Source organism: Gemmatimonadaceae bacterium (assembly GCA_016720905.1).
Lineage (GTDB): Bacteria > Gemmatimonadota > Gemmatimonadetes > Gemmatimonadales > Gemmatimonadaceae > Gemmatimonas.
Genome location: JADKJT010000037.1, coordinates 1 through 55,882 on the forward strand (window position 1 = coordinate 1; position 55,882 = coordinate 55,882).

The 55,882-nt window shown below is 63.9% G+C and carries 59 protein-coding genes and 4 pseudogenes (1 of these 63 cut by a window edge); 48 read left to right on the top strand and 15 right to left on the bottom strand.

From position 1 onward, the window contains the following. The first annotated feature begins 280 nt into the window (after window positions 1–280). Genes IPP90_23110 through IPP90_23120 form a run of 3 tightly spaced genes read left to right on the top strand, consistent with a single transcriptional unit; the run spans window position 281 to window position 1,630 of the window. Window positions 281–697 carry a hypothetical protein gene (locus tag IPP90_23110; protein MBL0173525.1) on the top strand — a complete coding sequence of 139 codons (417 nt, stop codon included), beginning with the start codon at window positions 281–283 and terminating at the stop codon, window positions 695–697. A 60-nt stretch (window positions 698–757) separates the two neighbouring features. Beyond that, on the top strand, window positions 758–1,147 hold the full coding sequence (locus IPP90_23115) for a cupin domain-containing protein (protein MBL0173526.1): 390 nt from the start codon (window positions 758–760) through the stop codon (window positions 1,145–1,147). 45 nt (window positions 1,148–1,192) lie between these two features. Next, the gene (locus tag IPP90_23120; GenBank protein MBL0173527.1) at window positions 1,193–1,630 is read left to right on the top strand and encodes a hypothetical protein; all 438 of its coding nucleotides are present in this window, start codon (window positions 1,193–1,195) and stop codon (window positions 1,628–1,630) included. A 60-nt stretch (window positions 1,631–1,690) separates the two neighbouring features. On the opposite strand, the gene nirK is transcribed toward IPP90_23120, so the two are convergent. Continuing rightward, window positions 1,691–3,136: a nitrite reductase, copper-containing gene (nirK, locus tag IPP90_23125; protein ID MBL0173528.1), complete on the bottom strand. Its 1,446-nt coding sequence runs from the start codon at window positions 3,134–3,136 to the stop codon at window positions 1,691–1,693. Between the two features lie 597 nt (window positions 3,137–3,733). Between nirK and IPP90_23130 the strand changes: the two genes are divergently transcribed. Then, a complete protein-coding gene (locus IPP90_23130; GenBank protein ID MBL0173529.1) occupies window positions 3,734–4,309 on the top strand; it encodes a hypothetical protein in 576 nt (191 codons plus the stop codon). Window positions 4,310–5,147: 838 nt separating this feature from the next. On the opposite strand, the pseudogene IPP90_23135 reads toward IPP90_23130, so the two are convergent. Next, window positions 5,148–6,678, bottom strand: a pseudogene (locus tag IPP90_23135) (IS1182 family transposase). 175 nt (window positions 6,679–6,853) lie between these two features. Between IPP90_23135 and IPP90_23140 the strand changes: the two are divergent. After that, window positions 6,854–7,072, top strand: coding sequence for an addiction module protein (locus IPP90_23140; protein ID MBL0173530.1), 219 nt, complete (start codon window positions 6,854–6,856; stop codon window positions 7,070–7,072). Then, entirely contained in the window at window positions 7,073–7,372 is a 300-nt protein-coding gene (locus IPP90_23145) for a type II toxin-antitoxin system RelE/ParE family toxin (protein MBL0173531.1), read from the top strand. It begins immediately after the preceding gene. Between the two features lie 220 nt (window positions 7,373–7,592). On the opposite strand, the gene IPP90_23150 is transcribed toward IPP90_23145, so the two are convergent. After that, window positions 7,593–9,134 carry an IS1182 family transposase gene (locus tag IPP90_23150; GenBank protein MBL0173532.1) on the bottom strand — a complete coding sequence of 514 codons (1,542 nt, stop codon included), beginning with the start codon at window positions 9,132–9,134 and terminating at the stop codon, window positions 7,593–7,595. 192 nt (window positions 9,135–9,326) lie between these two features. Here IPP90_23150 and IPP90_23155 point away from each other — a divergent pair, with 192 nt between their 5' ends. From IPP90_23155 to IPP90_23200, 10 genes and pseudogenes are all read left to right on the top strand, one after another. Next, window positions 9,327–9,608, top strand: a complete 282-nt coding sequence (locus tag IPP90_23155) for a type II toxin-antitoxin system Phd/YefM family antitoxin (GenBank protein ID MBL0173533.1) — start codon at window positions 9,327–9,329, stop codon at window positions 9,606–9,608. Then, window positions 9,605–9,907 (top strand): type II toxin-antitoxin system RelE/ParE family toxin, encoded by a 303-nt coding sequence (locus tag IPP90_23160; GenBank protein ID MBL0173534.1) that lies wholly within the window; start codon window positions 9,605–9,607, stop codon window positions 9,905–9,907. The genes IPP90_23155 and IPP90_23160 overlap by 4 nt, the downstream gene beginning before the upstream one ends. Before the next feature lie 177 nt (window positions 9,908–10,084). Then, window positions 10,085–10,387, top strand: a complete 303-nt coding sequence (locus IPP90_23165) for a BrnT family toxin (protein ID MBL0173535.1) — start codon at window positions 10,085–10,087, stop codon at window positions 10,385–10,387. Further along, window positions 10,359–10,712 carry a BrnA antitoxin family protein gene (locus IPP90_23170; protein MBL0173536.1) on the top strand — a complete coding sequence of 118 codons (354 nt, stop codon included), beginning with the start codon at window positions 10,359–10,361 and terminating at the stop codon, window positions 10,710–10,712. Before IPP90_23165 ends, IPP90_23170 begins: the two co-directional genes overlap by 29 nt. Before the next feature lie 192 nt (window positions 10,713–10,904). Further along, window positions 10,905–11,105: a type II toxin-antitoxin system HicA family toxin gene (locus IPP90_23175; protein MBL0173537.1), complete on the top strand. Its 201-nt coding sequence runs from the start codon at window positions 10,905–10,907 to the stop codon at window positions 11,103–11,105. Window positions 11,106–11,108: 3 nt separating this feature from the next. Then, the gene (locus IPP90_23180) at window positions 11,109–11,324 is read left to right on the top strand and encodes a type II toxin-antitoxin system HicB family antitoxin (GenBank protein MBL0173538.1); all 216 of its coding nucleotides are present in this window, start codon (window positions 11,109–11,111) and stop codon (window positions 11,322–11,324) included. Window positions 11,325–11,591: 267 nt separating this feature from the next. Continuing rightward, window positions 11,592–11,912 carry a hypothetical protein gene (locus IPP90_23185; protein ID MBL0173539.1) on the top strand — a complete coding sequence of 107 codons (321 nt, stop codon included), beginning with the start codon at window positions 11,592–11,594 and terminating at the stop codon, window positions 11,910–11,912. A 952-nt stretch (window positions 11,913–12,864) separates the two neighbouring features. After that, the gene (locus tag IPP90_23190) at window positions 12,865–14,034 is read left to right on the top strand and encodes a hypothetical protein (GenBank protein ID MBL0173540.1); all 1,170 of its coding nucleotides are present in this window, start codon (window positions 12,865–12,867) and stop codon (window positions 14,032–14,034) included. A 95-nt stretch (window positions 14,035–14,129) separates the two neighbouring features. After that, window positions 14,130–14,449, top strand: a pseudogene (locus tag IPP90_23195) (BrnT family toxin). Further along, window positions 14,446–14,676 carry a BrnA antitoxin family protein gene (locus tag IPP90_23200; protein ID MBL0173541.1) on the top strand — a complete coding sequence of 77 codons (231 nt, stop codon included), beginning with the start codon at window positions 14,446–14,448 and terminating at the stop codon, window positions 14,674–14,676. The pseudogene IPP90_23195 and the gene IPP90_23200 overlap by 4 nt, the downstream one beginning before the upstream one ends. A 1,004-nt stretch (window positions 14,677–15,680) precedes the next feature. Here the strand turns inward: IPP90_23200 and IPP90_23205 are convergent. Further along, a complete protein-coding gene (locus tag IPP90_23205; protein MBL0173542.1) occupies window positions 15,681–16,691 on the bottom strand; it encodes a carboxypeptidase regulatory-like domain-containing protein in 1,011 nt (336 codons plus the stop codon). A gap of 129 nt (window positions 16,692–16,820) precedes the next feature. On the opposite strand from IPP90_23205, the gene IPP90_23210 reads away from it, so the two are divergent. The 7 genes and pseudogenes from IPP90_23210 (at window position 16,821) to IPP90_23240 (ending at window position 20,765) form a co-directional block, all read left to right on the top strand. Then, window positions 16,821–16,964, top strand: a complete 144-nt coding sequence (locus tag IPP90_23210) for a hypothetical protein (protein MBL0173543.1) — start codon at window positions 16,821–16,823, stop codon at window positions 16,962–16,964. A 154-nt stretch (window positions 16,965–17,118) separates the two neighbouring features. After that, on the top strand, window positions 17,119–17,505 hold the full coding sequence (locus tag IPP90_23215) for a VOC family protein (GenBank protein MBL0173544.1): 387 nt from the start codon (window positions 17,119–17,121) through the stop codon (window positions 17,503–17,505). 9 nt (window positions 17,506–17,514) lie between these two features. Further along, the gene (locus tag IPP90_23220) at window positions 17,515–17,931 is read left to right on the top strand and encodes a DUF3830 family protein (protein ID MBL0173545.1); all 417 of its coding nucleotides are present in this window, start codon (window positions 17,515–17,517) and stop codon (window positions 17,929–17,931) included. Window positions 17,932–18,045: 114 nt separating this feature from the next. Further along, window positions 18,046–18,372: a hypothetical protein gene (locus IPP90_23225; protein MBL0173546.1), complete on the top strand. Its 327-nt coding sequence runs from the start codon at window positions 18,046–18,048 to the stop codon at window positions 18,370–18,372. Window positions 18,373–18,687: 315 nt separating this feature from the next. Further along, the gene (locus IPP90_23230; protein ID MBL0173547.1) at window positions 18,688–19,023 is read left to right on the top strand and encodes a hypothetical protein; all 336 of its coding nucleotides are present in this window, start codon (window positions 18,688–18,690) and stop codon (window positions 19,021–19,023) included. Next, window positions 18,963–20,298, top strand: a pseudogene (locus tag IPP90_23235) (RNA polymerase subunit sigma-70). Before IPP90_23230 ends, IPP90_23235 begins: the two are co-directional and overlap by 61 nt. A gap of 113 nt (window positions 20,299–20,411) precedes the next feature. Then, window positions 20,412–20,765, top strand: a complete 354-nt coding sequence (locus tag IPP90_23240) for a nuclear transport factor 2 family protein (GenBank protein ID MBL0173548.1) — start codon at window positions 20,412–20,414, stop codon at window positions 20,763–20,765. 46 nt (window positions 20,766–20,811) lie between these two features. On the opposite strand, the gene IPP90_23245 is transcribed toward IPP90_23240, so the two are convergent. Further along, window positions 20,812–21,498, bottom strand: a complete 687-nt coding sequence (locus tag IPP90_23245; protein MBL0173549.1) for a TVP38/TMEM64 family protein — start codon at window positions 21,496–21,498, stop codon at window positions 20,812–20,814. Between the two features lie 182 nt (window positions 21,499–21,680). Here IPP90_23245 and IPP90_23250 point away from each other — a divergent pair, with 182 nt between their 5' ends. From IPP90_23250 to IPP90_23285, 8 genes are all read left to right on the top strand, one after another. Further along, on the top strand, window positions 21,681–22,241 hold the full coding sequence (locus tag IPP90_23250; protein MBL0173550.1) for a dihydrofolate reductase: 561 nt from the start codon (window positions 21,681–21,683) through the stop codon (window positions 22,239–22,241). A 186-nt stretch (window positions 22,242–22,427) separates the two neighbouring features. Continuing rightward, complete coding sequence (locus tag IPP90_23255; protein MBL0173551.1) at window positions 22,428–23,159, top strand: hypothetical protein; 732 nt, start codon at window positions 22,428–22,430, stop codon at window positions 23,157–23,159. A 99-nt stretch (window positions 23,160–23,258) separates the two neighbouring features. Further along, a complete protein-coding gene (locus IPP90_23260) occupies window positions 23,259–23,624 on the top strand; it encodes a hypothetical protein (protein ID MBL0173552.1) in 366 nt (121 codons plus the stop codon). Window positions 23,625–23,803: 179 nt separating this feature from the next. Then, the gene (locus IPP90_23265) at window positions 23,804–24,535 is read left to right on the top strand and encodes a hypothetical protein (protein MBL0173553.1); all 732 of its coding nucleotides are present in this window, start codon (window positions 23,804–23,806) and stop codon (window positions 24,533–24,535) included. Beyond that, window positions 24,535–24,954 (top strand): ACT domain-containing protein, encoded by a 420-nt coding sequence (locus tag IPP90_23270; GenBank protein MBL0173554.1) that lies wholly within the window; start codon window positions 24,535–24,537, stop codon window positions 24,952–24,954. The genes IPP90_23265 and IPP90_23270 overlap by 1 nt, the downstream gene beginning before the upstream one ends. Window positions 24,955–24,964: 10 nt before the next feature. Beyond that, window positions 24,965–25,795, top strand: a complete 831-nt coding sequence (locus tag IPP90_23275; GenBank protein ID MBL0173555.1) for a dienelactone hydrolase family protein — start codon at window positions 24,965–24,967, stop codon at window positions 25,793–25,795. 24 nt (window positions 25,796–25,819) lie between these two features. After that, complete coding sequence (locus IPP90_23280; protein ID MBL0173556.1) at window positions 25,820–26,437, top strand: class I SAM-dependent methyltransferase; 618 nt, start codon at window positions 25,820–25,822, stop codon at window positions 26,435–26,437. Further along, on the top strand, window positions 26,434–26,850 hold the full coding sequence (locus tag IPP90_23285) for a DUF3052 family protein (protein ID MBL0173557.1): 417 nt from the start codon (window positions 26,434–26,436) through the stop codon (window positions 26,848–26,850). Before IPP90_23280 ends, IPP90_23285 begins: the two co-directional genes overlap by 4 nt. Before the next feature lie 638 nt (window positions 26,851–27,488). Here the strand turns inward: IPP90_23285 and IPP90_23290 are convergent. Both IPP90_23290 and IPP90_23295 read right to left on the bottom strand, forming a co-directional pair. Beyond that, window positions 27,489–28,376 (bottom strand): MBL fold metallo-hydrolase, encoded by an 888-nt coding sequence (locus IPP90_23290; protein ID MBL0173558.1) that lies wholly within the window; start codon window positions 28,374–28,376, stop codon window positions 27,489–27,491. Between the two features lie 2 nt (window positions 28,377–28,378). Further along, window positions 28,379–28,837 carry a hypothetical protein gene (locus IPP90_23295; GenBank protein ID MBL0173559.1) on the bottom strand — a complete coding sequence of 153 codons (459 nt, stop codon included), beginning with the start codon at window positions 28,835–28,837 and terminating at the stop codon, window positions 28,379–28,381. Window positions 28,838–28,871: 34 nt separating this feature from the next. On the opposite strand from IPP90_23295, the gene IPP90_23300 reads away from it, so the two are divergent. From IPP90_23300 to IPP90_23325, 6 genes are all read left to right on the top strand, one after another. Next, complete coding sequence (locus tag IPP90_23300; GenBank protein MBL0173560.1) at window positions 28,872–29,594, top strand: hypothetical protein; 723 nt, start codon at window positions 28,872–28,874, stop codon at window positions 29,592–29,594. Between the two features lie 108 nt (window positions 29,595–29,702). Continuing rightward, window positions 29,703–30,671, top strand: a complete 969-nt coding sequence (locus tag IPP90_23305) for a c-type cytochrome (protein MBL0173561.1) — start codon at window positions 29,703–29,705, stop codon at window positions 30,669–30,671. A 9-nt stretch (window positions 30,672–30,680) separates the two neighbouring features. Continuing rightward, window positions 30,681–31,982, top strand: a complete 1,302-nt coding sequence (soxC, locus tag IPP90_23310) for a sulfite dehydrogenase (protein MBL0173562.1) — start codon at window positions 30,681–30,683, stop codon at window positions 31,980–31,982. Between the two features lie 2 nt (window positions 31,983–31,984). Further along, window positions 31,985–32,638 (top strand): c-type cytochrome, encoded by a 654-nt coding sequence (locus IPP90_23315; protein MBL0173563.1) that lies wholly within the window; start codon window positions 31,985–31,987, stop codon window positions 32,636–32,638. Window positions 32,639–32,665: 27 nt separating this feature from the next. After that, on the top strand, window positions 32,666–33,220 hold the full coding sequence (locus IPP90_23320; protein MBL0173564.1) for a YeeE/YedE family protein: 555 nt from the start codon (window positions 32,666–32,668) through the stop codon (window positions 33,218–33,220). Window positions 33,221–33,222: 2 nt separating this feature from the next. Beyond that, a complete protein-coding gene (locus IPP90_23325) occupies window positions 33,223–33,768 on the top strand; it encodes a YeeE/YedE family protein (GenBank protein MBL0173565.1) in 546 nt (181 codons plus the stop codon). A 171-nt stretch (window positions 33,769–33,939) separates the two neighbouring features. Here the strand turns inward: IPP90_23325 and IPP90_23330 are convergent, their stop codons facing one another. After that, on the bottom strand, window positions 33,940–35,262 hold the full coding sequence (locus tag IPP90_23330; GenBank protein ID MBL0173566.1) for an outer membrane protein transport protein: 1,323 nt from the start codon (window positions 35,260–35,262) through the stop codon (window positions 33,940–33,942). Between the two features lie 60 nt (window positions 35,263–35,322). Next, window positions 35,323–36,342, bottom strand: coding sequence for a hypothetical protein (locus IPP90_23335; protein ID MBL0173567.1), 1,020 nt, complete (start codon window positions 36,340–36,342; stop codon window positions 35,323–35,325). Between the two features lie 892 nt (window positions 36,343–37,234). On the opposite strand from IPP90_23335, the gene IPP90_23340 reads away from it, so the two are divergent. From IPP90_23340 to IPP90_23350, 3 genes are read left to right on the top strand one after another with little or no spacing between them, the layout of a single operon-like run. Then, complete coding sequence (locus IPP90_23340) at window positions 37,235–37,474, top strand: FMN-binding protein (protein ID MBL0173568.1); 240 nt, start codon at window positions 37,235–37,237, stop codon at window positions 37,472–37,474. Continuing rightward, complete coding sequence (locus IPP90_23345; protein MBL0173569.1) at window positions 37,471–38,373, top strand: FAD:protein FMN transferase; 903 nt, start codon at window positions 37,471–37,473, stop codon at window positions 38,371–38,373. Before IPP90_23340 ends, IPP90_23345 begins: the two co-directional genes overlap by 4 nt. Next, window positions 38,361–39,206 carry an RnfABCDGE type electron transport complex subunit D gene (locus IPP90_23350; GenBank protein ID MBL0173570.1) on the top strand — a complete coding sequence of 282 codons (846 nt, stop codon included), beginning with the start codon at window positions 38,361–38,363 and terminating at the stop codon, window positions 39,204–39,206. Before IPP90_23345 ends, IPP90_23350 begins: the two co-directional genes overlap by 13 nt. On the opposite strand, the gene IPP90_23355 is transcribed toward IPP90_23350, so the two are convergent. The 4 genes from IPP90_23355 to IPP90_23370 form a co-directional block, all read right to left on the bottom strand. Further along, a complete protein-coding gene (locus tag IPP90_23355; GenBank protein MBL0173571.1) occupies window positions 39,106–39,696 on the bottom strand; it encodes a hypothetical protein in 591 nt (196 codons plus the stop codon). The genes IPP90_23350 and IPP90_23355 overlap by 101 nt on opposite strands. A gap of 100 nt (window positions 39,697–39,796) precedes the next feature. Next, window positions 39,797–42,649: an Ig-like domain-containing protein gene (locus IPP90_23360; protein MBL0173572.1), complete on the bottom strand. Its 2,853-nt coding sequence runs from the start codon at window positions 42,647–42,649 to the stop codon at window positions 39,797–39,799. A 130-nt stretch (window positions 42,650–42,779) separates the two neighbouring features. After that, entirely contained in the window at window positions 42,780–44,378 is a 1,599-nt protein-coding gene (locus tag IPP90_23365; GenBank protein MBL0173573.1) for a GMC family oxidoreductase, read from the bottom strand. Between the two features lie 4 nt (window positions 44,379–44,382). Continuing rightward, window positions 44,383–44,955: a hypothetical protein gene (locus IPP90_23370; protein ID MBL0173574.1), complete on the bottom strand. Its 573-nt coding sequence runs from the start codon at window positions 44,953–44,955 to the stop codon at window positions 44,383–44,385. Between the two features lie 150 nt (window positions 44,956–45,105). Between IPP90_23370 and IPP90_23375 the strand changes: the two genes are divergently transcribed. The 5 genes and pseudogenes from IPP90_23375 to IPP90_23395 all read left to right on the top strand — a co-directional run bounded on the left by IPP90_23375 (window position 45,106) and on the right by IPP90_23395 (window position 49,579). Then, the gene (locus IPP90_23375) at window positions 45,106–46,179 is read left to right on the top strand and encodes a saccharopine dehydrogenase NADP-binding domain-containing protein (GenBank protein ID MBL0173575.1); all 1,074 of its coding nucleotides are present in this window, start codon (window positions 45,106–45,108) and stop codon (window positions 46,177–46,179) included. Then, window positions 46,172–48,106 carry a propionyl-CoA synthetase gene (locus IPP90_23380; GenBank protein MBL0173576.1) on the top strand — a complete coding sequence of 645 codons (1,935 nt, stop codon included), beginning with the start codon at window positions 46,172–46,174 and terminating at the stop codon, window positions 48,104–48,106. The genes IPP90_23375 and IPP90_23380 overlap by 8 nt, the downstream gene beginning before the upstream one ends. A gap of 52 nt (window positions 48,107–48,158) precedes the next feature. Next, window positions 48,159–48,416 (top strand): DUF2132 domain-containing protein, encoded by a 258-nt coding sequence (locus IPP90_23385; protein MBL0173577.1) that lies wholly within the window; start codon window positions 48,159–48,161, stop codon window positions 48,414–48,416. Between the two features lie 13 nt (window positions 48,417–48,429). Then, window positions 48,430–48,555 (top strand): annotated as a pseudogene (locus tag IPP90_23390) (methionine sulfoxide reductase). Between the two features lie 277 nt (window positions 48,556–48,832). Further along, on the top strand, window positions 48,833–49,579 hold the full coding sequence (locus IPP90_23395) for a PEP-CTERM sorting domain-containing protein (GenBank protein MBL0173578.1): 747 nt from the start codon (window positions 48,833–48,835) through the stop codon (window positions 49,577–49,579). A gap of 63 nt (window positions 49,580–49,642) precedes the next feature. On the opposite strand, the gene IPP90_23400 is transcribed toward IPP90_23395, so the two are convergent. Together IPP90_23400 and IPP90_23405 are read right to left on the bottom strand one after the other, a co-directional pair. Next, complete coding sequence (locus IPP90_23400) at window positions 49,643–50,233, bottom strand: hypothetical protein (GenBank protein ID MBL0173579.1); 591 nt, start codon at window positions 50,231–50,233, stop codon at window positions 49,643–49,645. 35 nt (window positions 50,234–50,268) lie between these two features. Continuing rightward, window positions 50,269–52,761: an Ig-like domain-containing protein gene (locus tag IPP90_23405; GenBank protein MBL0173580.1), complete on the bottom strand. Its 2,493-nt coding sequence runs from the start codon at window positions 52,759–52,761 to the stop codon at window positions 50,269–50,271. Window positions 52,762–52,989: 228 nt separating this feature from the next. Between IPP90_23405 and IPP90_23410 the strand changes: the two genes are divergently transcribed. The 3 genes from IPP90_23410 to IPP90_23420 form a co-directional block, all read left to right on the top strand. Then, window positions 52,990–53,217: a zinc ribbon domain-containing protein gene (locus IPP90_23410; GenBank protein ID MBL0173581.1), complete on the top strand. Its 228-nt coding sequence runs from the start codon at window positions 52,990–52,992 to the stop codon at window positions 53,215–53,217. 72 nt (window positions 53,218–53,289) lie between these two features. Next, on the top strand, window positions 53,290–54,531 hold the full coding sequence (locus tag IPP90_23415; protein ID MBL0173582.1) for a DUF1343 domain-containing protein: 1,242 nt from the start codon (window positions 53,290–53,292) through the stop codon (window positions 54,529–54,531). 3 nt (window positions 54,532–54,534) lie between these two features. Beyond that, window positions 54,535–55,882, top strand: the 5' portion of a protein-coding gene (locus tag IPP90_23420; GenBank protein ID MBL0173583.1) for a hypothetical protein. The gene runs 956 nt beyond the window's last position; only the first 1,348 of its 2,304 coding nucleotides appear in the window; its start codon is at window positions 54,535–54,537; its stop codon lies off the right edge, out of view.

Below are 55,882 nucleotides of genomic sequence, written 5' to 3' on the forward strand. Positions count from 1 at the left end.
GGCCACGTGGTGCTCGACCAGCTGCGCACCGTCGACCGGGAGCGCCTGGTCAAGCGACTCGGCGCGCTGACGGCCCCGACGCTCGGCAAAGCCCTCCCGAGGGTGCTCGGCAGATGTTCGCGCGTGACGGCGCGATACGGCGCTTGCTGCCGATGGCCGCGGGTGCGGATGGGTTGGGCGGGGTCGCCGTGATGACCTCGGTTGGTTGCGGCGACCCCGCCCAACCCTTTTTATATGAGCGTCCACAGCAGAAGCACACGTTATACCGACGGAGCCAGCCATGAGTAACGCGCGCACCGCACGCGAATGGGTCGGACGCCTCAGCGGCCTTGTCGGCGTGCTCTTCGGAATAGCCTCGATTGCCGCTGGCGCCAGTGTGCTCGCAGGTCGCGACCCCGGGTACCTGACCTTCCGCCCGCTTCTTTGGTTCAACGTAGCCATGGGGCTTGCCTACATCGTCGTTGGCATCCTCGCGTGGCGTCGAGCGGCCAAAGCGTGGAAAGCCGCCGGTCTCATCGCGGGCCTCAACGTCCTTGTACTCGTCGTCATCTTTGTGCTATCTCGGTCCGGTGGGCACGTTGCCGTCGACAGCGTGCGCGCAATGCTACTGCGAAGTGCGGTTTGGGTACTACTGACTGCCGGCGTAGCTTGGAGCGGCCGCGCCGCTGACGGCCGCGAGTCGCGCGCGAACGAGTAGTATTCGGGTAGGTCGACGCGCCGTCATCACTGCGCCGCCCGTCCCTCCCCCGGAGATTGTATGACTGAAGAGGATCGCCTGCGCGCGCACCCGCACGAGCGCTTGGCTGGCAACGCGCAGCACATCGACTTGTCGGCTGCGGCCGCGAAATTACGCGCCGAACCGCACGCGGCCAAGAATGGACATCGTCAGGTCGCGCTCGCGCGCCATGGCGCACTCGCCCAGCTGCTGTTTGTGTTCGAGCCGGACGGTGAGCTCAAGGCGCACCGCACCGACGGCGAAGTCACCATTCACGTGCTTTCTGGGGAGCTCGTGGTGACACTGGAGGATGGTCCGCGGGTTCTCCACGGTGGGCAACTCCTTTGTCTCGCAGGGAATGTCACGCACTCCGTGCGCGCGACGACGGCGAGCGAGATGCTCCTGACAATCTGTCACCGTGCTCGCGCGTAGCGTGGCAACAACCTTGACGCCGCCGAGCGCGAGCGGAGCGCCGTAGTGAACCCGCTGGTCCGACGCTATCTCAAGACGGCCATCGCCTTCCTGCTGATCGGTCTGGCGCTCGGCTTCTGGATGCTCCTCGGCCGCGAGTTCGGCGTGCCAGTCGCTTGGCGACTGCGCAGCGCGCACACGCACGCGTTGCTGGTCGGGTTCGTGCTGATGATGATTGCCGGCGTTGCGCTGTGGATGTTTCCGCGGCCTCGCGTCGGCGAAGCCAAGCATCAACCGCTGCTCGCGGAGATCGCGTGGTGGGGAATCGCCGGAGGCACGGGAGTGCGCGTCGTGCTTGAGTCGTGGCCAGGGACGCAGCAAGACTTGGCATGGCGCGCGGCCATCGTCGTGGCGGCGGCGCTGCAGGTTGCCGGACTCGGGCTGTTCTTCGTGGCGCTGTGGCCGCGGATCCGGAGTTCCGGCGCGAGCGCCGAGGCTCGCTAGGCGGTGGCGGCATGGCGCACCGCGCGACACACGCGCGGCAGCGCCAGCCCCACTTTCTAACTAGTGAGCATCCATGTTCACGCGTCGCCCGCCTGCCGCACGTACGGTCTTGACTTGGTCTGGCGTGACACGCGTGCCGTTGTTGCCCCATTGGCTGTAGACGTACGTCAGGACGTTGGCGACGTCTTCGTCAGCGAGCGACAGCGCTGGCATCAGGCTGTTGTACTGCACGCCATTCACCGTCACGGGGCCCGAGAGGCCGTGCAGCACCACGCCGATGGCGCGCGTCACGTCAGCGTTCAGATAGTCTGATCCGGCGAGCGGTGGGAACGCCCCAGCCAGCCCGTTACCGGCTGGTTGATGGCAGGCGGCGCAATTTTGCGCGTAAACGCGCTCGCCCATGGTGATCTGTTCCGCCCGATTCCGCGCCGTGGCTGGCGCTGGCGCGTCACTCGTCGGCATCCGTTGCATCGCACCGCCCTCGGGCTGGTAGATGCCCTCGTACTGCCGGCCGGAGTAGACGCCGCTGTCCGGCGCACCGCCCACCGTCAGCATACCGATGGCGCCCTTGTTGAAGGCACGGAAGATGGAGTGGTCCACGAGGATGTAGTTACCCGTGGTCTCGAGCTTGAACTCGACGATGGCTGCTCCGCCCGCGGGAATCAGCGTGGTCTGCACATTCTCGTTGATGCTCTTCGTGCCGCCTTCCGTGTACACGCGGTCGAAGATCTCGCCGATGACGTGGAAGCTCGAGACGAGGTTTGGCCCACCATTCCCCACGAACAGTCGCACGGTCTCACCCACTTCAGCTGTGAGCGCCTTCTCACCCATCAGGGCGCCGGCCGAGCCATTGAACACGACGTAGGCAGGATCCTCGTCGATGGCACGTTGCATATCGAAGGGTTGGTGGCCCGCAACGCCGAAGTTCCCGCGCGTGTAGAACTCGCCCTGCTGCACGTAGTACTCGCGATCAACCGCCGGGAGACCGCCCTTGGGCTCTACGAGGATGAGCCCGTACATACCGTTCGCAATGTGCATCCCCACCGGCGACGTTGCGCAGTGGTAGACGTACAATCCGGGATTCAGCGCCTCGAAGGTGAACGTCGCCGTCTGACCAGGAGTCACCAGCGATGCCGATGCACCACCACCGGGCCCAGTTACCGCGTGCAGGTCAATGTTGTGCGGATTCTTGCTGGATGGATGATTGGCAAGATGGAACTCCACAACGTCGCCCTGCCGCACACGAATGAAGGATCCGGGTACTGTGCCACCGAAAGTCCAGAACGTGTAGTCCACTCCGTCGGCGAGCCGAGACGTCTGCTCGTGTGCCCCGAGATTGACGATGACCTTCGTGGGATGCTTGCGCGTAATCGGCGGCGGCACTTCGGGCGGCGACGTGAGCACCGCCGTCTCCTCTCCACGGAGTCGCTCGCCGCCGCAGGCTGCGACCAAGGTGAGAATGGTCAGAGCTAGGAGCCGGAGAGCTTGGGCAGGAGCATTGTGCATCGAGAACCTCGAAGCAATAGGGTGGGGGGATGAGGGAATCTACAGGAGTTTGCACTTCACGCGGGGGAACCGGAAAATGCCTGTTCCGAGGATGAAGACATCACCACACGGCCCGATCCCATGCTCCGCGTCGAGTCAGCGGACTAGATACTCGGCGCGGCTTCGTTGACACCTCCTCCTCGAGAGAGCCAAGGGGGCGCTGCCGAACGGCCTGCGCAATGATTCCAAACATTCTTGCGATCGCACGCTCGCCCCGGTAAGCCCGACCCGCCCCGGCGCTACCTGTCTATGCGCTCATGCTGCCGAAGTGGTGAAAGGGCGCGCAGGGTGGGTCCCTGCGCTGGGCTGCGCTGACCGAGACGAGATGACGTACCGTCCCTTTCAGGCACGGTCAGTCTGTTTTGCTTCACAATTTGAGTGCGAGCGGTATAACGAAGCTTGCTGCCGACAAACGCAGGTGCGGTAGCGGTTGTGGGGCCGCTGCTCCACTTTATGGAAGGAATCTAGCGGCCCCGCAACCGAATTTTATGGGAGCGCTTGCAGCAGAAGCACACGTTAGAGCGACTGCACCGTGACATCGGTGGCGCATCCAGGGTAATGCGCTTGATGATCTGCTTAGCGTTCTGGAGACGCCTCCTGAGCCCGTTGGGCGCAATCTGCCTGCTGGCGCTCGGCTGCACGGACCCGTTGGCTCCGTCGAGCGCTGCGGGCACCTACGTGCTCGTGCGGTATGACGGTGCGGCGATGCCGGCGACGGTGCCGCTCTCGGGGCCGCCATCATTCTTCACCGTCATCGCGGATACGTTAGTCCTCGACCGCGCGGGCCGCGGCAGCAAGGTGACCGTCTTCGAGGCCGAACACATCCCTGGAGTCATCGAGCGCGAGTCGCGCAGCCGGTCGATCTTGGTCGCCGAGCGTTCGGGGCAGCTGTACGTCGCCTTCTGGCCCTATCTCTTCTGCGAGGGCCCGGATTGCCGCCCGATTCCAGCCACCTGCTCACGCCAGTCGGCAGGAGGCTGTTCCTCAGCTCGGGAATCAGGTCATGGAATACGAGGCATTGGCCCCGGCGCTCTAACGACGCTTGGTGCCGACGGCCGCGTTAACGAAGCAGGTGAGCGGCCGCGCTCTATCGTACCTTTCGGTACGGCGCGGCCGCTCACCTGCATTTTATGAAAGCGTCCGCAGCACAAGCCCACGTTAGTCAGACAGCCACGCATACGTGATTCGGCCAATCTTTCTCCTTAGCATCGCGCTGTTGTCCGCGGCCCCTGAGGCGTGGACGCAGTCGTCGCTCGATCTCGTGCGTGTGTCGGAATTCGTTAGCGCGGAGTACACCGGCGAGCTACCCGGTTCGACGCAGCTCTCTGGCTGGGTGGTCGAGAGCGTCGGCGCCTGGCGGTATGCTCTCAGCTGGGTCCGCACCCCCCGGGCGACCGCCCGCTCTTCAAGCGTATGCTTCAGCGCGATTCTGCCGGCCGTCCCATCGTGGCGGGGTAATCGCAGCGTTTGTTCCTCGGCGTCACCGAAGGCGCACGCCGCCTTTCTCAGCCCAGGCTATGTGGGGTGAGTGGGCGCTCCGATCTGAACGTCGTGGCGGTCGTCCGGCGACCGACACAGGTGGTACACCGACGTGCGGCGTGCCTGGCGTCTGGATCCGGCCACGGCCACAGCCATTCCAGTCCCTGCAGAGAAGGTCCGCTGCGCCAACGAGGGATGGGGAGTACAGAGTTCCGCGTCCGCTGCTGACTAACGACGCTTGGTGTCTGACGGCCGCGTTAACGAAGCAGGCGAGCGGCCGCGCTCTATCGTACCTTGAGGTACGGCGCGGCCGCTCACCTGCATTTTATGGAAGCGTCCGCAGCACAAGCCCACGTTGAGGCTGTAGGATAAGCCTTTTCGCGCCGCTCCTGCGCGTTCAAATCGATCTCGCCGCGTGGAAGTGCAGGTCGTGTATTCGTCCTGCGGTTTTTGGGTGACTTGTGCGCGAATACGCGCATCCAGTGATCGCTTTCTACGCCGCGTAGCCCGCGTGGGCGAGCTTTTCAATGTTGTGCACCAGGCAAAACAGTTTCCATTGGCCATCCACTTTCGCGCGCCCGCGCAGCGTGAAGCGATCGAGGCGCTTGTTGTGTCGCAGATTCGCAAACACCGGCTCGACCGTCGCAAAACGTCGGCCATATTGTTCGCGCCCGCTCGGGGTATCGATGCGCGCTTTCATCCGCGCGGTGTGCGTTGCGCCGTCGGCATCCACACGACCGCGAAAGAAGGCGACGTTGCGCACCGGCGTAGTGTGCGGCGTGCGGAGACACTGCGCCCGCAACGCACACGGGAGGCAATCGTGCGGCGCGCCTTGAAAGTGTTCCCCGACGAAGCCATTCGTGACATTGCTGCGTCCTCGGCGGCGGAGCGATTTGCCCGCCGGACAGATACAGGTGCGCGCGTCAGCATCGTACCGGAAATCCGTCGGTGTGAAGACCGGATGCGCGGTGACCGTCGGTTTCGATTTGTCGTGCAGTGGATTGGGCAGCACCGTGTATCGGTCTTGCGTCGCGAAGCGCTCGTCACGACGACGCATCTCGTTGTCCGCGATCAAGGTCGGCACGCTGCATCGCCGCGAGTTGCTGGAGATTCGCTTCGCTGTGGTATCCCGCGTCGGCGGTAATGAGCGTGTCGTTGGTACGCATCGCCTCCACGGCGGCGACGACGGGCAGGAGCAGTTCTTGCTCGGAGCCCGTGCCGTGCGCCTGCGCGTCCACGATGATCTGATGCGCCGCATCGACCGCCGCGACGCCCGTGTAGCCCTGCAGGACGCCTTTGCTCGTCGCCATCTTCGCGCTCTCGTTGTCGGTGCGATTGCTCTTGCGGATCGCCCCCTTCGCGCCGCGCCGCTCGTCCGGATTGCGTGCGAGCCACGTGCGAATCTGCGCCGCATCGTGTTCCAACTTCTCGATCCGTTTGGTGGCTTTCGTGTCCGGATCCGGCTCGGTGGGCGCCGTGTCGGCGGCCCGATGGCGCGTGAGCATCGTCGTGGCGGCCGCCTCGAGCTTCTCCGCCTGGCGTTCGAAATCGGCCCGCGTCCCACTGCGATGTTTCGAGGCATTGCTCGGCAGCTTCACCCCATCAATCGCAAACATCTCGCGGCCGATCAGCCCCTGCGCATCGCACACCGTCAGGATCGCCGCGAACACGGGGGCGATGTCGCGCCCCAGCGTACTGACGAATTTCGCGATCGTGGTGAAGTGCGGCGCCCGATCGCCGCAGAGCGCGATGAACGTCACGTGCTCCTGGCACGCCCGTTCGATCTGTCGACTGCTCACGATCCCCTTGGAGTACGCGAACAGCACGACCTTGAGCAACAGCGCGGGCGGATACGCCGGCGCGCCGGTGGCATCGTTCTGAAAGCGGGCGTCGAAGTGCGACAGGTCGATTTCGTGGTCGAGCAGGTGATTTAACGCGTGCTCGAACGTCCCGGGCAACAGCTGGCGAGACAGATCCACGGGGATCAACTTCGGCTGGGTATCGATGTACTTGTAACGGGCCATGGCGCAGACTCTCGACAGCGAGGCGAAACGACACCACATTCGATGCACGACAAACCCGTCGCGAGGCATCAAGTTCCGTTTCCACATTGGTTCGAATCGGGACTTATCCTACAGCTTCGTTATGGCCACGTGGGCAGGCATTGCGGTGAACGGACATTCCCGGCATCCTTGATCTATGGTTGAACGGTCGCAGACCCTCGAATCCCTCACCGCCGAAGAGCGCATCGCGCTGATCGGCCGTCTCTGGGACAGTCTTGATCCGGCGGCCGCCGCGCCGCTCACGCCTTCCCTCGCCGCGGATCTCGACCGCCGCGAAACCGAAGCTGATGCCGATCCTGACGCGGGCATTCCGTGGGCCGCTCTCCGCGATGAGCTGCGGGCCCGGATTCGCTAAGTGTCCGCCCTCCGCATCAGGGCGCAGGCCCGCGCCGAAATTGCGGAAGCGTTCGAATGGTATCTCGCCCGATCCCAAGACGCATCGGTGGACTTTCTGGAAGAGCTCGACGTCGCCATGAACAAGATCGTGGAGGCACCTGAACACTTTCCCGTCGTACGCGGCCGACTACGTCGAGTGTTGCTGCACCGATTTCCGTACGCGGTCTATTTCAAGCTGTATCCCAACAGTATCAGCGTTGTCGGCGTCATCCACGGTCATCGTCACCCCGCCACTTGGCTTCGTCGCGCCGGGCCATAACGACGCATTGCTGCCGACAGCGCTTTGCGGAATGCGCGCTGCGCGCACCATTTCATTGGGGCGCTGCAGCAGACCGCAACGTTGAGGCTGTAGGATAAGCCCTTTTCGCGCCGCTCCTGCGCGTTCAAATCGATCTCGCCGCGTGGAAGTGCAGGTCGTGTATTCGTCCTGCGGTTTTTGGGTGACTTGTGCGCGAATACGCGCATCCAGTGATCGCTTTCTACGCCGCGTAGCCCGCGTGGGCGAGCTTTTCAATGTTGTGCACCAGGCAAAACAGTTTCCATTGGCCATCCACTTTCGCGCGCCCGCGCAGCGTGAAGCGATCGAGGCGCTTGTTGTGCCGCAAGTTCGCAAACACCGGCTCGACCGTCGCGAAGCGGCGACCGTATTGCTCGCGGCCGCGTGGGGAATCGATCCGCGCCTTCATGCGCATGGTGTGCGTTTCGCGGGGCTGCCGCGTATCGGGTTCGACGCGGCCTCGAAAGAAAGCGACGTTGCGCACAGCGGTCGTGTCGGGCGTGCGGAGACACAGCGCCCGCAGCGCACACGGGACGCAGTCGCGCTTCGCGCCGCGGAAGTGTTCGCCGACATAGTCCTTGGTCATATTCGCGCGCCCTTTTCGGTAGAGCGATTGGCCGGCGGGACAGGTGCACGTGCGCGCGTCGGCGTCGTAGTGGAAATCGTTCGGCGTGAACAGCGGGGTGGCGGTGACCGTCGGTTTTGATTTGTCGTGCAGTGGATTGGGGAGCACCGTGTAGCGGTCTTGCGTCGCGAAGCGTTCATCCCGACGGCGCATGTCGTTGTCCGCGATCAAGGTCGGCACCTGCATCGCCGCGAGCTGCTGCAGGTTCGCTTCGCTATGATACCCCGCGTCGGCCGTGATCAGCGTGTCAGCGGTCCGCCACGCGTGCACGGCCCTCACCACGGGCAGGAGCAGTTCCTGCTCGGAGCCCGTGCCGTGTGCCTGCGCGTCCACAATGATCTGATGCGCCGCATCGACCGCCGCGACGCCCGTGTAGCCCTGTAGGACGCCCTTGCTCGTCGCCATCTTCGCGCTCTCATTGTCCGTGCGATTGCTCTTGCGGATCGCCCCTTTCGCGCCGCGACGCTCCTCCGGATTCCGCGCGAGCCACGTGCGAATCTGCGCGGCATCGTGTTCCAACTTCTCGATCCGTTTGGTGGCTTTCGTGTCCGGATCCGGCTCGGTGGGCGCCGTGTCGGCGGCCCGATGGCGCGTGAGCATCGTCGTAGTGGCCGCCTCGAGCTTCTCCGCCTGGCGTTCGAAATCGGCCCGCGTCCCACTGCGATGTTTCGAGGCATTGCTCGGCAGCTTCACCCCATCAATCGCAAACATCTCGCGGCCGATCAGCCCCTGCGCGTCGCACACGGCGAGGATCGCGGCAAACACCGGCGCGATGGCAGTCCCGAGCGTGCTCACGAACCTCGCGATCGTCGTGAAGTGGGGCGCGCGATCCCCACACAGCGCGATGAACGTCACGTGCTCCTGACACACCCGTTCGATCTGTCGGCTGCTCACGATCCCCTGCGAGTAGGCGAAGAGCACCACCTTGAGCAACAGCGCGGGCGGATAGGCCGGTGCGCCCGTCGCATCGTTCTGGAAGCGGGCGTCGAAGTGGGACAGGTCGATTTCGTGGTCGAGCAGATGATTCAACGCGTGCTCGAACGTCCCAGGGAGCAGCTGGCGGGACAGATCCACCGGGATCAACTTCGGCTGGGTATCGATGTACTTGTAGCGGGCCATGGCGGGCACTCGACAGCGAGGCGAAACGACACCACATTCGATGCACGACAAACCCGTCGCGAGGCATCAAGTTCCGTTTCCACATTGGTTCGAATCGGGACTTATCCTACAGCTTCGTTATACGCACTACGAGCGCTTGCGCGGCCGCGAGATGATCGGTACATTCCTCCGTACAGACTTTCAGGAGCCCCTATGCCGAAATTGAAGCCCAGCCGCGATATCCAGCCGGTGACGGAGTTCCGGGCCAATGCCGCGCAGTTCATCGAGCAGGTCCAGGCCACCGGCGAGCCGGTCATCCTGACGCAGCACGGTCGGAGCGCGGCGGTGCTCTTAGACGTGGGCTCTTACGAGGGGATGCTCGATGAACTCGCCCTGTTACGGGACGTGCGGAAGGCGGAGCAGCAAGTGGCGGCAGGGAAGATCCTCACGCACGCGGCGGTGGCGAAGAAGCTCCGGGTGCGTCTCGCGCGATGAAGGTCGTCTGGTCCCCGCTCGCAGAGCAGCGGGCATTGGAGGCCGTGGACTTCATCGCGCAAGATCGTCCGGCGGCAGCGGCGGCGTGGCTCGAGAAATTGCTGGCGCGTGTGAAGGCATTGGAACGGTTTGAGCAGCAAGGGCGCGTTGTGCGCGAGATCGGGCTCCCAGCGTATCGCGAAGTGCTGCACGCGCCATATCGGATCATCTATCGGGTGGATGCGGCCCGTGTGGTGATTCTCACCCTCCGGCACGAGCGACGGGCGTGGGACGCGGCGGAAGTCAGCGGCGGCGTATAACTACGCGATGCTGCTGGCAGCGCATGGCGGAATGCGCGCTGCGCGCGCAACTTCATGAGAGCGCTGCAGCAGATCGCAAACGTTATGCACATTGAACTGGCCCCGGCGACCGCGGCTGGTGGGCTGGCGAGCCGTATATGACCAGCATATACTAGTAGTGTGACCGATTTCGCTGCTCTGACTGCCCAGCTCGTCGGCTTCGACTGGGACCGTGGAAACGCCGAGAAGAACTGGGCGCGCCACGGCGTGTCGCGGGCGGAGGCGGAGGAGGTCTTCTTCAATCGGCCGGTACTGCTGGCCGAGGATGCGAAGCACTCGGCTCACGAGCGGCGCTATAACCTGCTCGGCCGCTCGAACGCCGGGCGCCTGCTCTCCGTCATCTTCACCGTTCGGCAGAATCTCGTTCGTGTCATCTCGGCCCGGCCCATGAGCCGGAAGGAGCGTTCGCACTATGCCAAAGTCCCGTTCGAAGCGCCCTAGCGCGAAGCCGAAGGCGCGCGCGAAGGCCCCCTTGAAGGCCATTCCGCACTTCCGCTCCGAAGACGAGGAGCGGGAGTTTTGGGCGACCGCCGATTCGGCGGAATACTTCGATTGGACCAGCGCACGACGCGTCGCGTTTCCCAATCTGAAGCCATCGACCGAAACGATTTCGCTGCGCTTGCCGCAAGGCCTGCTCGACGATCTCAAGGTGCTCGCGAATCAGCGCGATGTGCCGTACCAGTCACTCTTGAAAGTCTACCTGGCAGAGCGCGTCGCCGTCGAGCGCGATACGGCGACACGTCCGTCTCGTCGCGCGAGTGCATAACGATCGTTGCTGTTGACAGCGCTTTGCGGTATGCGCGCTTCGCGCGCAATTTCATCAGAGCGCTGCAACAGAACCGGGCGTTATGCTGCAATAGAATGATCGTTGCGACGGCAAGGCCCATCGGGCATGGTATCGAATGACGCGTTAACCGAGGACGCGAGCAAGATTCATTCGACGGGCCGGGAGTGCGGCGTGAAAGTTCGCGATGTGCTCCGATTGCTTGCTGATGACGGGTGGGTGCTCGCGCGAACGCGAGGCAGTCATCACCAGTTCCGACATCCCTCGAAACCGGGGCTGGTCACCCTCGCGGGCTCTAGCAATGACGACCTTGCGCCAGGTACTTTGAATAGCATCCTGAAGCAGGCAGGGCTCAAGACCTCGGGTCAGGAGTAACGCGTGCACCGCTACTTGATCATCATTGAATCGACCCCCACCGGCTTCTCGGCGTATTCGCCGGACCTGCCGGGATGCGTCGCCGCGGGCGCGTCGCAGTCCGACGTGGAGCGCGCGATGCGTGAGGCGATCGAGTTACATCTGGAAGGCCTCCGCGAGGCAGGCCTGCCACTTCCCGTGGGCGGTACGTCGGCGACCTACGTAGAGGTTGCTGCATAACGACGCGTTGCTGCCGACAGCGCTTTGCGGAAGGCGCGCTGAGCGCGCAATTTCGTAAGAGCGCTGCTGCAGAACCTAACGTTAGACATGCGAGGGACATGAATGAAAGGCAGAACGTGGAGCAACTTCGCGGCCGTCGTTCTGTATTCGCCGGCCGTCGCGATGCTTGTGTCCTGTGCGCCTCGGCGCATTGCAACGGACCACTTTGAGCGGAGCGGATGTGCCAACGTGCCGGGGATCGTACGGCTACACTTCGCAGCACGGCGGATGCCGGAGCTCGAACGGGCTGGTCTTGGCGCGTTGTTCGTGGAGGTGCGATCGATGAGCGGGCCGCCGATTCAAGGCGTGCTCGTGCTGTTCGGCTCGAATCCGCCGGACATGGCCGTCGACAGCTCGGACGCGTTGGGACGGGCGGCGCTTCGATTCCCCCCACGCACCCTGATACTGTCGATGAGACGGCTGGGCTACACGATCGAGCGAATCCCGTTCACGTTTCGGGCCGGGTACAACGATACCGTGCGTGTGCGTCTGCAGTGCGCGGTACCCGTCGCCTCTTCGCGAGCGGCCGCACGCGCGACCGAAGTCTAACGACGCATTGCTGCCGACAGCGCTTATGCGGAATGCAGTAGCTGCGCGCGCGAATTTCATTCCTGAGCGCTGCAGCAGAATGAATTCGTTAAGAACGCGCGAAGGGGACCGCCTGGCGCAGTGCACTTTTTCTTGGATGGCAGCGCGGCAAGATCAGGCCGCGACCTGAAAGCTTCAACGAGCGCTGGCTGGTGCGGCAGCGAGTTCGTCGCGCACGAGGTCGTTCGGAGTGTTGGTTAGTTGCGCATCAAGGCGGTCGCGGGCGTACGTCAGTGCTCGATCAGTGATTCCACCCATCCGTGGGATTCGCGGTGGGGCGAGGTCCGTTCTAACCTCACGCTGCTGCCGAAAGCGCATGGCGGAATGCGCGCTGCGCGCGCAAGTTTAGGAGAGCGCTGCGGCAGACCGTCAACGTTAGGCGCACGAGAGAGGTCACACGCCCATATGGCGCGACGGTACGCGACAATCTTCCAATGCGACGACAGTAGCCTCTGGGTTCGCTTCAGATATGCCGACCCTGAGCGCAGCGAGCGCTCCGGGCAGCGTCTCGACCAGGGCGAGTCGCTTGAGGGGGTGGCATTCGAGCAGTGGGAGGCGCACGTCGGCCAGCGCGTGGATCTTTCGACGTGGCATGGCACGGGGGAGGGAATGATCGGCGGCCCCGACCGCATGGAGGTCGCGGCGATCCTGTGACGGGCCGCTCACCCAGCCCTTCACTTCCATGGCCTCCACGGAGGAGATTGAGGCTGAGATTGCGCGATGGGAGGCCGAGCTCGTAGGCGACCGGTACGAGTACTTGCCCGAGGTCCGACGCGACATCCGGCGATGGATCCGCACCGGTCGGAAAGAAATCGCGAGCCGTACACATCCGCGACGTTCGCGCCGCCGTGGCGCCTAACCAAGCGTTGCTGCTGACAGCGCTTTGCGGAATGCGCGCTGCGCGCGCAATTTCATGAGGGCGCTGCAGCAGAACGCCAGCACGTTAGAGCGCTTTACCGACATTCTCGCAGACGCAAAGTCCATGAATCCAAAAGTGTTCGTCGCCCATTGCGTCATCGGCACCATCGTCGCGTTCCGAGCAGCGTCAGCGCAGTCATCAATTGTCGAAGTACCAGATGCCATCGCGTGCAAATCGTGTCGTATCGAGCGCGGACTGTCCATCGTGCTCAAGTCGAATCAGAAGGGCTTCTCAGTTCAGCCTACAGATGTCGCGCTCGACTCGCGTGGGCGAATTTGGGTTGCTGAGGAAGGGGTTGGTGTTCGCGTATTTCGTTCGAGCGGTGAATTTGAGGCGGACGTCGGCCGCAAGGGTAGCGGGCCAGATGAGTATCAGGAGCCCTTCGGCTTCTTGACACTTCCTAGCGACTCGATGCTCGTGTTGGACTCGCGCAGCAACGTCGCGCACGTCGTCAGTCCGCAGCTGCGTTCGGTGCGGCGCGTCCGGCTAACGGGATTCATGTTCCCGCTGCTACCACTTTCGTGGCCCTCGCTCGTCGCGGCGACCGGAATGATCTCCACAAAGGCGTCTATCGATCAGCCCTTACATCTCGTGGCATTTGCGGGTGCTGATGTTGCAGTGACCAAGTCCGTCCGATTCCCTGCCGATCCACCGGATCGCGCCCACCCGACGTCGCTGTTCGTCCGACTTGCTCACGCCCGCGCCGGTGGGTTTTGGACCGCAGACCAATTTGCGTATCGTCTGACGCGATGGAGCCCCGAAGGCGCGCCCATTCAGACGCTAGTACGAAAGCCGTCGTGGTTTGCGGGTCGTTCGATGGATTGGATTGGCAATCCATCGACGCCGGCGCCGCCGCGCATCATCGCCGTCGTCGAGGATGCCGACGGCCTGATCTGGGTGTTTCATCAAGTTGCCAGCCCTCGTTGGCGCGACGGTTGGCCGACCCAACGGACGACTGGCGAGGTCGCCACACGGCAGATTGCCTTTGAGCGGCTGTTTACAACGCGGATCGAAGTGATTGATCCGAAGTCCGCGCGCGTCGTCGCCGAGACTGCTCTCGATGCCTTTGTCCCAACAGTACTGAGCGACGGACGCGCGGTGGTCTACGCCACCGACGACAATGATGTTCGGCTTTCAGTCGTGTCGTTCCGCTTGAAGCGGTAAGCGCACCAACAGATCGGGGCGAGCACGCTCTAACGACGCGTTGCTGCCGGCGTTATGCGGACGGGGAGTTGAACGGGCGTGCCTCTTGACTGTACATGGAATGTACGTACAGTGCTCAGAGGACTGGTCCCCACTTCGAATGGGATCCCCGTAAGGCGACCAAGAATGTCGCGAAGCCGGGGTCACCTTTCTCGAGGCGCAAACGGTGTTCGAGGATGAGGAGGCGCTATTCATGCCCGATCCGGATCATTCGGGTGACGAAGAGCGGTTCATCTTGCTCGGTCTGAGCGATGCGCTGCGGGTCTTGGTGGTCATTCATTGCGAACGTGGCGACGGTGAGGTGATCCGACTGATCTCCGCCCGAAAGGCGGTGCCACTTGAGCGCGCAACGTACACGCAACGGAGAGTCCGATGAGGAAGCAATACGACTTTGCCAACGCCAAGAAGAACCCCTACGCGAAACGACTGAAGAAGCCCGTCACGATTCGTTTGGACGAGTCCACGGTGGCGTACTTCAAAGCGCTGGCCGACGAGACCGAGCTGCCGTATCAGAGTCTGATCAACCTATACCTACGCGACTGTGCGGCGTCGGGCCGTCGCCTGTCGATGGCCTGGCGCGCGGCGAAGTCGGGCGCCGCATAACGGCGCGTTGCAGTTGACAGCCGCGCTATTGTTGGCGCGCTGCACGCGCTCCTATTTGATGCGACTGCAACTGAACGCAAGTGTTAGATGGCGACAACCAACTTCAGCTGGAAGGCACTGCAATTGGCGAAGGTCTTGAACGATCGCACCGCGCGTGCCCGACTTCGGAAACTGTTCCCACAGGAGTCACCCGACCTGACGTCGATCGACACGCCGTCACTGGTATGCTGGATGAAGGAGTGCACCTTTCAGCAACTCGCTTGGCCGGGCTGGAGACTGGATGGGATCCGCTGGCGTCGTGCTCAGCGTCGGGCCCATGGCGAATTCACGGAACGTCTCCTTGCGGACGCGGGCTCGCCGCAAGCTCCGTGCGACCATTGCCACGTGCGTCAGCCCACCCATCATGTAGCGTATCCGCCCGACGACGATCCGTACTTCGCTCACTACTGCAAGGCGTGTGGACCTGACATGCCGACGGGATGGTTCGTGGTCACGGAAGCATAGCGCCGTGCTGCGCCAACTCGTCAAACCCAACGAAATGTTGTTCCCCTGCACGGAGTAGATTTGACGTCCAGCGCCGATGCGTGACAGGAGCGTATAACGGCCGAGCGTGGCGGCGGGCGGGAAATTCACAGGCAGAAATGTGTCGAGCAGTAGGACGTTTGACCACGCCGAGCGACGAGAAAACGGTGCCAGCACGGGAACTCTCCCCGGTCGACCTGGCGTCGTGGGGCGGCAGTCCCCGTGCGTAGTAAATGAGCCGAAATCGGCGAGGTCTGCGCGTATTGGCATGGACCACCAGCCTACCTGCCTATGCGCCGCCTCTCCTTTCCTGTCCTGCTGTTGCTCCTCCTCGCCGCGTGCGGTGGCGGCGGCGACGCCATTTCCCCGCCTCCGACGCCCGGACCGACGCCGTCGAACGTACCGGCCGCGCTAGCGGTGGGGCTGCGCAGCCACGCGCGACGCAACCAGCATCGTCGCGACGAGCGCGAGCGACCACGCTTTCACTTACGCCACCACACCACCAACGACACGCCACAGTCGGACGGGGGCACCACCGCCATCTCGCGCTTGTTCTGCTCAAACTTGTCCGCCGCGCCACCGCCGTTCGGCCGAACCGTGGTGCGAACGCCGGGATTGATGTACGCCTCGACAAACTCCAAGTCCTTTGCCGTGATCGCCCACAGCGGGAGCGTGCGCTTGGGATCGCCGTTCTCCATCACCGGACAGTCCGGGTTCATGAGGTGCCCACTGGCAAAGCTGCCAATCGCGCGCAAGTCCGTGAACCCGAGCCGCTCGATGTCCTCACGCGAAAAAAACTTGCTCGTCGCTGGCGCGGCGCGCAGCACGCGCAGGTTCTGGTCAAACAGCATGGCGCCGTAGCGCGGATCGCTGTCTTTCGTTTCGGGCAGCATCCACGCAGCGATCTTGCGGCCCGTGTCCTTCGGGACGGTGACACTGACCACCTGCCGCCGGAATCCACCGCGTCGCAGCACGACCATGTACGTACCGGCCCGCACGGGCAGGAAGAAGGCGCCGACGGAATCGGTCTCGACCGATTGATTCGTGCCAACCACCTGCACCTTCACACCGCCGAGCGGCCGATAGCCTGTATCGGCGACGACACCGCTCAATCCACCGCGAGCGGCCACCGTCACCACAGACGGCAACGAAAACGGGACACGCTTCAGCACAATCGCGACCGTGCCTGCACCGTCTTTCACAGACACCTTCACCGATGCAGGAGCAAATCCGACCCGACGCACTTGCAGCGTGTACTTGCCGTTCGCGAGCTGATCGACGGTGAACGCGCCATCGGCGCGCGATCGCACTCGCGTGCGGAGTTGCATCACCAGCACTTCAGCGCCTTCCACCGGGCGACCGACGTCGTCTCGTACGACGCCACTGATCGCGCCCGTAACGGGTTGCGCGTCCTGCGCGCGGGCCGACGTCGTGACTGCCACCAACGCGACCGCGGCGAGCGCAGTCGGAATCCATCGAAGAATGCGACGCATTCCTGATGATCCCGACCGCACCCGCCGCTGTCAAGCCAATTCCTACTTCGCCATGAACTGTCGCTCGTTGCACACCCGCGACCGCAGCAACGCCCAACCGACGGGACGCAGGGCTTTCAAATTTGTACCGTGGCGAACGACAAATACTGGGCAGAGCTCACAGTGCGCAGCGTCAACGCGTACAACCGCAAGAAGCTCGAGGTGTTGAATCAGCTGCTGGATGTCGTGGAGCAGCCCCCCAATCGGATCCCGTCGGATCTGCAGCCGGTATAGGCATTGCGCGACGGCCGATTCTGTCGCAACGTCGGCGGGTCGCTGGAGCGGGCGAAGGAGGCCCGGTCGAGATGGTCTCACCGCTCTTGGCAGAAACCAGCAGCCCGCGGAGCAAGAAGGGTTCCTCTCACTACGATCGCGCATTCGAGGTTTCATGAAACGAGTCACTGGCATCGGCGGCATCTTTTTCAAGGCGAAGGACGCGCCGTTACTGCGAACCTGGTACAAGCGGCATTTGGGAATCGATGTCCAGGTTTGGGGCGGAGCGTCCTTCGATTGGACCGACGCCGAGGGCAAGCCGGTTGCAGGTACTACGGCCTGGTGTATCAATCCACAGGAAGGCGATCACTTTGCTCCCAGCTCTGCTCCCTTCATGGTCAACTACCGCGTGGAAGACCTCCACGCCCTGGTCGGGATCTTGAAGGAGGAAGGCTGCGATGTGCTCGAGAAGATTGAAGAATCCGAGTATGGAAAATTTGCCTGGGTCATTGATCCTGAGGGCAACAAGGTCGAGCTCTGGCAGCCCCCTCAAGGCCAATGAGCGGGCCAGATGACCATGTTGACGGTACGAATCGGTTCGATGGTGTTCACCGCCACGCTTGAATCTGCACGCGCACCACGGACAACCGCCGCGTTCCTGGCGCGCCTCCCGTTTGAAGGACAACTCGTCCAGGCGCGCTGGAGCGGCGAGGCGGGCTGGGTGCCACTCGGCGACTACGATCTTGGAGTCGCCTATGAGAACGCGACGAGTTACCCGGCTCCGGGACAGGTCCTTTGGCACCCACCCGGGCTGAGCGAAGCAGAGCTTCTCTTGCCGTATGGCAGTACATGCTTTTCCAGCCGGGTCGGCCAACTGGCGGGCAACCACTTTCTGACGATCCATGATGCACGTGGCGATCTCGCTGAGCTTGGGCGCAGACTGCTTCACGATGGTGCGCAGCCGATCAGCTTCCAGCTGATCGAGTGAGTCAGTCAGTGAACTGGTCGGTGGCGTTCTCACCGATGTGTGCCCACCGAATCCGAGCATCCTGAGTCGCTGCAACCGAGGCCACACACCGACCGCTGTCGACGGGAGGAATAGATGTTCATTCTTGGACTCTTGATCGCCGCAGTGCCCCTTGGATTCGGCGCGCTGCGCGCTGTCACAACCGGAAGTGACTGGCGGTATCTCTGGGTGGCGGTCAGTGCCTGCACGATTGCGCTGGGCGTCCTGTGGTTCCGACGACAGGTGAGCGGGCCTTCACTGGGCCGCATCGCCACCGCCTTCGTCGCTGCCGGGGTCGCTGCGGCCGCGCTGGCGTTTGCACAGGGCGCGACGTCGGTCGCCGCCGTCTTGACCGTGGCTGGCGGGTTTGGACTCTGCGAGGCGATTGGACTCGGTCTGGCGTTCCGCGCGCGCGCCGGCTAACCACGTTGGTGCGGAGAACCATTTGTCCAATGAACATTCCGAAACAGGAAAGTTCATCGCATGAACGGTTTGTTCGACGTGAAAGTCCGCGCGCCATCCCGCGTGATATTGCTGGCCAACGCCATGGTTCCACTCCGACGTGGTGGATTGGAATCGCGGATGATCCGGACGTTGGGTATCGACAGAAAATTCTAGCCTGTGCGAGGGGCACCATTCCCCGGTTCCCCGGGAGAAAGCGGGAGTGTCCAATTCCGGCCTGCCCGCGCGTCATCAGGTGTCGACCGGATGAACCGGCGGCACTCACAAGGAGATGTCATGCCGAAGTATCTGTGCCTGCAGCGACGACTGGCCGCTGGAAACGCCGAACGTCCCTCACCCGCGCAAATGCAGGATATGTACGCGAAGTTCGGCGCCTGGCAGCAGAAGTTCAGCGCGAACATCGTAGACATGGGCGGAAGACTCGGTGAGGGGAAGCTCACCACCGCGAATCCGGCGCCGGATGGACCGTTCGTGGAGATCAAGGAGCTCGTTGGCGGCTACATGATCGTCTCGGCGGAGAGTCTGGAGCAGGCGATTGCGGTGGCCCGTGAATGCCCGGGGCTAGTTGGCCCTGGATCCGGCGTGGACGTCATCGAAATACGTACTCCTTGAGCACACCCGCGCTGCTGGCCGAGCACTTTTTCCGTCACGAATATGGCCGACTGGTCGCGACGCTCTCGCGGCGGGTTGGAGCGCAACACCTCGACGCGGTCGAGGACGCGGTGCAGTGTGCGTTGATGTCCGCACTCGAAACGTGGACGGTGGCGGGCGTGCCGGACAATCCGACCGCCTGGCTCTATCGCGTGGCGCAGAACCGGCTTTGGGGCGAACTGCGGCAACACACGCGCCGCCGTCGCATCATGGAGCAGCAAACCATCCAAGCCTCCACCGTCCTGCCGGATCCCGTGGACCCGTCTCTCGCCGGGGACATGGAGGACAACCTGCTGCGCATGCTGTTTGTGTGCTGCGACGCGGCGATCCCAACGGAGTCGCAGCTGGTATTGGCTTTGAAGATTCTGTGTGGATTCGAAGTGCGCGAGATCGCGTTTCGACTGTTCACGAGCGAAGCCAATGTGTACAAGCGGCTCGGTCGAGCGCGCGATCGACTGCGGGCGCTGCCGCCACACACCGACGACCTTTCCGCGGGGCAATACGCGTCCCGGCTCCCCTCCGTGCGAACGATTCTCTATCTGATGTTCACGGAGGGCTACCTTTCGACACACGCGGAGTCGGCCATCCGCAGCGAACTCTGCGCCGAAGCGATACGACTGACCGTCATCCTGGCGAAACATCCGGTGGGCGAGTCGCCGGAAACGTCAGCGCTGGTGGCCCTGATGCATCTGCATTCGGCGCGGTTGACCGCCCGTCTTGACGGAACAGGCGGGCTCCTGCTGCTTGAGGAGCAGGACCGCGCGAGCTGGGATCAGAGGGAGATCGCGTGCGGACTGTCGTGGCTGGCCAGGTCGGCGGCCGGCGAGGAGTTTTCCCGGTACCATGCTGAGGCGGGGATTGCCGCCGAACACTGCCTTGCCCCGACCTTCCAGGAAACCAACTGGAGCAAAGTCGTCGAGTACTACAGCCTCCTTGAACGAATCGCACCGTCCGCCATCCATAAGCTGAACCGCGCGGTGGCCATTGCAGAGCTACAGGGGCCCGGTTGCCGGCCTCGCGGTGCTCGACGGTTTTCACCCTCCGACGTGGCTGGCCGATTCATATATGTGGGCAGCGGTGTTGGCCGATTTGCATCGGCGGTGCGGGAATGCAGATACGGCCAGCCGCTATCGCGCGCTCGCTTGTCAATTGGCTCCCACTGCGGCGGTCAGGCAGGTTCTGCAGCGTCGCCTCAATCTTCATCCGCTCCATCCCCTGCCGACCGGAACCGAATGACTCTCGGACGAGCCCTTCTCAATTCACTGTCTGCGCTCGCGCTCGTGTGCGGTTGCACGCGCTCGGCACCGACACCTCGCCAAACTGGACCTGAGGCCAATCGTCAGTTCGTATTGGCTTTCTACAGGGAAGGCCTTACAGGCAAGCAACCGCGACAGGCTTTCGAGCGGTACATGGCTCCTGACTTCATCGAGCACAAGCCGGATGTCGACGCGGGCACCCGCGCGGCCACCATCGCCTTCCTCGAGGAACTTATCAAGAGCATGCCAGATCCGCGCTGGGAGGTGATTCGCACGATTGCCGAGAACGATCTGGTCTTCCTGCACGCTCGTTTCACACCTGCGGCCGGCGCACCGTCGTATGCTGTTGCCGACGTGTTTCGTCTGCGCGATGGTCGAATCGTGGAACACTGGGATGTCGTCGGCGGTCCTCCGGCCGTGTCGCGCAATCCCAACTCGCGTTTCTAGCCCGCAGGAATGTCCCCGCCGCATCGGCGTTCAGCCTCGACCTCATTCACCCGCGCCGATGTGATTCATCCTGGCGCAGTTTCCCCCGCAGCGCACGAGACAGCACCACTGCCGCAACCAACGCGGCTGCCCCCAATGCCAGCAGCAGTCCGATCCGTCGCTCAACGAATCCCTCCCCCAGCAGGACGGTGCCCACCGCATAGGGGAGTTCAGCGATGGCCAGCGCCAACAGATAAACGCTGGGCGAATAGCGCACGAGTCCCAGCAGATAGCCGGGAATCTCTGATGGGAAGGCGAGTTGAATCAGCAGGACGACGCCGAACGGCGTCCGTTGTGTGAGTCGTTGTTCAAGTTGCGCCAGGAGCGTCGCTGATGCCAACCGCTGTACAACCGGTCGTCCAAGGAGCCGCGCCAACGTGTATGCCGCGACACCGCCGAGCATCCAGCCAAGCCACAATAGGAAGGCCGTGAGTACTGGTCCCCAGGCGTACACGGCCGGTGCCACCAGCACGGCACTCGAGAAGAATGCCAGCATGGCGGAAAGCGCCGCGAGGAGGACAAAGACCGTCGCACCGGCCGTCGGGTGCTGGGCAATGATGCGATCGAAGCCGGCAAACACCCTGATCATCGCCGCATGCAATCCGCTTGACGACGCGAGTGCTACCAGTCCGACGATCAGGACCGTCGAAACAACCGCGCGGGCGGTCAGCGGAGAGATGCGGTCGTGGGTCATGCGCGTGCGTCGGAAGATAGCTCCCGGCCGCGAGGTTGGCGGGACCATGTGGCGACGGTGGGATGTGCGCTCTACTTTCCGGGACGGCCCCCGTGGGGCGACGCCCGAGCGGTACCGATGCTCGTCACACTCGACGTCAGGACGAAACCGTGGCTCTACCTGATTCCCGCGTCACGATCCACATGGTGGCGAGCCTCGACGGCTTCATCGCGCGCAGGGACGGGCGTGTCGATTGGCTCGAGACGTCTGATGCATTCGAAGGCGGGGACACCATGGACCCGGAATTTGTCGAGGCGTTCCTCAAGACGATCGACTGCTACGTCATGGGGTCGCGCACCTATGAGACCGCGTTTCGTTTTGACGCCCAAGGGTTGGGGTGGGCGTATGGCGACAAACCCACGTTCGTTCTCACACGTCGCGAATTGCCGCGGACGCGAGATACCGTCGAATTCCATTCGGGTGATTTCGCGGCGTTCGTGAAAACGCGTCTGCGGCCCAGATATCGTTCCATCTGGGTTGTTGGAGGCGCGGACGTTTCCACCGAGTGTCTCCGTCTCGGGCTGGCAGACGAGGTTCGCTATTCCATCATGCCCGTACTGATTGGCGATGGAATTCCATTCTTCGGGATGCTTGACGGAGACACCGCTCTCCATCTGGCGGAGGTCAAAGCGTATCAGAGCGGCATGGTGGACCTTCGGTACGAGGTGCGAGGACCTCTTTCGACACTCGGCGGCACTCCGTGAACCGCAAGAGCGTCAGGACCATGCCCGCGGTGAAGCGTTGGACGCGCCGTTTGCGTGGCGACGTGGCATCGCTCCTCGGGACGCGGTCATGATCCGGCGCCGGGGTCGTTCCTGGGGAGGTGTTGCAGGGGCGGAAGCGACGCGGCAACATTCATACTCTGAACGAGCACACCCCCGGATGAAACCATGACCACCGCTGCGCCAGTGTCTGTCGAGTCCCTCCCGAAACGTTCCGTGCCGATTGCCGAGCACTGGTGGCTGCTGGCCGTGTTTGCCGCGGTCGTTACCGGTTTCTGGCCGTCATTCTTCAAGCATCTTCGCGCACAGGATCTGTCGCACTCACTGCACGGCTTCACGTCCACGGGATGGTTGCTGGGACTCGTGCTGCAATCGTGGTTGATGGCCACGGGCGCGCGCGTGTGGCATCGGCGCGTTGCGTTGGTGATGATCCCGATGGCCGTTGCGTTGGTCGTGACGGCCGTGCCCATGATGCAGGCGATGCTGCGAACGGGTCAGGCACAGCCCGGGTTTCAGCCGATCGCGCGAATGCTGGCCGCTTATGACGCGGCCACGCTGCTGTGTTTCACCGGCTTGCTCTCAGTGGCACTCGTCAACGTCCGGCGGCCGACCATCCATCGGCGCGCACTGAGTGCGACGGCGCTGTATGCCATTCCACCAGCGCTCGCGCGATTCCTCAACGGCCCTTCGATCGGTCTCGACTTCACGGTGGCACTGCATGCGAGCTTTGCACTTGGCTACCTCATATTGGGATGGCTCATTGTCGAGGACCGTCGCCGGAACGTGCCCGATCGGGTCTACCCGTTCACGCTGGTTTCACTCGTGGCCATCCAGTTGCTGATGTCTCCGGTTTCGACGAGTCCCTGGTGGGTGGCGCTCACGGATGCCATGAGCCGTTGACGCACGGCACTTACTGCGCATCCGTCCGCTGTGGATCGGCGTTGCCTTCATGGGGTTTGGCGTGATACGACCTTTTTGAATCGCTACACGGAGTGCGCCATGTTGCTTCCTGCTGTTGTCGCCTTGTTCGTCGGGCAGCCGTGCCCGCCAACGTCACCGGGACGTCCGTATTTCGACTTCCAGGTGAGCACGCCGGCGGTATACCTCGGCACGGATAGCACCCGTGTTCGACCGGACGAGTCCAGGCACGCGAGGCGTCCCTATCCGGCTGACTTTGCGCTGGCGCAATTTGTGGTGGACACCATTGGCGTCCCGGTGCCCGGCACCTTGAAGTTGCTGATGCAACCCGCGGGTCTTTCGGCGGAGTCGGTGATGATGGCGATCATTGCTTGGCGGTACCGGCCGGCGCGGGTCGGCGCGTGCAAAGTGCCGCAGCTGGTGCAAGCGCCGCTGCGGTGGAAGTAGCAACACAACAGGGGCGCCTCAACTGAGGCGCCCCTGTTGTGTGTGCGTCGCCCCGCTGGGCGCGACGCACACCCTAAGATCCGTGGCGCGAACCTAGCGTTTTACAATTGGGACCCCAATCATCCGTTGGGCTGAGATTTGTCTCGAATGGCAACCACGTAGCTGACGGGGTCTGTACGGTGACAGCACATTCGGCCGCTGGCGAGCACCGCTCGCGATATTTCACGGCGATGGGAGGTGTGGCGCTGCTCGCCGTCATCGGCGGCTTCGGCCGTACCTACGCGGTGCCAATGGCGCGCGGTACTTTCGCGGCACCATGGGTCGTCCACCTTCACGGCGCCTTAGCGGTCTCATGGGTGGCGCTGTTTGTTGCACAACCGCTGCTGGTACGGTGGGGTGCCTTGCGAGTACATCGAAAAATCGGGCGCGCAGGCTTGCCGTTGGCGCTCGGCGTTGCCGTTACCATGATTCCGGCCGGTGTCTTTCAGGCCACGCGCGACGCGGCGGCCGGCGCGGGTGACACGGGCATTTCCACACTGCTGGGTGTGTTCACCTCTGGCGTGTTGTTCGTGTCGCTGGTTACGGCGGGTATTGTCACCCGCCGGAATCGAGAAGCGCATTCCCGGTGGATGCTGTTGGCAACGCTCGTCGTGATCTGGCCCGCGTGGTTTCGATTCCGGCACTGGTTTCCCGCGGTGCCGCGTCCCGATGTGTGGTTTGGCGTCGTTTTGTCCTACATATGGATTGTCCTCGCCATGTTGCGCGATCGGATAACGCGCGGTGCCGTGCACGCCGTGCTGGCGTATGGCGGTACTGCGGTGATCATCGAGCAGTCGCTGGAGGTACTCGCGTTTGACCGGCCGTGGTGGCGCGCTGTGGCCAAGTCGATGTACGGATTGCTGCACGCCTGATGCGCCAGCCCGTTTCACGTCTGGCGGACATGCTTGGCACCATGCATCCGGTGCTGCACGACACCGTGTATGTGTTCGCCTGCGTGCCGCGCCACACGGACCTCCAGTCATTGGAACCGCTGGCCACGTTTCATGAAGAGGAAGGGCTCACGCTGATCATCGAGGAGCAGCGGGCGCTCAAGGCCAATTTGCCGGTGGTGTTTCGCGCCGCGTGGATCACCCTCTCTGTGCATTCGGATCTGCAGGGCGTCGGCCTGACCGCCGCAGTCTCCACGGCGCTGGCACACGCCAACATCAGCTGCAACATTGTCGCGGCGGTATTTCACGATCATCTGTTCGTGCCGGTTGAGGCTGGCCACGAGGCACTTGCGGTGTTGCAGGCTCTGCAGTCCAGGCAATCCAAAGCCTCTCCATCCTGACGCCCTGCGCATGATCGAACACGACTCCCTGGCAGACTTTGACATCCGCGAGATCACGCTGAATGACGTCACCAAGACGGTCTATGTCGCCGGAATTGGACCGGCGGTGATCGTGATGACCGAAATGCCCGGTATCACGCCGGAAGTTGCGCGCTTCAGCCGGTGGGTTCGTGACGCGGGATTCACCGTGTACATGCCCTCGCTGTTCGGCCGCGATGGCGCGAATCCGAGTGTGGAGGAAGGCGTGGCCACCTTTCAGCGGGCCTGCATCAGCGCCGAGTTCCGTGCGATGGCCGGCAACGCGTCGAGCCCGGTGACGCAGTGGTTGCGCGCGCTGGCGCGCCTTGCGCATCAACAGTGCGGCGGGCCCGGTGTGGGTGCCATTGGCATGTGCTTCACCGGAAACTTCGCGCTCACCATGATGTTGGAGGCGTCGGTGCTCGCGCCGGTGTTGTCGCAGCCATCGCTTCCGCTGGACAATCCTGCCGGCCTGGAGATTGCGCCGGAGGAGCTGGCGAGCGTACGCGCGCGACTGGAGCGCGACGATCTGACCGTGATGGCCTATCGCTTTTCGGGTGACAAGTTCTGCAAAGCCGAGCGCTTCGCCGCGTACACCGCCGCGCTGGGCGATCGGTTCATCGGGCACGTCTTGCCGGACAGCGCGGCGAAGCGCGCGGGACTCGCGCCATTTTCAGAGCACGCTGTGGCGACGCCGCACAGTGTGGTGACCGCGCACTTGATTGATGAAGCCGGGCAACCGACCATTGCCGCTCGCGACGAAATCCTGGCGTTCTTTGCGCGACGTCTTGGCACGGCGCCTGCCGCACCTGCGATGGCCTGAACACCGGTGACTGACGAAATGTCCATGGATCGCCGCGCGCATTGGGAGCGGGTGTACCGCACGAAGGGGCCGGAGCAGGTGAGCTGGTTCCAGGCGGAAGCACGCCTGTCACGCGAACTGATCGAACGGGTGGCGCCAGATCGTGCCACGCGCATCATTGATATTGGTGCGGGCGCCTCGACGCTTGTCGACGGGTTGCTGGCTGCCGGCTACGAGCACCTGACCATGATGGATTTGTCCGGCGCCGCCTTGACGGCGACACAGCATCGTCTTGGCACCAAGGCCGCAGGCATCGTGTGGGAGGAGGCGGACGTGCTCTCCACCGCCTTCGATGCCGATGCCTATGACGTCTGGCATGATCGCGCCGTCTTTCACTTCCTGACCGAGGCGACCGATCGGGCGCGCTATGTGGCACAGGTGCGCCGCGCAGTCCGACCTGGCGGGTTCGTACTGGTGGCGACGTTTGCGGACGACGGTCCGCTGAAATGCAGTGGACTGGACGTGGCTCGCTATTCCGTGAACGCGCTGTACGACGAATTCGGCGCCGGATTCCGTCTGGTGGAAGGTCATCGCGAGGAGCACATCACGCCGTCTGGTGCGTTGCAGGCCTTCACGTATTGCGTCTGTCAACGCGAATCATGAGCGCCGGCCCGTCGGGCTATTCCGGAACGCCGTTGGCGAAAAAGCTGGGCGTGGTGGCCGGTTCGCGTGTCTATCTGAAGAATGCGCCCGCTGAGTACGCGCAACTGATGGCGCCGTTGCCAGTCGACGTGACATTCACGGCGACCGTCTCGAAGCAGACCGACGTGGCCCACGTGTTCAGCGACAGGAAATCGCTGCTCTCGCAGGAGCTGGTGCGGCTTCGCAAGGCCATCAGGCCCGACGCGGCGATCTGGGTGTCCTGGCCCAAGAAGGCATCCAAGGTGCCCTCGGACATCACCGAAGACACCATTCGCGAAATCGCTTTGCCACTTGGTCTGGTGGATGTGAAGGTGTGCGCGGTGGACGAAATCTGGTCGGGACTCAAGCTGGTGATTCGCAAGGAACTTCGCTGATCACGCGCTACGGCTTTCGCGGGAGCGTGACCCACCACGGATGGAGGTTGGACCCCGTCCAGAATTGTGTCCGCGACCAAACCGCCATGTAGCCAGAGCCCGACGGTGGTGTGAACGTGAGCGCATGCGAACCTTGTGAACCATCGATGACCGGGGTCTGGAAGCGACCGCTTGCATCAGTGGTGACCGTTGCTACCTGAGCGCCCAGGGTGGGGATCGCGACATTCGGATCACCAACGATTGGATAGATCCGCACGACGACGCCTGCAATGCGTGATGCCGTTTTCAAACTGTCATTACCGGCACCGGAGGCTGAAGGGGCGATGACGGTTCCGCTCACATACCCGGAGCCTTGTGGTGATAACGGTTGGCCAATTCCGTTACCGACGGAGTCGACCGCTCCCTTCGCGGCGAAACCGGCCAACGAGTTCTGTTCCACGGGTTCATTGGTGGAACTTCCGCAGGCTGCCGTGCCAGCCAACATCAGCAGGCCAAGCCAAACGCCGCGGGATCGATTTCCGAGTGTCGAAGTCATCCCTGATTCCTCAACGGTAGAGGGCGACCGAATGATCGCCACAGAGGAAACAGCGCAAGGCCTGGCGGTCGTCACTTTCCGTTGGTCCCACCGCACGTACGAATCAGAATCGCTGCAGATCCTTCGCCGACACGACGCGTCCCGCAAATTTCGAACGCACCTCGCTCAGCAGCAGACTGTCGGACGCGCCGAAGAACAACTGATGGTAGAGCACCAGCAGCCCGGGTTTGGCGGCCGTCGCGATGGCGCCGAGTTGTGTGGCCGAGGTATGTGCCTGCGCGTGATATGGCTGACGCGCCGCCGGAATGGTGCGAAATCCGGAATCGGAGTACACCTCGTGGATCAGGATGTCGCAGCCGTTGCATTCCCGGGCGATGGCCGGATTGGCGCGGGCATCGCCGCTGATGACGATGGTGCGGTCGGGCGTCTTGATGCGGTAGCCAAAGGCATACTTCCAGGCGCTGTGCGGCACGGCAAACGCGCGCACCGAGATGCGCGCGTCTTCATACACGAGGCCTTCCGCGATCTCGTGGACGTTGGCCTTCCAGCCAGTGGCCGACGGTCCACCAGCGCTGGCGATCCGTTCACGGATGTCCTCGTCGTTGCCGTCGAGAATGCCGTTCACCAGGCGCTGGGTACCGGGCGGTCCGAACACCTCCAGTGGAGCGGCGCGGCCCTGGATCCACGGCGTGAAGATCACGTCGTTGAGCCCCATCGTATGGTCGGAATGCAGATGGGTGAGAAAGACATGACCCAGTCGGGGCACGCGCAGTCCGACCACGCCATCGCGCACCGCGGCCGCGGCGCGGCGCACGATGCCGGTGCCGGCGTCGAAGAGATAGGCGGTGCTGTCAACGACAATGGCCACGCCGGGACCGGAGCGATCGGGATCAGGGATTGGCGTACCCGTGCCCAACATGACGACGGTGGTACGCGTCGGCTGCGCCACGGCAGCGGCGAACGGGAATGCGAGTGCCAGCAGCAGGCGCATCATCAGCTCAGGAACCGGCGAGCAAGCTGTTCCATACGATCATCCTTCTTGCGTTCGGCCTCGGCCAGCAGCTCCTGGACGTACGGCTTGAGCACCGGCTCGCCCCAGTAGTAACCGGTGGCCCGCTCGGCGAGCTGCGTTTCTCCGACGCGGGCAGCTTCCAGCATTGCCCGGGCAGCGACCCGGTTGAACTCGGGATCTTCCCGTTCGGGAAGGTTATAATTGCGGCGCGGCATTTCGCCTTCCGCGTCGTCTCTCAGAAACGCCCGTGACATGCTTGCCCTCGATTCCGGCACGTGTTCGCATCGTTGCGCACGAAACAAGATAGCATCGATTATCGCCGCGCTCGTGTGCTGGCTGGCGGCGTGCGGAGGTTCGGCAGCGACGGCGGCCACGCCGGAGACACCGCAGGCGACGGTACGCTGCACACCGACGCAGAGTTCGAACGGCCAGCCGATCACTGACCCCAACGGTCCGTATGGCCATCAGACGGTGGTGGCGCAAACCTCGGATGGGCTGACACTCCGGGGGGCGCATCAGGTGCTCGAGCACGCATCCGTGCCCGACGGTGTGCGCCGCGCCGACGGAAGCGTTCTGGTGTACTACGTGAATGGTGCCGCCGGGGCCACGTGGGTGGCGCGCATTGTCGCGGATACCGCCGAGCCGATTGGACCGATTACGGTGGATGGGGTGCCGGCGCCCGTTGGCGTCGTCGATCCCGATGTGCAGACGGTGTCGGGTGGCGCGATCCGCATGTTCTACCTGAATGGTTTTGGGGCGCCGGAAGGGACGCCACGCGCCATGTGCAGTGCCGATTCGGATGATGGCGTGCGGTTCACGACGCGGGGACCGGCGTTCATATGGTCGGGCGGTGAGTCGTTCACCGACCCCAGCGTGATTCCGCTGAGTGACGGGTCGTGGCTGATGGCGATCTCGCTCGGCCAGCAGACGGTTATTGCGCGGTCCAGCAACGGTGTGTCATTCACCCGCGAGTCCACCCTGTCGTTTGGCGGGGTTCCTGAATTGGCTATCGCCCCGGATGGCGCGGCGAGACTTTATGTGTGTGCGGGCGCGATCGTGGCGTACCGCAGCATCGATGGAGGCCGAACCTGGTCGCGGGAGCAGACGGTGATCAGTCCCGGATTTCAGGGTCACAACATCGTCTGCGATCCGTCGATGGTGACCGGCGCCGGTTTGTTTGTTTTCAAGACCGGTTGACCTGCCGGCGTCCGGTCTGGTGGTGCTTGCGGTTGGTAACGTCAAATATTACTATATAGGTGTATAGCGTTGTATAATCTTCCGGCTCTCACGGGCAGGAGTTTTTTCATGCGTCTCTCCCACCGAATTCTGGCGGCCGTTGCCCTCGGCATCGTGACCACGGCCTGCTCCGACACCCCCGCGCCACCACCGGTGGCCACGGGGACCGATCATACCACCGAGTCCGCCGTGACCTTCCGGGAGGCCGCGTGGAAGCCGAAACGCGAAGCTGATATCCCGAATGACTCGCTGGGGGCGTCGATCAAGCGCGGGCTGTACCTGTTGCGATTCACCCCTGAAAGTCTGCCGGCGTACGCGACGTCGAATTTGCGGTGCACCAGCTGTCACCAGGACGATGGCATTCGGCCAACCTCGGGACCGTTGACCGGTTCGCACGCGCGATTCCCGAAGTACATGCCGCGTTCGGGCACGGTGATCGCGCTGGCGGATCGCGTCAATTACTGCTTCACGCGCTCACTGTCAGGTAACGCGATTCCCGTGGGGAGTCGTGAAATGGTGGATATTCTGGCGTATCTCGCATTCATCTCGAAGGATATCCCGGTCGGCACCAAGATCGCCGGTGCCGACGGTCTGGTGTCGATGCCCGATACGCTGGACGGCGATGTGGCGAGAGGCGAGGCGCTCTTCACGGCCAAGACCTGTATCACCTGCCACGGTCCGGAAGGGGCGGGCAATGGTCCGATTCCTCCGCTGTGGGGTCCCAAGTCGTACTCGATTGGCGCGTCAATGACGCGTATTGAACGCGCCGCAAGCTTCATCAAACACAACATGCCGCAGACGGCACCCGGGACGCTTACCGCGCAGGAGGCATTCGACCTCTCGGCGTACATCAATTCTCATCCGCGCCCCGACTCGCCGGGCAAGGAACTCGACTGGCCGATGGGCGGCGCACCGGCCGACGTGCCGTACGACACCAAGGGACACCAGGCTTTCCGTCCGCCACCAGCGCTTCCGCGGGCAAATCCGAAGGGCGCGGTGTGGCCGAACCCGGCGGCCATCAGTCACGCGAAGCAGTAAGTTCTGGCCATGACAGATCCAACGACTCCTTCTGACGTCGCTTCGGCGGTGTCGCTCTCGCGTCGCGAGTTACTGACGGGCGCCGCCGGTGTCATTGGCGGCGCGGTGCTGGCGGGTCTTCCGATGTCCGTTGACGGACAGGGCGCGAAGCCGACGGCTCCTGTTGTGCCGCCGCCCGCGCGACCCGTGGTGCCGCTCGATGCCACCAAGCTGCAAGGTGCACCGACGGCGCCGCTTGGCATGCGTTCGGATTTTGAATCGCCCACCCGCGCACCGTACGGGGAAACGACGGGGAGTTCGCTCACCCCGTTGCAGGATCTCACGGGCAACATCACGCCGTCCGATCTGCACTTTGAACGACATCATGCGGGCATCCCCGCGCTTGATCCCGAACGCCATACGCTGACGATTCACGGGCTGGTCGATCGGCCACTCACGTTCTCGCTGAACGACATCAAGCGGTTCCCGCAGGTGACCCGGACGTATTTCGTTGAATGTTCGGGGAATGGTCGCAACTCGTATCGCGATCCCAAGCCCGACATGACGCCGCAGAAGGTGTCGGGGATGGTGAGCACTTCGGAATGGACGGGTGTGCCACTCGCGACGCTGTTGCGCGAAGCGGGGGTGAAGCCGGAAGCGACGTGGTTCCTTGCCGAAGGTGGCGACGCCTGCCTGCTCACGCGCTCCGTGCCGATCGCCAAGGCGTGGGATGACGCCATGATCGTGTGGGCGCAGAACGGTGAGTCGCTGCGTCCGGCACAGGGGTATCCGTTGCGCCTGTTGCTGCCGGGATGGGAGGGCAACATCAACGTGAAGTGGATTCGACGCATCGAACTGGGTACGCAGCCCTGGATGACCCGATGGGAAACGTCCAAGTACACGGACCCACTGCCCAACGGCACGGCGCGCATCTTCACCTTTGAGATCGACGCCAAGTCGATCATCACGTCACCGGCCGCGCCGAACACGCTGGCGTCGCAGGGGTGGCATTCAGTGAACGGCCTCGCCTGGAGCGGACGTGGTCGCATTGCACGGGTGGAAGTCAGCACCGATGGCGGTGGCACGTGGCACGATGCCGAGTTCCTGAATGCGCCGCAGCCCAAGTCGACGGTACGTTTCCAGTACATGTGGGAGTGGAAGGGTGGCGAATCGGTGTTGCTCAGTCGCGCCACCGACGAGGCGGGGTTCGTTCAGCCGACCCGCACGGCGCTCATTGCCGAACGCGGGCTCGGTACCGACTACCACTACAACCAGATTGTGGGTTGGAAGGTTGACGGCGCCGGTCACGTGACCTTTCACGGAGCGACCTGATCATGCGACGTGAAATGCTGTGCCTGACGGTGCTGACCCTTTGTTTGTCAGCCTGCAACAAGACCGATGGCGGGTCGGGCTTCGGTACCTCGGCCACATCGGGTGCGTCATTTGCCGACTACGATGCGGGCGCGGTGCCCGGCGGTCCGGGTGCGAAGAAGGCGTATGCGCTTGGGCATGCGGTGGTCGACTCGCAGTTGGCGACGATGAACCTTGACGTCGGCTCGGACGGCACGGAGCTGCCGATAGGGAGCGGCACGGTGGCACAGGGCGCGGCGCTGTATGCCACACAATGCGCGCAGTGCCACGGCAAGAAGGGAGAAGGGATGGTGCCAGCCTATCCGCAACTCATCGGCCGCGATCCGAAAGCCGAGAAATTCCCGTTTGCCAACGATCCCAAGTTGCCGCACACCATTGGCAATTACTGGCCGTACGCGACCACGTTGTTCGACTACATCAGGCGGGCGATGCCGCACGTTGCCCCAGGCTCGCTGACGGATGATCAGGTGTACGCGCTCTCGGCGTACCTGTTGGCCGAAAACGATGTCATTGCCGACACCGCCACGCTCGACGCGGCATCGCTGCGTCAGGTCCGCATGCCGTATCGCGATCGATTCGTTCCGGACGACCGGAAGCCGGGTTCCCGCGCGAAGTAGTGTTTCCCCCACCGTAAGGAGCGTCACATGTCCCATGCTGCCAGTGTTTCCGCAGCCGCCAGTACACCGGCGGTTCGCACCGAAAAGCTTCCACCGTGGTTGTTCTACGGTATTCTGTTCGGCCTGCTTGGCGCGGCGTCGATTGTGCTGTGGGGGCCGATTGGTGTGTCGGGCACCTACCCGCGCTTCATCGGCGCGCTCATGCGCGTATTTGATCCGTCGTACGCCGAGGCGAATCCGTATCTGGTGAAGATGGGTTCGCTGCTCAAACCGGAATCGTTTCTCGTGGTGGGTTTGCTGATTGGCGGATTCATCGGTGCGCGAGCGAACCGGGAGAAGGCTCCGGCGTGCGAGATGATTCATCCCAGCGAGACGACGACCGCGAAGCGCTATCGCGACGCGTTCATCGGCGGGTTCCTGATCGTGTTTGGCGCGCGCATTGCGGGCGGCTGCACCAGCGGCCACATCATCTCCGGGATCACCCAACTCTCGGTGAGCGGGTTCATCTTCGCCATTGGCACCTTCGCCACTGGCATCATGTCGGCAAAGATGTTGCACGGCCGTCGCACGGCAGGAGTCTGACCATGACCGCCGCTTCCATTTACGCGTTGCTCGTGGGCGTCGGGATGGGCTTCTTCATCCAGCGGGTTCGTGCGTCGAGCCCGGCGATGATTGCCAGCAACCTGCGTCTCGAAAATCTGTCGGTCATCAAGTTCATGGCGCTCACCATGGCGGTGGGCATGATCGTCGTGTACGGACTGTCGATGGTGATGCCCGAGCAGATGCACTTTGACATCAAGCCGACGTACGTGGTGGGTGTGTTGCTGGGCGGACTGGTGTTCGGCGTCGGCTTCGGCGTTGGCGGGTACTGCCCCGGCACGTGCGTGGTGGGCATTGGTGAAGGCCGCAAGGACGCCATCGTGGCGATTCTTGGCGGCGTGGTCGGTGCACTGGTGTTCACGCTGGTGTACACCGCGCTCATTGCGCCCATCGTCAAGATGGTGGATCTGGGCAAGATCACGCTGCCGGGTGTGCTGCACCTGCCGCCGTTCGTGGTGGCCGTGGTGGTGGGCGCGATCTTCATGGCCGTGATTCGGATGCTACCGACAACGGTGAAACCGGCGCGGTAGCTGCATGGCTTTGAGGGTTGAGTGGTGAGGGACAGAGGGAGGAGCAACTGAAGCGTTGAGCGGTGAGGGGCGAGCGGTCAGGGCAGAGTAACTCTGCCGTCACCGCTCGCCCCTCACCGCTCAACGCTTCGGTTGCTCACTCCTCGGGCCCTTTACACCTCAACGCCTTCGCTACTTCCTCACCGGCCGGAAGGTGAACCCCACCAGCACCGACTTCTCCGACATGGTGTTGGTGACCGATGTATTGGGTATCGCCGCGGGGCGGTACATCGCGCCCTTGATGGAATTCTCCAATGCGGTGTACGCAGCCAGGTTGAGTTCCACGCCCTCGCGAATCTGGAAACCAATGCCACCGGTGATATGGTGTTGCACCACGGCCGGCGCGGGAATGTTGAACATCGACTGTTCGTCGGGGATGGGATTGCCCGAGTAGTTGTAACCGCCGCGTAGCGTCACGCGATCATTGGCCTTGAACTGGATGCCGGCGGCCACCACGACGATGTTCTCCCAGCCGAAGCCCTTCACCGAGCCGTCAGCGTTGTATCCCTTCTCCTGGAAGCCCTTGGTGCTGGCATAGGTCATGTACTTCGCGTCGAGACCGTAGTGCACCCGATCGGTGGGCGAGAAGGCCAGGCCGGCGGCGTAGATGGCCGGCGCGTCCATGCGGAACTTGATGGTGCGCGCGGTGCCGAAGTCCGGAAGATTCGGATTGGCGTGCGTGGACACGTATTCAAAGTCCTGGAACATCTGTGTTGAGGTGTACGCGAGCCCGACGGTGAACTTCGGTGTCACGTCGTACTGAAGACCAGCCTGCACCCCAAAACCGAAGGCTCCGTCTGCCGCGGCGGCCGATGGATAGAACGCGCGGTCATCCTGGGTGCCCGGGGCCCGATCGATGCCGGGATCAAAGTCCGGCGACGCGATTGGCATGGGATCGACAGCGAGCGACGCCCAATCGATGTTGGCGGCGATACCGAAGCGCAGCTTGTCACCGGCCTTCCAGGCAATGGCGGGCGAGATCTTCATCAGGCCGAAATTGGAGTACACCTGCCCGAAGCCGTTGGGACGCGGTGCGAGCATCGGATTGGTGGGATCGGATTTGTAGTTGACGCCAAAACCACCGATGCCAAGTCCGGAGAGACCAATCACCACCTTGTCATTGAGTTCGGTGCTGAAGCCAAACGCCGGAATGGGCGTGAATTCACTGACGCTGGTGGTCGTGCCCGTGAAGGTGCCGTAGGACGACGTCACCGAACGATCGGGTTTGAGCATCTCGAATCCCATCTCGAGATTGGTGCCGGCAAACGTCGCAAGTCCGGCGGGATTGCTGTAGAAGGTGCCGAGCAGGCTGGCGTTGGACGCCACGCCGATGCCGCCAACAGCCGAGTTCACGGCGCCGACGCCATGCAGGAAGTGTCCATCCGTCGCGCGGGCCGCTGCGGGCGCGAGGAGAACGACGGTGGCCGCGAGGGCCGAATACCACGACGAGCGCATATCGAATAGTCTCCGCGAGTGATTAGTGATTCGGGGTGATGGTGTGCTGTTGGGAATGCCTCAGTGACCGAGTCCGGCGACGCGTCTTAGCGAGGCCGCGAGCGATGGTTGGAGTACCGGGTCGGGTGGAAAAGCGACATCGAAGCTCGCCGATGTCGGCGCGCCGGCGGCGCGCAGCCAGAACGCGCGGTAGGCTGCCGCCCGGGTCGGCAGCAATTGATCGAGCAGATCGCCGCCGCACCGCACGGCGGCCAGACTGGCGCGGCGTGCACTGCGCGGATCGGCCGCATTGAAGCCGCGCGCGTGTTCGGCGGCGCGTGTGACGGCGGGGAAGCAGAGCTCGCGCACGAAGGCCAGCAGTGGCGCTTCCGCATCGGGATCGCCGGCGCCCGTGCCCACGGCAATGATGTTGTCCGCGCGGTCGGACGTGCCGGCAAACATGCGTCCTTCCGCGCCGATGGCGGGGCTGACAATCAGTCGTCCGCCATCGAGTCGCTCGGCCTGCAACCACGGTTGCAGTGCGGGCGTGAACACGGAATCGAGGCGCTGCTGCCACGCGGCCAGTTGCGCCGGCGACGGTGGCACGGCGCGCGCGTGCTCGAGCGCGGAGGCCAGTTCGGGGAAACGGTCTCGGCGCGCATCGGGAGAAAGCGCGTTGGTCAGCGCAGCGGTAACCAGCTCGGCGCGCGGTGCCGACGCGATGGCGGGCGTTCGGGAGGCGGCACGCAGGGCCGCCACCAGTGCCGCCCGATCGGCGGTTGGATAGTAGAGCGGAACGAAGTGCAGGATCTCAAAGTCGCGCGACTGGGCGAGGGCGCGCGCAAGTGGGGCTACGCTGGCATCGTCGCGCGGCACGACGAAGGCGAATGCGCCAGCGCCCGGCAATCGCAATCTGGCCAGCAGGTCGAACCACGCGAGACTGGCGTCGGGTGACGACACCGTCCAGCGGGCAGCTGATGAGGCGTTTGCCGCGTCACGATGTGGTGCTGACGACGATTGCGCCTTCACGGCGCCCGCGATGACCGCCGAGGCAAAGCCCGCCAGCACCATGGGCCATCGGAACCGACATTGTATTGCCATATGCCTGATCATGCATATAACAATCGCCGGGTGCCATCAGCGATTCCCCGACCCGTTGCCGGGGGAAGAGGGTCGACGAGACCCATTCGGGAGAATGCAGGTCAGCATTGCACCACTGATTGCCGGGTCCAGCGACCAGACCATGGAGCCCGTAGTATGTTCACGAGCCTTGGCCACTGCGGCCGGTGCCTCATGTCCCGTTCCCTTGTCCCACGACTCTCGCGTGACTTCCAGCCACAGACCGGGCGCATCAACCAGGTCCACAGACGGATCGCCCAGCGTGTCAGGCTCCGCCGCGACGAGCCCGTCCGCAGGCCGGTCAGCGCGTCGCGGCAGCAGCAATTTGATTGCTCTGGGTTCTGCGGCGGTGCTGGCGGTGTACGCGGCGGGTTACGCGCGCACCAAGCCAGCCGCCGACCGGATGGCCGCAGCGAGTACTGAGCGCCGGCCAGCGGCAGGGGGCGCTGAAGCGCCGCGTGTTGGCGCGCCGAGCATCGAATCGGCTGCCGTTGGTGAGGTGAAGGCGGGAGCGACCGCGGTTGTGCCACCGGTGGCGGTATCGGTGGAACCCGAGGCCACGCCGAAAGCCGCTCAGAAGTCGGTCACAAAGGTCGCTGCTACGCCAGCCGGCGAACCGCTGGCCACGTCGCACGAAGCGACCGCATCGGAATCGGCCGTTGGCGCGTCCACCGACGCCCACACGCCAACGTCGGTGACGCCCTCGGTGTCATCTGCCGTGGTGTTGGCAGCCACACCGTCCGCGCCGGCGTCTTCGCCCGTCGTCGGCGCGACGCCGGCCACCACCGTCCCATCACCTGCTGCGGCTGCCACCACGGACGCATCGACAGCGGCTACCGCTCCGGCCAAGCCGGTGTGGCGCGACGGCATCTTCATGGGACGCGGCACGTCGCGACACGGCGACATCGAAGCGATGGTGGAGATCAAGGACGGACGCATTGTGGGCGCGGTGATTTCCCAGTGTTTGACGCGCTACTCCTGTTCGTGGATCAATCACCTGCTGCCACAGGTGGTAACGCGACAAAGCGCCGACGTGGACTACGTGTCGGGTGCGACGCAAAGCGCCAACGCGTTGTACTACGCGGTGCTCCAGGCCCTCGCGCAGGCGAAGTGACGCGCGACGAGGCGTACGTGTGCGCCCATGCGTTGATGGGGACGACGGTTTCGGTGCAGGTGATCGGTCACGGGGCCAGCCAACGGGCACGACGCGATCGCCAGCGCGGCGTCGATCGGGCCATCGGATGGTTCACGCATGTCGAGTCGGTGTGCACGCGCTTTGACGCGCACAGTGAATTGCGTCGATTGTCGACGCGCATCGGTGAGGCGGTGCCGGTGAGCCCCCTGCTGTTCGAAGCGGTGCAGTTCGCGTTGGCGGTGGCGGACGCGAGCGACGGTGCCTTTGATCCCACGGTGGGGCATCGCATGGAAGCGCGCGGCTTTGATCAGGCGCATCGCACGGGTGCGCGGGTGGCCTCGGACATCAGCGTAGCGGAAGACGTGAGCTATCGCGATGTGGAGCTCGACGCCGAGGCGCGCACCATCACGTTGCACCGACCGTTGGTGCTGGATCTCGGTGCGGTGGCGAAGGGGCTGGCCCTGGACATGGCGGCGCGCGAGTTGGCGCCGCTGGTCAATTTCGCGCTGGACGCGGGCGGCGATCTGTTTCTGGGCGGACACAATGCTGCGGGTGACGCGTGGGCGGTTGGTTTGCGGCATCCACACGACACGACGCAACTCCTGGACACGATTCATGTGACCGACACCGCCGTGTGCACCTCCGGCGACTACGAACGACCGGGACACATCCTGCACGCGGTGCATGGCGAATCGCCAGCGACGATGGCCAGTGCCACGGTGGTGGCGCCGTCGGCCATGGTTGCCGACGCGCTGGCCACGGCCGCCTATGTGCTTGGACCGACCGACGGCATCGCCTTGCTGGAGCGCCACGATGTGAGCGGGTTGCTGGTGACGTCCACGATGGATCGCTACACGACGCGCGCGTGGATCCAATGACGGAAGCGGCGATCGCGACTCCAATTCAACCCTGGCGCGGGCTCAAGCGGTTCTTCCGCACGCCGAAAGGATTGCTGATTCTGGTACTGGCGGTGCTCATCCCGCTGGCGGCGTACGGCAGCGGCGGCATGGTGGTTGCGCCCGGCGTGCTGGCGGCGGCATTGGCGGCCATGCTGGTGGACGCACCAATCCTGCGATGGCGCGAGAACGCCTGGGAGTTTCCCAGCGGGGCGCTGCTGACGGGGCTGCTGGTGGCGATGGTACTCAGCCCGCATGAGCCGTGGCACATCGCCGCCGTGACCGCGGCCGTGGGCGTACTCAGCAAGTATGTCGTGCGGGGCCGTTCCGCCAACGTCTTCAATCCGGCGGCGTTGGCGCTGGTGGCCACCTTCTATGTGTTCGACACCGGCCAGAGCTGGTGGGGCGCGCTGCCCGAGTTGCCGATTGCGGCGATCGCGGCGTTGTTCGCGACGGGGCTCTACATCACCGTGCGCGTCAACAAGATGCCGGCGGTGCTGGCATTCCTGGGCGTGTACTACCTGCTGATCACGATCACGGCGTTCACGGGCGATCCGGCACACGTGGCCGAGTTGTATCGGGAGCCCGATTTGCATGCCGCGCTGTTCTTTGCGTTCTTCATGGTGACCGATCCGCCAACGTCACCGCCCAAGCCGCGCGACCAGATCACGTTTGGCGTGATCACGGCGGTGGTGAGCTACGCGGTGTTCGAACTCATTGGCGCGGCGTATTTCCTGCTGGCGGGTTTGCTGGTGGCGAACGCGTGGGAAGCGTGGCGGCGGTATCGGGTGCGCGCCGCGCGAACAGCGCAATAATCCGATCATACCAATGGGTGCGCGTCGGCATGGTGCGTGCGGATTCGCGATCACCGGGTGTGCGACAGATGGGGCAGTTGCTCATTTTCGGTTCCTTGCCGAACTGCACCACGGCCGGTCCGCGGATCACCACTTTCCGATCGATCGTGTCGTTTACGGTGACGGTGATGATGAGCGTCGAACCTGATACGCGCCCGACAAACTGCGCCGGCATGGTCGGACCAATCGCGACCGGGTAGGCGCGCAGCAGGAAGCTGCCGGATACCGTGAAACGCCCGTCAGTGTCGAGCGTGACGTGCCGTGGAATGTCGCCGTAGGTGCAGCCGATGTGCACATGCAGCAGCGTGTCCGTGACAATGACGCCGGCGCTGTCACCGCCCCACGTGCCGACGGCGAGCACGCCGTTGGCCGGGGGGCCGCTGGGCGAGTCGGTATCGCAGCCGATCGCGCATATCAGGGCGACGGCGATCATGGTGCGCACAGGATTCATCGCGGTGGTTCCGGTCGCGGAGTGGCGGGGCGTGGTTACAGGAACAACCATACCCACGCGTGAACGGTCACTCACGCGCGGGTATGGCGACTCCACTCCTTCAGTTGAAGTACACGTTCACCATGAACTTGGTCGGATCGATGGCCGTGGTCTGGCACACGGCGCGATACTCCGGGTGTGACCAGTCATTGTGCATGTAATAGAGCGAGCCTGATGTGAACACGCTGGTGGCAACGGACTGTCTGAGGTAGCCCGAAATAACGTCGCCAGACTTTCTGAGTGGCACGTCATGGAGACGGAACTGGATTCGCGAATCGGTGGTGATCATCCACTTCGGGGCGGGGTCTGAACTGAATTCGTAGCGCAGACTCTCAACGAGTCCCAGATATGAACCCTCGATATCAGCCCAGGTGGTGTCACCGACTCCAGGACGCAACGTTCCGTGCACGCTGACCGTGTGTGTGGCTCGCCAATCGTCAGTCACGAATGGCACCGAGCCGCTGGCCGAAAAGTTCGCGCCGTCGAATTTGAGCGTTGCGAGCGTGGGCCCGATGTCTGGCCCCCATGGGCTTGTATTGAGGCCAATCGTGGTCGGGCACGCCCAATCCTGACCGGGGCTGGCGCTGTTCATGACAATCCAATCGCCGATCGACACACTGAGGGAAGTGTAGCCATAGGTCGCTACGCGCACGTCTGCCATCGTGATGGTTTGCGATGTGTTCGTGCTCCACGGAACGGTGTACGGGCCGAGGTCGACGGAGTCGAGTCCGCCATTCGTTTTTGCCCGATACATCCGCAAGCGTGAGGTCCCGGGGTAGAGACGCGGCAGGAAGAACCGACCGTCCGCCAAGGTCAACCGCTTCCCGGTGGTGTATTCGGAACTTCCGACTTTGACCACCGAGGCGACTTCGACTCCCGCAACCGGCAATCCGCGATCGTCGAGCAGTCGACCAAGCGCGTTGTAACTCCAACCAGCGGGTTCGAGCACGGCGGCGAGTGCCTGCTCACTGCCGGCGAGCCCTTGCAGGGCGATACGGAGTTCGTCGGGTGTGCGAGGACCGTCGGCCAACACGCCAAGGAGTGACGCAATTCCGACGCCCAGGGCCGGCGCACGCGAACGTGACAGCGGTCCATAGTGATCGTACACGAGCGTGTCCGCACCGGTGCGCGTCAGGGCGGCCAGCATCGCCCCGCCGAATCCCTCGAGACTGGGAAAGTCCGTCGCGGTCGGCGTGGTGCCCATCATTTCGCGCACGCTCAGATTGGGCGTCAGCGAGCGCAAGTCCCACTTCGTCAACGTGCCGTTGATGCTGAAGTCGGCGAAGTGTGAATACTCCTCAATCAGGCTCCGGCGAAACCCGTTGGTCACGAAGCCGAGATCGTGAAACCCTGTGGCCGCGTAGCTCAGGAGTTCATTGTATCGCGCGTCGCCCACGAGCATATGCGTCACGTAGTGTGTGACCTCATGGCTGGCCGCGTGCGGAAAGTCCGGGAGGCTGATGTTGTAGTAGATCGTGGGGACGTAGCCGGTGAACAGACTGCACCAGTAATACCCATCCCCGGTCGCTCCGGCGGACAACGTATAGGGCCGCTCGGCCATCGCCGTCCGCAGTCGCGCGGCGTCAGCCACGGACAAATTGGCCAGCCACCAGTCGATTGCGCGTTGGGTCTGCAAACGCAGTTCTCCGCGCTTCGTCGACGTCGATGACCCGGCCGGGATCGGTGCCGTCGCATATGCCTGTACACTGGGACGTGCTCCCACGGTGACAGAAGGCGTCAGGGCGGCGACCCGCATGCTCGCACTGCGCGCAGCACTACGTGCAGCACTACTCGTATTGGGTTGAATCAGGAACACCACCGTGTCGCCGCGTACGCTTTGCAGCGGAAGCCCCCACCATCGCACCGAATCCCTTCCGTTGGTGGCCGCGTCGAACACCTGTCCGTAGAAATAGCCGTCCAACTCGCCACCGGGCGGTCGTGTGACCGCCATCTCCACACGCTCGGATCCACTGAAGTTCACAGTGGCGCGCGTGGCGCCCGCGTCGGGAAGGTCAGGACCACCGACCACCCGGGCTACCGACAGTGTTCCATGGCCACCGGCCGGGAACTCGACCCGCCAACCGGTTACCGTGTCGCGTATCGAGGTTGAGGCCCCCGTGTTGACCGCGTAGGTACGTCTGGGCGCCGTCGCCACACCGCCGACTGCTACGGCTGTTGCGACGAAGGTTGGCGGTGTCGAGCTGCTCACGACATCAGCGTCGATGATGGTGACCGTCACCTGCGGTGTCCCCGGTGTGCTCCCCATGGTCCACGAGCCGGTCGTCGCGCGTCCGTCAGCATCGGAACGCGGTTCCGCGACCGCGACAGTGCTTCCCGCATTCGGTGAAAATCGGACACGAACGTCGGCGATCGGCGCGCCGTTGCGATCGGTCACGCGCACCGTAGGCGGGATGAACACCGGGGTGCCAACAATGGCCTGCTGGCCATCACCGTCAAGCGCGGTGACGATCGCATCAAGTGCTGGATCGGCGGTGGCCGTGAGCGCCACCGGAGTGCCCGCTCCTGAAGCCAACTGCACGGTGAGCGTCTGAACGCCTGCCGTCGCGCCGAGCGTCCAGCGGACCGTGGCGCGGCCCGCGCCGTCGGTGATTGCCGATGCGGGATCGACGAGACCGCCACTGGCAGCAAATGTCACCGACGCGCCGGAAACGGCTGCGCCCGCCGCGCTCTGCGCAAGCACGACAATGGGGTCCGACAGCGTGCGTGTGATGCGGGCGTGTTGATTTGCGCCAGAGACGACGACCACCGCAGTGGCTGTCGGCGGGGGCGGGGTTGGGGGCGCCGTGGAATCTCCGCCACCGCACGCCGATAACAGCAGGAGTGAGCCAATCACGGCGACGCGCGTGATGGCGTCAGCGGCATGATTGATGGAAGCTGCATGAACGGAGCACATCCGTCCTCCCGTATTGCATTGGAATCGCTATCGCATTGGGACCGCTATCGCTCAGTGCGACGATCTATTGGTGCCGCGCGAGGCGCCGGCCGGCAATCGGGGAGCCCAGTGTCACGTGTGCGGGAAACGCTCACACCACCGCGGGCGGCACGAAACTCATCGCGTGTTCGGCGAGTGCGGTGATACTGAGCGCCGGATTCACTCCGGGATTGGCCGGCATCGCGGCGCCGTCGCAAATGAGGAAATTCCGATAGCCAAACGCCTGATGTCTGGCGTCCACGACACCTGATTCGGCCGTGGCGCCGATCGGGGCGCCGCCAAGGATGTGCGCCGTGGTGGGAATGTTGGCGGTGGCTTCAAACACGCTGCTCTGGGCGACGCCGCCGGTGTGACGGGCCAGCCATTCGACGCATTCATTGGCCACGTCGATGAATGTCGGATTTGGCTTGTCCGGATTCTGTTCCGTGCGCAGCGAGATGCGCCCGAACAGGCCCCGTTTGGGGCGAAAGGCGATGGCATTGTCGCTGGTTTGCATCACCAGCACCACCAGCGTGCGCTTGCTCCACCCGAAGGGCCAGCGGCCACGCAGAAACCGCAGCGGATGACGGGCGATACTGCCCAGCATCATCAACGGGCGCGTCACGCGCGTGCCCTTGCCGGTGAGCGGGGCGAGCAGCAACGACATGAAGTCGCCACCCTGGCCATAGGTGCAGAACTCGATGTGCGTATCGTCACGCGGATGGACGCTGGCGCTGATGGCGACGTCATTCCAGGTGGCGCGGGCGTCGTCGGGGAGCGTGATGGCCAGGATGGACTCGCTGTTGGTGCGGACGAGTTCGCCCAGCCGATCGCTCAAGCGTGGCAGCGATCCCGATGCCTTGCACTGGATGAGCAGTTGGTTGGTGCCCAGTGCGCCCGCCGCGACGATGACGCCGCGTGCCGTGAACGTGCGGCGACCCTTGGCCAGCCAGGCGCCCGGCACCTGCGTGGTCACGCGATAGCCGTCGCTGCCATCGGTCGCACCAATGGGCGCGATGTCGGTGACCTGACAATCGGGAACGAGCGCGGCACCACGCTTCTCGGCAAACCACAGGTAGTTCTTGAGCAGCGTGTTCTTGGCTCCATGTCGGCAGCCCACCATGCAGGCACCGCACTTGATACAGCCCGTTCGGTCCGGCCCATCACCACCGAAGTATGGATCGGAAACCGTTTCTCCCGGTGTTCCGAAAAACACGCCAACCGGAGTGCGCGTGAAGGTGTCCGCAACGCCGAAGTGCTGGCCGACTTCCTTGAGCAACTCCTGGCCGCCACTGGCGAACGGCACGGTCTGCACGCCCAGCATGCGTTCGGCCGTGTCGTAGTGCGACTGCAGCGCCGTGCGCCAGTCTTCCAAACCAGCCCACTGCGGATTCTCGAAGAATGCCGGCTTGGCGCGATACAGTGTGTTGGCGTACACCGTGCTGCCACCACCCAGGGCCGACCCACTGGCGATGAAGATGTCGCGAAATGGCGTCAATCGCAGAATGCCGCGCAACCCAACCTGCGGCGCCCAGAGAAAGCGCCGCAGGTTCCATGCGGAGGCGGCGTACTCGTGGTCGGCGTGTCGCCGCCCGCTCTCGAGCACGGCCACCCTATAGCCCTTCTCACTCAGACGCAGCGCGGCCACGCTGCCGCCAAATCCGGAGCCGACGATGATCCAGTCGTAGTCGAAGCCGTTTGGCGATGCCATTCAGCTAGCGGCCGCGGGGCCTGCCGGTGCGCACGCCACCGATGATAATGGGGATGCCACGGAAACCGCGGTAGAACGGACTGAAGCCGTAGGAGCCATAGTATCCGAAGCCGGCAAACATGAAGGGATCGTACAGTGGATAGCGCGCGTTGTTGTACGAACGATCATCGCGCTCATTCGTTTCCACTTCCAGTGGCGCGATGGCCACCGACGCGTTGCCCAGAACGTCCTTGCAGGCGCGCTTCTCCTTGATGGCCTTGGCCACCAGCTTGCCGTCCATCCAGAGTTCCATGGCGGCCTTCGACTTGGAGTCGAGTTCCACCAGTTCGCGCGCGCCCAGGGTGAGCTTGACGTGCTCGGTCCCCTTTTCGAGGGCGTATTCCACATCAACCGGCTTGGCGCCGTCGTTGCGAATGACAAAACGGTCGTCGCAGCGATAGCCAAAGGTGAGCTGGGCGATTTCGGCGACCGGCGTCCGTGACACCTCGGTGATCTGCGCGCCAGCCGGCGAAGCGCCGGTGATGCTGCCGACCGCGAGCGCCATCAACGTCATTGGGAAAGTGAATTTCGACCGCATGGTGTCTCCTGTTGTCGTCGCCGAATCGCGCTCGGCCCACGCCGAGTCACGCACCGGCCTTCACTGCATTTGACACGCTCGAAGAATAGCACCCTATATGTCCGGGAACGAGGACGGGGGTGTCCGGAAACGACCGCAGGGTGCAGACTCATGGGTATGCGTACCCATCTGCTGTTGTATGGAGCAACCGGATATGTCGGCGAGGCCACCGCGCGTTTTGCGGTCGCGTCCGGAATGCGGCCGATTCTGGCGGGTCGAAACGCCGGCGCGTTACAGCGCTTGGCGGGCGAGTTGGGCGTGGAGTATCGGGCCTTCGCCCTGGACGATCCGGTCGCGATCGACACGGCGCTGCGCGAGGTCGCGGTCGTGCTCCATTGCGCCGGTCCATTCCTTCACACGTACCGGCCCATGGTGGACGCGTGTCTGCGCACGGGCGCGCATTATCTGGACCTGACCGGCGAACTGCCCGTGTACGAGGCGATTGCCGCACGCGATGCGGACGCCAAGTCGCGCGGGGTGATGCTCATGCCGGGCGTTGGATTTGATGTGGTGCCCACGGACTGTCTGGCGGTGCATCTCAAACAGCGATTGCCAACGGCGACGCATCTGGCGCTGGCCTTTCGCAGCAAAGGCCCCGGCGGCCTGCCGCCCGGCACGCAGCGCACGGTGATCGAGATGCTGGCGTACGGCAACCGGGTGCGACGCGATGGACGACTGGAGCGACCCACCGAGCCCATGAAGAACCGCGTCGTGGATTTCGGACAAGGACCGGTGACCGTGACGCAAATGATGTGGGGCGATGTCTTCACGGCATACTACAGCACCGGCATTCCCAACATCGAGGATTACACCGTGCTGCCGCGCGCGGTGCAGAAACAGATGCGGGTGTTGAGCGTGCTGCGACCGCTGTTCAGGATCGGGGCGTTACGCAACTTGCTCAAGCGCGGCGTGAAGCCCGGTCCGACGGCTGCGGCGCGGGCACAGACGGTGACGCACGTGTGGGGCGAGGTGACTGACGCGCAGGGCGGGAAAGCCGTGTCGCGACTGCATGGTCCGGAAGCGGGTGTGGAGTGGACGATGCGCGCGGCGTTGGCGGTGGTGAAACGTGTGCTCGGCGGGCAGGCGCCGGCGGGATATCAGACGCCGGCGATGGCGTATGGGGCGGACTTCGTGTTGGAGTGCGAGGGGGTGACGCGGGAGGACGTGGTCGGTGAACATGCATAGTCGTGGCGCGCTCACGGCCTACGACACGGCCTACGCGGCGGCCACGTCCGACCCCGAGACGTTCTGGGCAACGGCCGCCGACTCGCTGCACTGGGATCGGCGCTGGGATCGCGTGCTCGATGACCGCGCGGCGCCTTTGTATCGCTGGTTTACCGGCGGTGAACTCAACACGTGCTACAACGCCATCGATCGCCATGTCTTGAATGGGCGTGCTGAGCAAGTTGCGGTGATTTACGACAGTCCCGTGACCAATACCAAGCGCATGATCACCTACCGCCAACTGCAGGGCGAGGTGGCGCGATTTGCGGGGGTCTTGCGCTCGCTGGGCGTGCAGCGCGGCGACCGGGTGGTGATCTACATGCCCATGACGCCCGAGACGCTGGTGGGGATGTACGCTTGCGCGCGTCTGGGTGCGGTGCACTCGGTGGTGTTTGGCGGGTTTGCGCCGCACGAACTGGCAGTGCGCATCGACGACGCGCAACCGAAAGTGGTGCTCACGGCCAGCTGTGGCATCGAGGTGCAGCGGGTGGTGCCATATAAACCGTTGCTGGACCAGGCGCTCGCTCTGGCCACGCATCAGCCATCGCACTGCGTGGTGCTGCAGCGTGACGTGCTGCGGTGCGACCTGGTGGCGCCGCGTGACATCGACTGGCAGGTGGCCGCCGCGAGCGCCATGCCGGCGGATTGCGTGCCAGTCAAAGCCACCGATCCGCTGTACATCCTGTATACCTCAGGCACGACCGGGAGCCCCAAGGGGGTGGTGCGTGACAACGGCGGCCACGCGGTGGCGCTGCTGTGGTCGATGCGCAACGTGTATGGCATTGAACCCGGCGAGGTGTTTTGGGCGGCCTCGGACTTTGGATGGGCTGTCGGGCACTCCTATATCGTGTACGCGCCGCTGCTGGCCGGATGCACCACGATTGTGCATGAAGGGAAGCCGGTGGGCACGCCGGACGCCGGCGAGTTCTGGCGCGTGATAGAAGAACACGACGTGCGCGTGTTGTTCACTGCACCTACGGCATTCCGCGCCATCAAGCGTGAAGATCCCAAAGGCGTATTCTTTGCCAAGTACGACACGTCCCGGCTGAAGGCGCTGTTTCTGGCCGGCGAGCGACTGGACCCCGACACCTACCATTGGGCGCGCGCACTGCTGCAGAAACCGGTGGTGGACCATTGGTGGCAAACGGAAACCGGTTGGCCGGTGGCGTCAAACTGCCTGGGTCTCACGCCGTTTCCGGTGAAACCGGGCTCACCCACCAAGCCGGTGCCCGGCTATGTCGTGGAGATTCTCGACGAAGACGGCAATCGTCTGCCCGCAAACAGGGAAGGCGCGGTGGTGATCAAGCTGCCGCTGCCACCGGGTACGCTGCCCACACTCTGGCGCGACGACGCCCGCTACATCACCACCTATCTCACGAAGTATCCGGGGTACTATCTCACCGGAGACGGCGGTTACATCGACGAGGACGGCTACCTGTTCATCATGGGACGGGTGGACGACATCATCATCGTGGCGGGGCACAATCTGTCGACCGGTTCCATGGAGCAGGCGCTGGCGAGTCATCCGGATGTGGCCGAGTGCGCGGTGATCGGGGTGCGCGATGCGCTCAAGACGCAGGTGCCGGTGGGTCTTGTGGTGCTCAAGGCGGACGTGACGCGCTCGCACGCGGCGATTGCCGCGGAACTGGTACAGCTGGTGCGAGACCAGGTGGGACCGGTGTCGAACTTTAAGCAAGTGGCGGTGGTTGCGCGATTGCCCAAGACGCGGTCGGGAAAAGTGCTGCGCAAAACCATGCGGGCCATTGCCGATGGCGATGCGTGGGCCGTACCGGCCACGATTGATGATCCGGCGACCCTGGTGGAAATCACGTCGGCGCTCAAGACGCTGGGGTTGGCGCGTGGTTCAGGATCGTCGATTGGCGGCTGAGACTGCACCGAGGCAGTGGATCGCGTCAGTCACGCCGCGCATATTCCGCACCATGACTGAACCGCGACGCGTCGATCTGCTGCATGGTGTCACCCTCAAGGCCATGCTCGAGCATCTGGTCGAGCGCTATGGCTGGGATGGCCTGGGGGATCGCATTGCGATTCGTTCGTTCACGCACGACCCAAGCGTGACGTCATCGCTCAAGTTCCTGCGAAAGACGCCGTGGGCGCGCGAGAAGGTTGAAAGCCTGTATCTGCATTCGGCCGCGCATCCCCGGAAGACCAAACGAGTGGAGCCGGCGGACGACTGAACGGCGTGATCATGACGGCCCGAGGCCCACCGGTTTGCGATACTGCATCAATTCCGCATCACTGCGCTTCATTCCGGCGGCGCAGTTGGAACAAACCGGCTACGCGCAGTACGCGAAGCTGTTTGCATCGAAGAAGTAGGCGCGAGGCCGGGTGGCCGTATGCGGGGGTGCCGCTACAATCGTGGCGCGCGCGCCTCGCCTCTGTAAGTGGAATCTCCGACGTGGCGGTGGTGGAAACACCGCGTTTCAGCTCGAACGCCTGCGGAGTGCGCGCTTCAGGGTATGGCGGGATAAATGCAGTAAATCCAAGTGCGGCGTGCTCATCCTGTGCATCGCCGCATCCTGGAGGAACAATGACCCGAAGACTTATTTCTCTAGCCGCGGCGCTCGCGGCGACCGCCTTGGCGGTTCCCTCAATGATCCACGCGCAAGTGGTCACCACGGGTGCTTGGAACACCATGGTGACGCCAAACAATGATCTGACGCCGTTCTGGGATGGCGCATCCTCGGATGGCACGAACTGCAATGTGGGTCGATTTCTGCTGTACACGGCCGGCGCGGGATTTGGCTCGTGCAACAACCAGAAACCCACTGATCCCTTTGTGAATGCGAATGCCGGTCGACTCGGGACTACGGCCAGTGCACCGAATGGTTCATTCCTCGGCGCCGCAACGGCAAATGCGCCCGTGGGTTTCGCGTTCAAAGCCGGCTCGTACCAGTTGGAGTTTCTGGCGAACATTGCCGCCTACGGACCACCTGGTCAGGAATTGTGGGCCTTTGGTGCCGGTTCCAGTGGACCCGTGCAAATTCAGAAGCTCTACGCCGTCGGTTCCTACCCGAGTGCGCTGACCAGCATTCTTGGAGTAACGTTTGCTACTGACTGGTTCCTCGGAGCGCGTTCAGCGGCGACGGGGAATCCTTGGCTGTATAGCAATGATACCAATGACCCGCACTATGCGTTGTTCAGCGAGCGCGGCGCAACGCAGGATAATGATGGATATCGCTACTGGGCGGCCTTTGGCGACGTTCCTACCGGTGATCACGACTTCAACGATCTGGTCATCCAGGTCCAGGCCGTCCCGGAGCCGTCCACGTGGGCGCTCATGATCTTCGGTCTTGGCGCGCTGGGACTTGCTGCACGTCGTCGTCAGCGCACGATGTAACGAACCCGACGACTTGTTCCTCCAAACACGCGGGCGCACGAACGGTGCGCCCGCGCTGTGCGTTTACGGCTGGCGCAGAACGCCAAATGCCTGTGGCGCGCGTTTGGGAGATCCAACCAGGAAGACGCGCGCGCCCATCTTGTCGCGCAAGGCGGTCGGCAGTGCGATGACGGCGGAGCGCGAACCGGACGCCGTCTCAAGGAACACCCGACCACCGACGTCAACCAGAATGCCATCGCGCGCTTCCACACCGTCGGCGGCACGCACTGAGAACTCGTGGACCCGAAACACGATCGCGCCACCGGGCGCGGCATCCAGCGCACGTTCGTTCACGCGTGTGCCACGCACCGTGACCTCCAACCCTTCGGCCGCCGCCAGCTCGGCCTGCTGGTCACCGGAGAGCGCGAGCGGTGCGGAGTTGGCCGTCGAATAGAGCACGAGCCGACTGCCAGGATCTGCGCCGATTCGGCGAATGACGCCGCGGGCCGTATCGGCGGGAGTGGCCGGTGCGCGACTCGGTGTTGGACGCGCGCGCGACGGGTCGCTGGAATCGACGTGCGGCACCTCGACAGACTGCGCGACCGTGTCCGCTGGTCGCACGCTGTCAGCCACGGGGGTGGCGCGCTGCGTGCCGGTGCACCCGGTAGCGAGCATACTCAGGACGACAACGCGAACGTGAACCCGCATGGTTACTGCAACCGCGTGATGGCGATTCGCAGGTTCGTGCCTGGCGCCGTGGTGGCGTTGGTCCGGAGGTTCAACAACTGCGGCGCGGTGAACGCGCCGGTCAATTCAAAGTAGGCGTGAGCACCGCCACGGATGACCGGCACCTGCGCCACAAACGCACCATACGCCAGTGGTGTTGGCGCAATGGGGAACGGCGTGTTCCACCGGGCCGTCCAGAGTGGTGCCGCATTGAGCGATGCGTAGATGTCCCGAAGGTTCCAGGTGGCGAACTGGATGTCCGGGCTCGGATTCACGAGCCCCGGGTAGTCATCGGCGACGAGCGCCAGCCCCCACCCGCCAATGAGTTGATCGAGTGATGCACCGGTGACGGCCGTGAGATTGGTCACACCCGTGGTGGTGGCGTTGGTGAGGGCTTGCAGGAATGCGGAATCCGATGCGGCATAGCGGTCTGCCGCATAGCGCACCAGTGACCACGTGGTCTGGTAAAAAATCGATCCCGACTGCCCCGTCCCATCGCCGTAGGGCGACCAATTCCAGGGCTCAATCAACTTGTTTCGAATTTCGTTGAACTGCCGGCGCACGCCGTAGCTGGGGCGTCGCAGCGGGTCACCGGCATTGCAAGTGGCGTCGAGTGGATGGAAGTCACAATACATGCCGTTGTTGGAGGCGCGCCCGAAACCGCTGTTGCCCTTGAAGGGCACGTGGTGCATCGATTCGCGCACCCACAACTCCTCGGCGTGACGCGCGGTGCCTTCCTCCAGCCAGGACTGCTCAAAGGAGGGTGCATTGTTCGCCACTCTGGCGGACAGCGCCGCAATGTGTTTGACCTCATGCACCACCGTGCGGGTCATGAAGTAGAACCACCCGTCGGGGAAGCTGACGCTGTTGACGTTCGAGCCGGCCGTGGTTGGCACCGAGCCGTAGAAGTACTGGCCGAAATTGCTGCCCTTGGAGACTGCGCCCGGGAATTGATCGCACGACGTCACATACGCGGCGGCGCCCGAACCATTCAGGCGCTCGGAAAACACCATGGCGATCTTACCGTCGCCATCGGTGAGCGAGTCGCGCAACAAGGGGTCGGCAAATGAGCGACGCACCGACGCGTACTGCTCCTGGTCGAAGATCTGACCAATCCGACTGTAGAAATCGGCCAGCGGCGCGTCCGCGCTGGATTGCAGGACATTCGCCGAGTCCTCCCAGATGACGGATTTGGTCCCGACGCGTATCGCCTTGGCGCGCATGACCCGGGTGGTGTCATTGCAGCCGCCGGAGAAGGTGAAGAACACGTTCTTCATGTCGCCAACCGCAACCTCGGCGGCGCGCTGGGCAAGTGCCGATGGGCGCGGTGCGGCGGGTGTCACGCGCATCGTCGCCATCAACCGCTCGTAGTCCTGCCGGTTGCGTTCCAGCATCGCGAAATGCTGCTGCTCACGACGGCTGTTGCGCGCGTCGTCGGGGGAGAGGATCTCGATGGATGCGCGCGGTGCAGCCCGTGACGCCGCCACCACGCGTACGCCACCGGCGGCCGGCGTGTTGCCGGCCAGTTCGAAGGCGTTCAACGTGTTCTGCGAGGTGGCCGCGCTGAACACGGCAATGAGATATCGCGCCGGACCGCCGGTGGCCACGAGTTCATTGCAGGCTGCAGCGGTGCTGCTGGCGAGAATGAGCGCCTGACCAGGTGCCACGGTGCGCTGCGTGGTTGCCACCGGGTGCGCCTTGGTCGCCGGCGTGGCGCCGAGACTGGATACGCGCACGTCAGCCGCGCCCGACTCGACACATGGTACCGTGACAACAATCTGGGTGCTGGTGATAGTGACAATCGGAGCCGGCGCGCCGCGGATGCTGACGGATGCGCCGCCAAGGGACGTATCGAAGCCGGTGCCGGTGATGGTGGCCGTGCCTCCCGGTGACAGCGTGGCGGGTGTGATGGATGTGATCGTGGGCGCCGGCGCCTGCACCGTCAGCGCGGTACCTCCAATCTGCGATTCACTGGTGGCGCCGATTGTCACCGTACCGGGAGCGTTGGCCGTGACCCGACCAGACGCGTCGACGGTGGCGATGGACGGAATACTGGTGCTCCACGTAATCGTTCGGCCCGTGAGCACGTTGCCGGCCGCGTCTCGCGTTACCGCCACGGCCTGTTGTACCGCGCCAACCACCATGGTGTTCGAGGGCAGGGTGACGGAAACCGATGCCACCGGGACCGGCAACACGGTCATCGCGGCGGTGCCTGTCACGCCCTCGCTGATAGCCTGAACGGTGGCGATGCCTGGCGCGATCGTCGCGAGCGCACCCGTTGCTGATATCGTGGCCACCGACCCGTTCGTCGTGGTCCACGAGATGGCGCGCCCGGTGAGCTCGGCGCCTTTCGCGTCGCGAACGGTCGCGGTGAACTGTTGGGTTGCGCCGGCGATGAGGGTCACAGAGGCCGGCGTGACCGAGACCGACGCCACCGGGATCGGCTTGGCAGGCGAATCGCCACAGGCGGCAAGCATGAGCGGCGCGAGCGCGCGACACCACCGGCGCGCGCGGCGTGCCGAGCGACCAAGCGGGCGTGCGATTGACGGAAAGGGAATCATGGGTCGAAGCGTCCGTTCTCAGGCGCCGGGTGTCAAGGTCGGTGAGATTCTCGACTTGCCCCACCCGCTCGGTAAGGGTTCCCGTATCATATTTCGAATGCCGGATTCGACCGGACTGACCCTGAACATGCAGGAGTGCCCGTCATGCCCACCTATGTGTATGAAACCATTCCCGAAAGCGGCACCGACGCGCCGCAGCGATTCGAGTTGCGCCAATCGATGTCGGAGCCCAGCCTGACCGTGCATCCGGACACCGGAGCACCAGTCCGTCGGGTGCTGTCTGGCGGACTGGCGACCTTTACCGAGGGACCATCATCCTCGCGCCCCGGACCTGCGGGCGGGTGTGGAACGGGATGCGGCTGCGTGTCATGAACGCGTGACGGCGCCCGCACGCGCGCACATTCGTTGTTGACGATGCGCCGGGTGCGTTGCACACTGTGCCGTATGCGCCCAACTCTCGCCGCTCTTTCGCTGGCCCTGCTCGGTGCCAGCCCCGTCGTCGACCTGCCCGCACAGTCATCAGCGGGCGTCATCCCCGGCATCGAAGTCCTGCTCACCGACTCACTGCACCTGATCAGGGGCAAACGCGTCGGGCTGCTGACCAATCACTCGGGCCGCGACCGCAAGGGCACCAGCAGCATCGACCTGCTGTTCAAGGCGCCGGGGGTGAAGCTCTCCGCGTTGTACGGGCCGGAACACGGAATCCGGGGTGTCGCGAAGGCCGGCGAGAAGATCAGCTCGAGTGTGGATTCCGCCACGGGCGTGAAGGTGTACTCGCTGTACGGTGATGTGGAATCGCCCACGGCAGACATGCTGAAGGACATCGACGTCTTGCTGTACGACATTCAGGATGTCGGCGCCCGCGTCTACACCTTCGAGTGGACGCTGGCCTTGGTCGCGGCGACGGCGAAGAAGCCAATCATCGTGCTCGATCGACCCGATCCCATTCGCGCCGATCGCATCGAGGGGAATATCCTCGATCCGCGATTCGCTTCGCTGGTTGGGCAGCATCCCGTGGCGCTGCGTTACGGCCTCACGCCCGGAGAATTGATGCGCTTTTTGGTTGGCACGAAGCTCATCGATGCGCAGGTGACGGTGATTCCGATGAAGAACTACCGACGGGCGATGTGGTTTGACGAGACCCGCATTCCGCGAGTGAACCCTTCGCCGAACCTGCGCACCCTGGACGCCGAGTTGTTGTATCCGGGTACCGTGTTCTTCGAGGGTACCAACGCTACAGAAGGACGCGGCACCGACGCGCCCTTCACGCTCATCGGCGCGGCGTATCTCACCGACCACGTGGCGATCGCGGCGGAGCTCAATGCGCTGAAACTCCCGGGCGTGCGCTTTGATACGGCGACGCGTACGATCGAACCGGGCTACAAGTTTGCCGGCCAGACGATTCCGATGATCCACGTGCGGGTGATCGATCGCAACGCGGTGCGTCCGGTGGAGCTGGGCATTCGCATGCTGCGCGCGTTCTACGCGCACCATCCCACCGAGTTCAAGTGGCGCGAGCCATCGGTGAACGCGGCGGGGCGAATCAAGTCAATTGATCGACTGGCGGGTACGGACCAGCTCACCAAGGCGGTGGAGCAGAACACCGTGGACGCCCTGGTCAAGCAATGGGATGCGGATGCGGTGAGGTTCGCGACGATGGTGAAGCCGTACCTGTTGTACCGATAGCCGATGACACGAGCCCACCGGCAGCCCGGCTTTGTCCTCGCCGCTGCCTGTGTGGCGCTGGCGAGCCGTCTCGCTTCGCCTGTGCAGGCACAGCCCGCAACGTCGCTGGTGCTTGGCGACGCGGCGCTGCGCGTGGAGTTGTCCGGCACTGATGGTCATGTGGTGGCGCTCCGCGACTGGACCGGACGGCGGTTGGCCGGCGCCGCGGCCGATTCGATCGGTCTCTGGTCGCTGGATCTCATGCCCGGCGGTTCATCATCCGCGGTTCACGCATCGCAGGCCACGCACTTCACGTCGCGACACGCAGGTGCTCGCGGACTGGAGTTGACCTGGAGTGGCTTCGACGGCACGGCCATTCCTTCCTTAAGGGTGGTGGCGACGGTGCAGTTGCGCCCGGACTCCACGTCGGCCTGGCGCATAAGCGTGCAGGGCATTCGCAGCTCACGGGTGGAACGCGTGCACTATCCGCGCCTGACCGGCATCGCGACGCTGGACGCGAAGGAAGAACTGGCCGTGCCGTCGTGGATGGGACAGCGGGCGCGCCATCCGCGTACCATGCTTGCCGGCGCCGACGGAGCGGGACGACGGCTGGAGTTTGCCTATCCGGGCGCGACCTCGATGCAAGTGATCGCGCTCTCGAATGCCACCCAGGGTGGACTGTATTTCGCGGCCGACGATTCCCTGGCGTACCGCAAGAGCTTCGCGTTGTGGGGCGAGCGTGATGGATCGGCGGGTTACGATATGGTCCATGTCCTGTCGGACCCCGGCGTGGCCGATCGCTATGCCCCGGCGTACGCGGCGCTGGTTGGTGCGATTCCCGGCGACTGGCTGACGGCGGTCGAGCGCTATCGCGCCTGGGGCACGAAGCAGTACTGGGCACGGCAAAGCCGATTGCGAACCGGTGTCACGCCGGCGTGGATGCGGGCGACGGGACTCTGGGTGTGGAATCGCGGCACATCAGACGTGGTGCTGGAGCCGGCAGCCGCGCTGCAACGCGATGCGAAGCTGCCGGTGAACGTCTTCTGGCATTGGTGGCACAATGGGCCCTACGATACGAGCTTCCCCGACTATCTGCCACCGCGCGAAGGGGCGATTCCGTTCACAAAGGCGGTGGCCAAGGCGCACAGTGACGGCCTGCATGCCATTGTGTACATGAACCAGCGGCTGTGGTGCGTGAACACGCCAAGCTGGACGCGCGAGAACGCGGAGCGCTGGGCGGTGCGCGAACGCGACGGCAGCGTGCGGCAAGAGACGTACAATGTGTTTGATCCGAAGCCGTGCGCGACGATGGACATCGCCACGCCGTTCTGGCGGAACAAGTACGCCGGGATCGCCGATACCGTGCTCAAAC

Bases quoted from the DNA above. Each gene is read 5' to 3' on its own strand.
- IPP90_23110 (MBL0173525.1), top strand. From the start codon at position 281: ATGAGTAACGCGCGCACCGCACGCGAATGGGTCGGACGCCTCAGCGGC.
- IPP90_23115 (MBL0173526.1), top strand. From the start codon at position 758: ATGACTGAAGAGGATCGCCTGCGCGCGCACCCGCACGAGCGCTTGGCT.
- nirK (MBL0173528.1), bottom strand. From the start codon at position 3,136: ATGCACAATGCTCCTGCCCAAGCTCTCCGGCTCCTAGCTCTGACCATT.
- IPP90_23130 (MBL0173529.1), top strand. From the start codon at position 3,734: ATGCGCTTGATGATCTGCTTAGCGTTCTGGAGACGCCTCCTGAGCCCG.
- IPP90_23140 (MBL0173530.1), top strand. From the start codon at position 6,854: ATGGTTGAACGGTCGCAGACCCTCGAATCCCTCACCGCCGAAGAGCGC.
- IPP90_23150 (MBL0173532.1), bottom strand. From the start codon at position 9,134: ATGGCCCGCTACAAGTACATCGATACCCAGCCGAAGTTGATCCCGGTG.
- IPP90_23155 (MBL0173533.1), top strand. From the start codon at position 9,327: ATGCCGAAATTGAAGCCCAGCCGCGATATCCAGCCGGTGACGGAGTTC.
- IPP90_23160 (MBL0173534.1), top strand. From the start codon at position 9,605: ATGAAGGTCGTCTGGTCCCCGCTCGCAGAGCAGCGGGCATTGGAGGCC.
- IPP90_23170 (MBL0173536.1), top strand. From the start codon at position 10,359: ATGCCAAAGTCCCGTTCGAAGCGCCCTAGCGCGAAGCCGAAGGCGCGC.
- IPP90_23185 (MBL0173539.1), top strand. From the start codon at position 11,592: ATGCCGGAGCTCGAACGGGCTGGTCTTGGCGCGTTGTTCGTGGAGGTG.
- IPP90_23190 (MBL0173540.1), top strand. From the start codon at position 12,865: ATGAGGGCGCTGCAGCAGAACGCCAGCACGTTAGAGCGCTTTACCGAC.
- IPP90_23200 (MBL0173541.1), top strand. From the start codon at position 14,446: ATGAGGAAGCAATACGACTTTGCCAACGCCAAGAAGAACCCCTACGCG.
- IPP90_23205 (MBL0173542.1), bottom strand. From the start codon at position 16,691: ATGCGTCGCATTCTTCGATGGATTCCGACTGCGCTCGCCGCGGTCGCG.
- IPP90_23215 (MBL0173544.1), top strand. From the start codon at position 17,119: ATGAAACGAGTCACTGGCATCGGCGGCATCTTTTTCAAGGCGAAGGAC.
- IPP90_23220 (MBL0173545.1), top strand. From the start codon at position 17,515: ATGACCATGTTGACGGTACGAATCGGTTCGATGGTGTTCACCGCCACG.
- IPP90_23225 (MBL0173546.1), top strand. From the start codon at position 18,046: ATGTTCATTCTTGGACTCTTGATCGCCGCAGTGCCCCTTGGATTCGGC.
- IPP90_23230 (MBL0173547.1), top strand. From the start codon at position 18,688: ATGCCGAAGTATCTGTGCCTGCAGCGACGACTGGCCGCTGGAAACGCC.
- IPP90_23245 (MBL0173549.1), bottom strand. From the start codon at position 21,498: ATGACCCACGACCGCATCTCTCCGCTGACCGCCCGCGCGGTTGTTTCG.
- IPP90_23250 (MBL0173550.1), top strand. From the start codon at position 21,681: ATGGTGGCGAGCCTCGACGGCTTCATCGCGCGCAGGGACGGGCGTGTC.
- IPP90_23255 (MBL0173551.1), top strand. From the start codon at position 22,428: ATGACCACCGCTGCGCCAGTGTCTGTCGAGTCCCTCCCGAAACGTTCC.
- IPP90_23260 (MBL0173552.1), top strand. From the start codon at position 23,259: ATGTTGCTTCCTGCTGTTGTCGCCTTGTTCGTCGGGCAGCCGTGCCCG.
- IPP90_23270 (MBL0173554.1), top strand. From the start codon at position 24,535: ATGCGCCAGCCCGTTTCACGTCTGGCGGACATGCTTGGCACCATGCAT.
- IPP90_23275 (MBL0173555.1), top strand. From the start codon at position 24,965: ATGATCGAACACGACTCCCTGGCAGACTTTGACATCCGCGAGATCACG.
- IPP90_23280 (MBL0173556.1), top strand. From the start codon at position 25,820: ATGGATCGCCGCGCGCATTGGGAGCGGGTGTACCGCACGAAGGGGCCG.
- IPP90_23285 (MBL0173557.1), top strand. From the start codon at position 26,434: ATGAGCGCCGGCCCGTCGGGCTATTCCGGAACGCCGTTGGCGAAAAAG.
- IPP90_23290 (MBL0173558.1), bottom strand. From the start codon at position 28,376: ATGCGCCTGCTGCTGGCACTCGCATTCCCGTTCGCCGCTGCCGTGGCG.
- IPP90_23305 (MBL0173561.1), top strand. From the start codon at position 29,703: ATGCGTCTCTCCCACCGAATTCTGGCGGCCGTTGCCCTCGGCATCGTG.
- soxC (MBL0173562.1), top strand. From the start codon at position 30,681: ATGACAGATCCAACGACTCCTTCTGACGTCGCTTCGGCGGTGTCGCTC.
- IPP90_23315 (MBL0173563.1), top strand. From the start codon at position 31,985: ATGCGACGTGAAATGCTGTGCCTGACGGTGCTGACCCTTTGTTTGTCA.
- IPP90_23320 (MBL0173564.1), top strand. From the start codon at position 32,666: ATGTCCCATGCTGCCAGTGTTTCCGCAGCCGCCAGTACACCGGCGGTT.
- IPP90_23325 (MBL0173565.1), top strand. From the start codon at position 33,223: ATGACCGCCGCTTCCATTTACGCGTTGCTCGTGGGCGTCGGGATGGGC.
- IPP90_23330 (MBL0173566.1), bottom strand. From the start codon at position 35,262: ATGCGCTCGTCGTGGTATTCGGCCCTCGCGGCCACCGTCGTTCTCCTC.
- IPP90_23335 (MBL0173567.1), bottom strand. From the start codon at position 36,342: ATGGCAATACAATGTCGGTTCCGATGGCCCATGGTGCTGGCGGGCTTT.
- IPP90_23340 (MBL0173568.1), top strand. From the start codon at position 37,235: ATGGGACGCGGCACGTCGCGACACGGCGACATCGAAGCGATGGTGGAG.
- IPP90_23355 (MBL0173571.1), bottom strand. From the start codon at position 39,696: ATGAATCCTGTGCGCACCATGATCGCCGTCGCCCTGATATGCGCGATC.
- IPP90_23360 (MBL0173572.1), bottom strand. From the start codon at position 42,649: ATGTGCTCCGTTCATGCAGCTTCCATCAATCATGCCGCTGACGCCATC.
- IPP90_23365 (MBL0173573.1), bottom strand. From the start codon at position 44,378: ATGGCATCGCCAAACGGCTTCGACTACGACTGGATCATCGTCGGCTCC.
- IPP90_23370 (MBL0173574.1), bottom strand. From the start codon at position 44,955: ATGCGGTCGAAATTCACTTTCCCAATGACGTTGATGGCGCTCGCGGTC.
- IPP90_23375 (MBL0173575.1), top strand. From the start codon at position 45,106: ATGGGTATGCGTACCCATCTGCTGTTGTATGGAGCAACCGGATATGTC.
- IPP90_23380 (MBL0173576.1), top strand. From the start codon at position 46,172: ATGCATAGTCGTGGCGCGCTCACGGCCTACGACACGGCCTACGCGGCG.
- IPP90_23385 (MBL0173577.1), top strand. From the start codon at position 48,159: ATGACTGAACCGCGACGCGTCGATCTGCTGCATGGTGTCACCCTCAAG.
- IPP90_23395 (MBL0173578.1), top strand. From the start codon at position 48,833: ATGATCCACGCGCAAGTGGTCACCACGGGTGCTTGGAACACCATGGTG.
- IPP90_23400 (MBL0173579.1), bottom strand. From the start codon at position 50,233: ATGCTCGCTACCGGGTGCACCGGCACGCAGCGCGCCACCCCCGTGGCT.
- IPP90_23405 (MBL0173580.1), bottom strand. From the start codon at position 52,761: ATGCTTGCCGCCTGTGGCGATTCGCCTGCCAAGCCGATCCCGGTGGCG.
- IPP90_23410 (MBL0173581.1), top strand. From the start codon at position 52,990: ATGCCCACCTATGTGTATGAAACCATTCCCGAAAGCGGCACCGACGCG.
- IPP90_23415 (MBL0173582.1), top strand. From the start codon at position 53,290: ATGCGCCCAACTCTCGCCGCTCTTTCGCTGGCCCTGCTCGGTGCCAGC.